This window comes from Krasilnikovia cinnamomea, assembly GCF_004217545.1.
GTDB classification, from domain to species: Bacteria; Actinomycetota; Actinomycetes; order Mycobacteriales; family Micromonosporaceae; genus Actinoplanes; species Actinoplanes cinnamomeus.
This window is the reverse complement of the sequence record NZ_SHKY01000001.1, coordinates 921,670-978,803: the sequence shown is the minus strand read 5'-3', so window position 1 is coordinate 978,803 and position 57,134 is coordinate 921,670. Positions and strand designations below refer to the sequence as shown.

The window sequence follows — 57,134 nt, the reverse complement described above, 5'->3', positions numbered from 1 at the left end:
GCGTTCCGCTGGGGCACGGGCTACGACCGTACCGTCGAGTGCTTCACCAACACGATCCGCAACATGCACGGCGGCACCCACCGCAAGGGTTTCGAGCGGGCCCTGGTCCGGGCGCTGACCGAGGCGATCCGCAACGCGCGCGGGCTGCTCAAGCCCAAGGAGGACCCGCCCGTCCTGGACGACCTGCTGGAGGGCATGACCGCGGTCATCCACGTGCGCATCCCGGAGCCGCAGTTCACCTCGCAGACCAAGGACGAGCTGTCCACGGCGGGCATCACCCGGGTGCTGCAGGGGCTGGTCGAGGCGCACATCAAGGAGTGGCTGGAGGGGCGGCGCACCAAGGCCGAGGCCCGCACGGTGCTGCAGAAGATCGTCGACGCGGCCCGGGTGCGGCTGACCCAGAAGCAGCAGAAGGACGCGGCCCGGCGCAAGACCGCGCTCGAGGGCGCCTCGATGCCTCCCAAGCTGGTCGACTGCCGCTCCACCGGCGTCGCCGAGTCGGAATTGTTCATCGTGGAGGGCGACTCGGCCCTCGGAAGCGCCAGAATGGCCCGATCGTCCGAGTTTCAGGCGCTATTGCCCATCCGCGGCAAGATCCTGAACGTGCAGAAGGCCAGCCTGCAGCAGGTGTTGGACAACGCCGAGTGTTCCGCGATCGTGCAGGTGCTCGGTGCGGGCTCCGGCCGCACCTTCGACCTGTCGAGCCTCCGCTACGGACGCGTGCTGATCATGGCGGACGCGGACGTCGACGGCTCGCACATTCGCACGCTGCTCATCACGCTCTTTGCCAAGTACATGCGACCCGTGATCGAGGCCGGACGGCTGTTCGCCGCCATGCCCCCGCTGCACAAGGTGGTCACCAAGGGTCGCAACTCCGAAACGATCTACACCTACACCCAGCAGGAGATGGAATCGACCGTCGCCCGCCTGGAGAAGGCCGGAAAGCAGGTGCAGAAGCCGGTGCCCCGGTTCAAGGGTCTCGGCGAGATGGACGCCGAGGAGTTGTGGAGCACCACGATGAACCCGGCGGTGCGGACGGTCCGGCGGATCACGCTCGATGACGTCGAGTACGCCGAACAGGTGCTCGACCTGCTGATGGGCGAGCGGGTGGAGCCGCGCAAGAACTGGCTGATCGAGTCGTCTGGCCGGCTCGACGAGGAGAGCATCGACGCCTGACGGCGTATCGGAACGGAGAACACGGTATGGCACGCCGCAAGGCGGATCGCTCCCAGGTCGACATGTCCGCCTTCGCGCAGGCGGGGGCACGGATCGTCGACAATCCGCTGACCACCGAGGTCGAGGACTCCTACCTGGAGTACGCGTACTCGGTGATCCACTCGCGGGCGCTGCCGGACGCGCGCGACGGCCTCAAGCCGGTGCACCGCCGCATCCTGTACTCGATGTACGACCAGGGCCACCGCCCCGACCGGCCGTACGTGAAGTCGGCCCGGATCACCGGTGACGTGATGGGCCGCTTCCACCCGCACGGCAACCTGGCGATCTACGACGCCCTGGTGCGCCTGGCGCAGGACTTCTCGCTCAACAACCCGCTGATCGACGGGCACGGCAACTTCGGTTCACCGGACGACGGCCCGGCCGCCGAGCGGTACACGGAGTCCCGGTTGTCGCCCGAGGCGATGCTGCTGGTCGGCGAGCTGGGCGAGGGCACGGTCGACTTCAAGCCGAACTACGACGGCTCGGAGCAAGAGCCCAAGGTGCTGCCCGCCGCGTTCCCGAATTTGTTGGTCAACGGCACCTCGGGCATCGCGGTCGGGATGGCGACCAACATGATCCCGCACAACCTCGGCGAGGTGGTGGCCGCCGCCCAGCACCTGATCACCCACCCGGACGCCGACCTGGACACGCTGATGCGGTTCGTGCCCGGCCCCGACCTGCCCACGGGCGGGCAGCTGCTGGGGCTGGACGAGGTGCGCCGGGCGTACGAGACAGGCCGTGGGGTGGTGCGGATGCGGGCCCGCGCCCAGACGGGGCCGCTGGAGGGCGGCCGGGGGCGGCAGGCCATCACGGTCACCGAGCTGCCGTACGGCATCGGCGGCGAGAAGATCATCGAGGCGATCACGGACGAGGTGAAGGGCAAGCTGATCGTCTCGGGCCCGCGCAAGGGTCAGCGGCAGGCGCCGCGCCTGCAGGGCATCGCGGACGTCAAGGACCTCACCGACCGCGAACACGGCACCCGGCTGGTCGTCGAGTGCAAGGTCGGGGTGAACCCGCAGGCGCTGCTGGCGGATCTGTACCGGCTGACCCCGCTGGAGAGCTCGTTCGGCATCAACAACCTGGTGCTGGTCGACGGGCAGCCGCGCACGCTGGGCCTCAAGGAACTGCTCGAGGTGTTCCTGGCGCACCGCTACGAGGTGGTGACCCGGCGCACGACGCACCGCCGTACCAAGCGGCAGGACCGTCTGCACCTGGTGGACGGCCTGCTGATCGCGCTGATCGACATCGACCGGGTGGTGGCCCTGATCCGGGGCAGCGACGACGCGGCGGCGGCCAAGGCGGGACTGATCAGCGAGTTCGGGCTCAGCGACATCCAGGCGACGTACATCCTGGACACCCCGCTGCGCCGGCTGACCCGCTTCGACCGGATCGAGTTGGAGACCGAGCAGGAGCGGCTGCGCGCCGAGATCGCGGAGCTGTCGCGCATCCTGGACGACGACGCCGTGCTGCGGCAGGTGGTCTCGGACGAGCTGGCCGCGGTCGCGGCCGAGCACGCGGGCGCGCGCCGCACGACGCTGATCGGTGGGGATCTCAAGGAGGTGCTGGCGGCGTCCGTGCCGGCGGGGCCGCTGGAGGTCGCCGACGATCCGTGCCAGGTGATCCTGTCCGCCACGGGGCTGATCGCGCGTACCGCGGCGGAGAGCGAGGAGTCCGTGGAGGCGCGCCGCCGCAGCGGCCGGGTCAAGCACGACGCGGTGCGCTCGGTGGTGCACTCGACGGCGCGTGGCCGGGTGCTGCTGGTGACGAGCCGGGGCCGGGCGTTCAAGACGGACGTGTTGCCGTTGCCGGTGCTGCCGGAGCAGTCCGGCACGGTGTCGCTGCGCGGCGGGATGTCCGCCTCGGAGCTGGTGCCGCTGGAGGCGGGGGAGCGGGTGGTCGGGCTGGCGCCGCTGGGCGCGGAGGGCTCGCCGGGCATCGCCCTGGGCACCCGGCACGGGGTGGTGAAGGTGTGCGCGCCGGAGTGGCCGGTGCGGTCGGACGAGTTCGAGGTGATCACGCTCAAGGAGGGCGACGAGGTGCTCAGCGCCACGTGGCTCACCGATGGCGGCGAGTCGCTGGTGTTCGTCACCTCGGACGCGGCGCTGCTGCGGTTCGGGGCGAAGCTGGTGCGCCCGCAGGGCCTCAAGGGCGGCGGCATGGCGGGGATCAGCCTGTCGGCGGGCGCGGAGGTGATCGCGTTCCACGTGGTGCCCACGGATGACCCGGAGCACGGCGAGCCGATGGTGGTGACCTCCACGGGTCATCAGGTGAAGGTGACGCCGTTCGCGCTGTACCCGGCGAAGGGCCGGGCGACCGGAGGGGTGCGGGTGCAGCGCTTCCTCAAGGGAGAGTCGCGGCTGGCGGTGGCCTGGGTGGGGCCACGGCCGGTCGGTTCAAGCGCCACGGGTGACCCGGTGGAGCTGCCGGAGCCGGATCGTCGCCGCGACGGTTCCGGCGAGGCGGTCATGATGGGCCCGCAGATCGTCGGGCACCTGATCGAACGGGACTGAGCGGGCGCGGCCCGGCGCTGGGCGCCGGGCCGCGAACGGGTCGCCCCGGGGGGCGTTCACCGGATGAGGAGCGACGTCGCGCGCCGTGACGGCCGGTGCCGCCACGGCGCGCCCCCGATCAGGCGTACGTGTACCAGGGGGTGTGGTCGAGCATGTCCGCCGGGCGCACGTTGTTCCACGGCGCCATCGTGCCGTTGAGGGCGACGACGTTCGTGGTGGCCCGGGTCGGCAGGTAGCCGGAGGACGGGTGGGCCTTCTGCCAGTCGGACCACAGCTTGTCGATGTGGCAGTGGTGCAGCCAGAAGACCGGGTCGTTGGGCGAGGTGCCGGAGGTCATGTCGCCACCGACCCAGACGTGCACGCGGTTGTGCAGGTTCGGCCCGCGCCAGCCCTCGACCAGGTTGCGGAAGCCGCTGGTGGAGGTGCTGTTCCACGGCGACACGTCGTAGGTGGTCTGGCTCAGCACGGAGCGCACGTCGTCGGCGGTGGGCAGCGGCCGCTGGCCCGTGCCGAGCGCCCGGCGCAGGTAGTTGCGGCTGTCGGTGCGCACGTTGATGACCCAGTTGCCGGCGCTGAACGCGAACGGCCCGGTGGTGACCTGGCCGTCGGAGTCGCGTCCGTTTCCGCCCAGGAAGTCGGCGGACCACAGCGACGACGTGGTGTCGCGGTCGACGGTCCAGTCCCAGTAGGGCAGGTTCACGGATGCGTCGATGGCCTGCAGGGCCCGCTCGAAGTCGAGCAGGAACTGGCGGTGCCACGGCAGGAACGACGGGGAGCGGTGCCCGACCCGGTTGCCGTTGTCGGTGTCGCTGAGGATGAAGTTGTTGTGGGTGCGAACGAACTCGTCGTAGCGGCCGCGCTTCTTGAGCTCGAGCACGGCGTTGACGAAGGCGCGCTTCTCGGTGGTGGTGAGGTCGCGCTGGTTCTTGCGTACGCCCATGGTGGTGGGTCGGCCTTTCAGTGGGTGGGGTGGTCGGCGGCGATCAGCGGTGGTGGTGGCCGTTGACGAGCGCGGCGCCGTCGAGCTGGTCCACTGCGGCCCGGGCGACCTCGCGCAGCGAGCGGAAGGTCTCGTAGTGGTTCACGACGCTGGTGTAGGTGCCGTCCCCGTTGACCATGACGTGCAGCGGGACGCCGTCGATGAGCAGGTCGGGCGTGGCCGCGGTGGCCGGTGGGGCGGCGGCCAGGCTGCGGGCGGCGCGGGGGGCCGCGGCGGCGACCGCCGTGCCCTCGATGCGGCGGCCCTTGTAGACCTCGGCGAAGCGTTCGCCGGCGGGGGCGTTGGCCTGGGTGTCCCGGGCGGGCGCGGCCTGGGAGCCGCCCGCGGTGAGGACCTGGACGGCCAGGGCGCCGGTGCCGACCGCCACCGTGCCGGCGGTCGCGAGCTTGAGCAGCTCACGACGGTTGATCGTGGTCACGTGTCTTCCCCCAAAGATGACGGGTATCGAAGATCTTCGGAAGAACGGCGAGACAGGCATCGAATCATCAGCTATTTCGATGATCTTCCGTTGAATCTTCGGCGGAGCGAGCGGGTTGGAAGCTAGCAACGGCGATCTTGGATGAGCAAACCGGCCGGCGCGCGGTGCCGCCGATCGGTGTGTGCGGCAGGTTGCCTGCCGAGTCACGCATTCGCCCGCCGCGCGGCGGGTGCGCCGGTCGCGGCGGCAAACCCAATGACATATAGCCATGTACGAATGTGACGGACCGTGGTTGCTTCGACTGGTGCCGAAGTGGCTGGTGAGCAAGCTCTCACGCCCTGCGTGCGATCACCCCGTCTCCGCCTGTGGGAAACGGGCGGTCACACCTAAACGGCGGTGGGCGTTGGGCGATAGCTGCGTTAACGGACTGTTCTTTATCCACGGGGGTCGACAATGGGCACACTCACGAGATGGGTCGCGGACCGGTCGGTGCGGACCAAGCTGGCCGCGCTGGTCGCGGTCGGCCTCATCGCGCTGATGGGTGTCGCCGTCGCGGGCCTGACCGCCCTGGAGAAGGCGGGCGACAAGACCCGGGAACTGAACCGGGTGGCCCGCCTGTCCCGGGTGTCGCTGGAATCCGACATGGCCCACGACGCCGTGCGCGGCGACGTCCAGCGGGCGCTGCTCAGCTCCGGTGGCGCGGAGGCCGACGAGATCCACGCCGACCTGGCGGAGCACTCGGGCATCCTGCGCGACGGCGTACGCGGCTTCACCGTGCCGTCGATGTTCCCCGAGGTCCGCACCGCCGCCACGAAGGTCGTCCCCGAGGTCGACACCTACGTTGACCTCGGCCGCAAGACGGTCGACGCGGCCCTGGCCGGCGACCGTACGCCGCAGACGCTGGCCGCCTTCCAGGAGGCGTTCTCGGCGATCGAGCAGGACCTGCCCGCCGTGGCCGACGCCCTGGACGCCCGCTCGTCCGCGGCCTCCGCCGCGGTCGGCCAGCAGCGGCACAGCGCGGTCTGGATGCTGGGCATCGTCGCCATCGTGGGCGTGGCCCTGCTGGCGCTGATCGGCGTGCTGGTGGCCCAGAGCATCCTGCGTCCGCTGCGTGCGGTCAGCGGGGTGCTGGGCGCGATGGCCGACGGCGACCTGTCGCGGGAGGCCGACGTGTCCACCCGCGACGAGCTGGGTCGCATGGCCGGCCTGCTGAACACCGCGATCGGCAGCGTCCGGGAAACCGTGCGCGCCCTGGCCGGCTCGGCCGACACCGTCGCGTCGTCGGCGGCGACCATGTCCACGGTCGCGTGCCGCATCGCCACCTCGGTCGACGAGGTGCACGGCCAGGCGACCGTCGTCTCCGGCTCCGCCGCGCAGGTCTCCGACAGCGTCAGCCAGGTCTCCACCGGCACCGACGAGATGGGTTCCTCCATCGGCGAGATCGCGCAGAACACCAGCGAGGCCGCGCGGGTCGCCGCCGACGCCGTGACCAGCGCCCAGTCGACCGGTCAGATCATGTCGCGGCTCGGCGAGTCCTCCGCCGAGATCGGCAACGTGGTCAAGGTGATCACCTCGATCGCCGAGCAGACCAACCTGCTGGCGCTGAACGCCACCATCGAGGCGGCCCGTGCCGGCGAGGCGGGCAAGGGCTTCGCCGTGGTGGCCGGGGAGGTCAAGGACCTGGCCCAGGACACCTCCCGCGCCACCGAGGACATCGTGCGGCGGGTCGAGGCGATCCAGGCCGACGCGGCATCGGCGGTCGACGCCATCGACTCGATCAGCGACGTCATCGGCCGCGTCAACGAGTTCCAGTCCATGATCGCGGCCGCCGTCGAGCAGCAGCGGGCCACCGCCGCCGAGATCAGCCGCAGCGTGGCCCAGGCGGCCGGTGCCAGCGGGGAGATCGCCGGCAACATCGCCGGGGTCGCCGACGTCACCACGACCGCCAGCCGGGACGCCGCGGAATCCCAGCAGACGGCCCGGGAACTCGCCGCGATGGCCGACGAACTGCGCGGCCTGGTCGCCCGGTTCCGTTACTAGCGGCGCTACCCGCCGGCCCGCACCGCCTGCAGCGTGTACGTGTGCGGCAGGCGTTCCGGCCGGTCGGTGAGCTGCCATTCGCCCGCGTCGTCGAGGCGCATCCGCCCCGGCAGCGCCTCCCACGGCACGCTGCGATGCTCGACCAGCCCGGTCAGGGTCAGCCCCGCCGCCAGCACCGCGGTCACGATCTCGCCGAGCCCGTGGTTCCACTCGTGGGTCACGGTGTGGGTGAACTCGACGTCGGTGTCGACGTACGTGCCCGGTTCGTCGTAGACCTGCGGCCGCTCCGTCTCGAAGTACGGCTCCGAGAGCACCAGCAGATCGTCGTCGCGTTCGTAGTCCAGCGCCCACAGCACCGGGTGCCCCTCGCGCAGGAAGAGCCGCCCGCCCGGGCGCAGCAGCGCCGCCACGGTCCGCGCCCAGCGGTCCACGTCCGGTAGCCAGCACAGCGCCCCGATGCCGGTGTACACGAGGTCGAAGCCGCCGTGGCCGAGCACGTCCGGGGCGGCGTACACGTCCGCCTCCACGAACTCCACCGGCGGTCCCGCGCGCTGCGCCAGGCGGCGCGCCTGGGCCAGGGAACGCGCGGAGAAGTCCACCCCGGTCATGGTGGCGCCGAGGCGGGCCAGCGACAGGGTGTCCGTGCCGATGTGGCACTGCAGGTGCACCCCGCGCAGCCCGGCGACGTCGCCGAGCAGCGGCTGGTCGAAGCGGACGACCTTGCTCAGATGCCCGGGATCCGCCTCGAACGCGGCCAGGCCGTAGTCCGCCGAGGCGGCGTGCGCGTCGGCCCGCTCGTCCCAGTTGGCCCGGTTCACCTCGCGGTAGTCGGTCATGGGGCCTGACCGTACTGCAGGTCAGGGGTACCCGCGGGCATCCCGGCGGGCGCTACCGTGGGGTGTCGGTTCGCCGAGCGTGAATGCGGGGGGTGGTGCGCGGGTGGAGTCCAGGCGTACGACGGTGCGGGATGTCCGCCGCGCCAACCGGGCCAGTCTGCTCACGGACCTGTTCCACGGCGGCCGGCAGAGCCGCCAGCAACTCGGGGACACCACCGCGCTGAGCCAGGCCAGCGTCAGCAACCTGATCGGCGAGATGATCGAGGAGGGCCTGGTAGAGGAGGCCGGTCTGGTCGGCTCGGACGGCGGGCGCCCGCGCGCCCTGCTGCGGGTGGCCCCCGGCTTCGGGTACGTGGTGGGCGCCGACGTCGGCGACACCCGGGTCCTGGTGGAGTTGTACGACCTGGCGATGTCGCGCCTCGGCGTGGCGTCGTACGAGCTGGGCGAGCGGGCCCGCGACCCGCGGCTCGTGGTCGCGAAGCTGGTCGAGGGCCTGCACGCGGTGGTGGAGCAGGCCGGGATCGGCCCCGACGAGGTGCTCGGGTACGGCGTCGGCGTCGCCGGCGTGGTCGACTCCAGCGGCGAGGCGGTGGTGTACGCGCAGACCACCGGCTGGGACGGGGTGCCGCTGGGCGCGATGCTGAGGGACGCCACCGACGTCCCGGTGTTCGTGGAGAACGGCGCCAAGACGGTCGGGCAGGCCGAGATGTGGTTCGGGGCGGGCCGGGGCGCCCGGCACGCCGTGATCGTCCTGGTGGGCACGGGGGTGGGCGCGGCGGTCGTCATGGACGGCCGCAACTACCGCGGCGCGCACAGCAGCGCGGGGGAGTGGGGCCACACCACGCTGGTGTACGACGGCGAGCGCTGCCGGTGCGGGGCGCGCGGCTGCCTGGAGGCGTACATCGGGGCGGACCGGGTGATCCGCCGCCTCGCGCAGGCGACCGGCGAGCCCGCCGACCCGATGCTGCTGACCCGGCTGCTGGCCGGCGACCACCCGCTGCCGGCGCCGGTGGCGCAGGTCGTCGCGGAGACGGTCGGTTACCTCGGCGCCGGGATCGCGGGTCTGATCAACCTGTTCAGCCCGGAGCGCATCGTGCTGGGTGGGCGGACGGGCTTGGCACTGGGAGAGCGTTTCCTGTCGGACATCCGGGCCGCGGCGGCACGAAACGCCCTGCGGCAGCCGTACTCGAAGACCCGGATCGAGGCCTGCCAGCTCGGCCCGGACGCGGTCGCGATGGGCGCGGCGACCCTGCCGATCGCCCGCCTGCTGGCCGACGGCGGCCTGCCCGCCGTGGTCGGGGCCGCCGCGTCGCGGGCGCGCCCGGCCCAGCGCCGCCCGATCGGCCGCGCCCGCCCCTGACCACGGCACCGGCCCGCCTGGCCCGCCCGGCCTGGCCGGGCGGGCCGGTCCTTCAGACCCGGGATCTGTGGCGTGCCAGCACCGCTGCCATGCCGGCGGCCAGCAGTGGCCCGACGATCAGCATCAGGTCCGGGTACAGCGGTACCGACTCGGGGTCGAACCCGTAGAGCACCCGGGGGCTGACGGCCAGGAAGACCACCAGGCCCAGGTGATGCAAGCCGTAGGCCATGGTGACCCGTTCGTCCACGAGGGACCAGACGGCGGCGACGACCGGTACCGACAGGGTCAGGACCCAGGAGAGTGGGAACGTCACGTCGCTGCCCATCAACGTCCAGTAGGCCACGTACCCCGGTAGTCGCGGCAGCAGGGTCAGCGGCAACAGCACCGCGAGCAGTGTGGGCCGCGCGGCGACCGGACCTCGCCCCACCAGCAGGCCGAGGAACGCGACCGCCGGCAGGAGGTAGACCGCGAAACGCCAGTTCTGTCCGCCGCCGGTGACAACTCCGTCCAGCCCCGCCGCCATCGCCGTCGTGATCGCCGCCAGCAGGAATCGCTGGCGCCAGGCCAGCACCACCGCCGCGGCCAGCAGCGCGAGCATCGCTGCCACCTCCGGCCGGCCGCCGACGGTGGGATCGAACAGGTCGCGACCCAGATAGGGCACGCACCCGAGCACCAGGGTCAGCGCCGCCGCCCGCAGGGCGACCTGCCAGGAACCCCACGTCGTGCGGCGGCCGGCCGCTTTGGCGCGGATGCGTAGGGCTCCGAGTACGAGCGCCCCTTGCTCGCGGAGGGCGGGGCGGCGTCGCCCGGGCTCGGCCGCCGAGAGCAGCACGTCGAGCATCTCGGCGCCCCGGGCGCGCCGGTAGTCGGCGGGATAGAGGCGCAGCAGGCGGCCGTACGCCCGTTCCAGGTCCGTCATGCCGGACCTCCCGCCGGCCGCAGCCGGACGCGGGCGGCGGCCCGGTCGGTGACGACGCGGGCGGCGTGACTGAGCGCCTCGGCCTCGGCCTGAAGTGCCGTCCGGCCGTCCGGTGTCAGGGCGTAGTACCGGCGGGCGCGTCCACTGACGATCTCCTCGCGGACGATCTCGATCAGGCCCTCCCCGGTCAGGCGGTCGAGGGCGGCGTACAGCGTGCCGGTGGCCAGCCGGACCCGGTTCTGCGACAGGGTGGCCGCTTGCGTGATGATCGCGTAGCCGTGCAGGGCCTCGTCCTGTAGTGACGCCAGGATGAAGTAGCTCGGCTCGCGCAGGCGCGTCGTCATGGTCCACACCATACGACGATCAACTACATATGTAAATGCATGGCATATGTAGGCGACCGTGGTGTTCCACCGGCGTGCATGCCGGCGGAACACCACGGTCGCGGCCGTCAATGCTGGCGCAGGCGGGCGATGGTGTCCCGGTACCACAGCGCGCTCTGCTTGGGGGTGCGCTTCTGGGTGGCGTAGTCGACGTGGACGATGCCGAAGCGTTGCGCGTAGCCGTACGCCCACTCGAAGTTGTCCATCAGCGACCAGGCGAAGTAGCCGCGCACGTCCGCGCCCTGCGCCCGGGCCTGCGCCACGGCCGCGATGTGCTCGGCCAGGTACGCGGTCCGGCCGTCATCGCGCACGAAGCCGTCGGAGTCGGCCGTGTCGTCGAACGCGGCCCCGTTCTCGGTGACGACCATCGCCAGGCCGGGGTAGTCCTGGTGCAACCGGACCAGCAACTGGGTGAAGCGGTCCGGGGTGATCGGCCAGTCCATGCCGGTACGCGAGCCGTCCGGCAGCACGGGCCGCACGATCGGCGCCCCGTCCGCGTCGCGGGTGTTGCCGTGCTCGTCCGTGCCGCTGAAGTCCTGCCCGAAGTAGAAGTTCACCCCGAGCACGTCGAACGGCGCCGAGATGATCTCCAGGTCGCCGTCCTGGACGGGCAGCGCCATGCCGTTGTCCGCCAGGTCCGCCACGACGTCGGCGGGGTACTCGCCCTTGCGCAGCGGGTCCAGGTAGATCCGCGTGCCCATCCCGTCGGCGCGGCGGGCCGCCTCCCGGTCGGCGGGGCTGTCGGTGGCCGGGTCGGCCGTACCCATGTTGAGGGTGATGCCCAGCGTCAGCGGGCGGGTCGCGGCCGCCCGCATCCGCTGGGTGGCCAGGCCGTGGCCGAGCAGCAGGTGGTGCACCGCGGCGATGGAGGCGGCGGGCTCGCGCCGCCCGGGCGCGTGCACCCCGGTGTGGTAGCCGAGCCAGGCCGAGCACCACGGCTCGTTGAGCGTGGTGAACGTGTCGACCCGGTCGCTGAGCCGGTCGAAGACCAGCATCGCGTAGTCGGCGAACCGGTACGCGGTGTCCCGGACCGGCCAGCCGCCCGCGTCCTCCAGCTCCTGCGGCAGGTCCCAGTGGTACAGCGTGACCCACGGGTCGACGCCGGCGGCCAGCAGCTCGTCCACGAGCCGGTCGTAGAAGGCGAGCCCGGCGGGGTTGACCGGGCCGCGGCCGCTCGGCTGGACCCGGGGCCAGGCCACCGAGAACCGGTACGTGTCGACGCCGAGGCTCTTGATCAGCGCCACGTCCTCGGGCATCCGGTGGTAGTGGTCGCAGGCGACGTCGCCGTTGTCGCCGCCGGTCACCGCGCCGGGTACGCGGCAGAACGTGTCCCAGATGGACGGTGCGCGGCCGTCCTCCGCGACGGCGCCCTCGATCTGGTACGAGGAGGTGGCCACGCCCCACTTGAACGACGGGGGGAACGCGTCGGTGGGCAGCAGCAGGCCGGGGGCAGGGGTGGTGGCGGTGGGGTTCATGCTTCTCCTGAGCGTGTGGGTGGCCGGCGATTGGCGGTGCTGGCCGGTACGGCGGCGGGCGGCCGGGAATCGCGGACCACACCGGCGGGCCGGTGCGGTCCCCTCGTCCGTCCTCAGCCGACGGGATGCAGCCAGCACGCCACCGAGCGGGACGCGCCGTCCGGGGTGTCCGGGCGGCCCAGCACCGGGATCCGCGCGGCGCAGGGGTCGAACGCCTTCGGGCAACGCGGGTGGAACGAGCAGCCGCTCGGCATGCCTTTGAGATCCGGCGGTGAACCGGGGATGCCGGACAGTTCCCGGCGGGGGCCGCGCAGCGCCGGGAACGAGCCGAGCAGCCCGGCGCTGTAGGGGTGCAGCGAGTCGCGGTACAACGTGGACGCTGGTGCCTGCTCCACGATCCGGCCGCCGTACATGATCGCGATCCGGTTGGAGAACTCCACGAGCAGCGACAGGTCGTGGGTGATGAAGATGACCGAGAAGCCGAGCCGCTCGCGCAGCTCGATGATCTGGCCGAGGATCTGGCGCTGCATCACGACGTCCAGCGCGGTGGTGGGCTCGTCCATGATGACGACCTGCGGCTGCAGGATCAGCGCCATGCCGATCATGACGCGCTGCCGCATGCCGCCGGAGAGCTGGTGCGGGTAGGCGTCCATCCGGTCGGCGGCGATGCCGACCAGCTTGAGCATCTCGCGGGAGCGGGCGGCCCGGCTGTGCGCGCTCATCGTCGGCTCGTGCGCGCGCAGCACGTCGTCCATCTGGGTGGAGATCTTGTGTACGGGGTTCAGCGAGTTCATCGCGCCCTGGAACACGATCGCGGTCTCGGCCCACCGGAACGCCCGCAACTCGGAGTCCGAGAGCCGCAGCACGTCGTACGGCTCGCCCTGCTCGGGGTGGTAGATCACCTGGCCGCCGCTGATCACGCCCGGGGGCGGCAGCAGCCGGGTCACGCCGTACGCGAGGGTGGACTTGCCGCTGCCGCTCTCCCCGGCCAGGCCGAGGACCTCGCCGCGGTGCAGGGTGAGGCTGACGTCGCGGACGGCCTGTACCGACGCGTCGCCGAGTCCGTAGTCCACGTTGAGGTTGCGGATCTCGAGAACGGGCTCGCTCATTGCTGGCCTCCGCTTCGCGGCTCGGCGATCGTCCGCCGCTGTGGTCCGGGTCGTAGCCTCACCGCTGCGCTCATCGCGCGGCCTCCTCTCGCTGCTCGGGAATCCGGTGCGCGGGGACGTGTGCGGACCCCAGCACCGGGGTGAAGCCGACCCGCATCCGTACGGTGTGCCCGGAGGCGGTTTTGACCTTGGTCTTGCCCGCGCTGCGCAGCCGGGGGCTGACGAACTCGTCGATCCCGAAGTTGATCAGCGACAGCGCGGTGCCCAGGAACGCGATGGCCAGACCGGCCGGCACGAACCACCACCAGGCGCCCTGCGCGAGGGCCTGCTGGCTCTGCGCCCAGAACAGGATCTCGCCCCAGTTCCAGTTGGAGATGCTGCCGATGCCGATGAAGGCCAGGGTGATCTCCGAGGTGACCGCGAAGATGACCGTCCCGACGAAGCTGGAGGCGATGATCGCGGTGAGGTTCGGCAGAATCTCGAACAGGATGATCCGCCAGGTCTTCTCGCCGGTGGCCCGGGCCGCCTCGACGTAGTCGCGGCGGCGCAACGACAGCGTCTGGGCCCGCAGCACCCGTGCCCCCCACGCCCACGACGTGAAGCCGATGACCAGCGCGACGATCGTCGAGCCGGCGTTGTTCAGCGTCGAGGCCACGATGATGATCAGCGGCAGCGCCGGGATCACCAGGAACACGTTGGACAGCGCGGACAGTGACTCGTCCCAGGCGCCGCCGAGGTAACCGGCGGTGACGCCGACCACCACGGACAGGATCGTCGCCACGATCCCGGCGGTCAGCCCGACGACCATGACGCCGCGGGTGCCCACGAGGACCTGGCTCAGCACGTCCTGGCCCAGGTGGGTGGTGCCGAACCAGTGCTCCGCGGAAGGCGGCTGCACGATGGCGCTGCTGCGCGCGTCCGGGTCGTACGGCGCGACCCATGAGCCGATGATCGCGAACAGCACGTAGATCCCGAGCACGATCAGGCCCGTCATCGCCTTGGCGTTGGCCACGAAGCGGAACCGCTGCCGTTTCGCCTTGGTCGGTTTCGGCTCCGCGGGCTGGGCCACCACGCCCTGGCCGGGGATCTCCTGCTCGATGCTGGAGGCGGGAAGCGTCATGGTCAGCCCTCCTTACGGGTACGCGGGTCGAGCAGCAGGTAGGCGATGTCGGCCAGCAGGTTCGCCAGCAGCACCGAGATCGTGATGACCAGGAAGATGCCCTGCATCAGCGGATAGTCCTTGGCGCCCACCGCCCGGAACAGCAGGAAGCCGAGCCCGGGATAGGAGAAGACGATCTCCACCAGCAGGGTGCCGCCGACGATGAAGCCCAGCGCCAGGGCGAAACCGGAGACGTTTGGCAGCAGCGCGTTGCGCGCCGCGTAGCTCAGCGCGACCCGCCGCTCCTTGAGCCCCTTGGCGTGCGCGACCGTGATGTAGTCCTCGGCGGAGACGGTCACCATCATGTTGCGCATGCTCAGGATCCAGCCGCTGACCGACGAGATCAGGATGGTCAGCGCGGGCAGCAGGCTGTGCTGGATCGCGCTGGGGATGAAGTACTGGTCCCACGCGGGCACCAGGCCGGGCTCGTAGCCGCCGGAGGCCGGGAAGAAGCTGTCCGGCCCGGCCAGCAGGTAGATCGCCAGCAGGCCCAGCCAGAAGTACGGGATGGACGACAGGAACGTCGTCGCCGGCAGCAACCCGTCCACCCAGGAGCCGCGCCGCCACCCGGCGACCACGCCGAGCCCGGTGCCGAGGAGGAAGCTGACGACCGTGGTGATGCCGACCAGGGCGACCGTCCAGGGCAGCGCCTGGGAGATCACCTCGGAGACCGGCGAGGGGAAGGCGCTGAACGACAACCCCAGGTCGCCGCGGAACAGCTGCCGCCAGTAGTCGACGTACTGGCTCCACAGGCTGGCGTCCTTGTCGAGGCCGAACAGCACGTACAGCGAGGCGATCGCGTCGGAGTTCATCTCGCCCTGGAAGCGGGCCAGCAGCGACTTGACCGGGTCGCCCGGGATCATCCGGGGGATGAAGAAGTTGATCGTGATGGCGGCCCACGCGGTGAACGCGTAGAACGCGAGGCGTTGCAGGAAATACCTCACGACAGCTCCTCCCGACCGTTAGGGCTCGAAGCCGTGGTGGCGAGACTTGCCTCGTCGTACAGCCAGCAGGCGGCCCAGTGGCCGGGGCGGTCGCCGATCGGCAGCGGCACCGGCATCTCGATCGAGCAGCGCGGCATGGCGTGCGGGCAGCGGGGGTGGAAGCGGCAGCCGGACGGCGGCCGGATCAGGCTCGGCGGCTCCCCGTTGCCCCGGTCCTCGGCGTCGACGTCGGCCAGGCCGGTCAGCCGGTCCGGGTCGGGCGCGGAGTCGATCAGCAGCCGGGTGTACGGGTGCGCGGGCGACTGCGTGACGGTCTCGCTGTCGCCGCCCTCGACCATCCGGCCTGCGTACATGACCATGGTCTCGTCGGCGAAGTAGCGGGCCGAGGCGATGTCGTGGGTGATGTACAGGATCGCCAGGTTGAGCCGTTCCTTGAGGTCGCGCAGCAGGTTCAGCACGCCGAGCCGGATGGAGACGTCCAGCATGGACACCGGCTCGTCGGCCAGCAGGGCCTCCGGGTTGGCGCCCAGCGCCCGGGCGATCGCGACCCGCTGGCGCTGCCCGCCGGACAGCTCGTGCGGGAACTTGTCCAGGTACCGCTCGGGCGGGGTCAGCGACACCCGGTTGAGCAGCCCGGCCAGCGCGTCCTCCAGCTCCTGCGGCGTGCTGCCCGCGTTGCCGTGGATGCGCAGCGACCGGGTCAGGTGGTACCGGGTCGTGTGCACCGGGTTCAGCGACGCGAACGGGTCCTGGAAGATCATCTGGACGCGGCGGGCGTACTCGCGGAAGCGCCGGCCGCCCTTGACCGTGGTGGTCACCCCGTGCAGCCTGATGTCGCCGCCGGTGCGCGGGTAGAGCTGGGCCAACAGGCGCGCCACCGTGGACTTGCCCGAGCCGGACTCGCCGACCAGGGCGGTGACCCGGCCCCGGCGCAGGGTCAGGTGTACGTCGTCGACGGCGTGCACCGCGTCGCGCTTTCTGCTGAAGAGAGTGCGCAATGGCGGGCGGACCGGGAAGTGCTTGGTCAGGCCGACGGCCTCCAGCACCACCTCGCCGGCCGGAGCCTGCGCGTCGTGGCTCAACGTCACGGGAGTTCCTGTCTTGTCGCTGCTCAGCTGGCTGGGCATGCCCTCGTGGCCCTCGCTTCGCTCGGTGCGCTCGGTCATGCCGCGGGTCCCGCCTCCCCGGACGGGTGGAACCGTCCGGGGAGGCAGGGTGCGGATCAGGAGTTGGCGGGCTTGAGGTGCAGGACGACGTCCAGCGCGTTGGCCTGGGTGGGCTGGCCGGCGCCGTACGGGTTCGAGTCGTCGGGCCAGCCGATCCAGTTCTTCGTGCTGTACGCGGCACCGACGTTGTCCGCCCCGACCGGGATCATCGGCGTCTGCTCGACGAACACCTTCTGCAGCGTGTTGAGCGCGGTGGTGCGGGTCGCCTCATCGCTGGCGGTGGCGTACGCCTTGAGTGCGGCGGTCGCCTCCGGGCTGTTGAAGCGGCCGAAGTTGCCCGCGGGCGACGCCGTGCCGATCGGCTTGATCAGCGACCCGTCCATCACGGTCTGGTACAGGTCGTACGGCGTGGACCCGCCGTTGGTCCAGCGGAACGTGGCGTCGAAGTTGCCCTCTTCCACGTTCTTGAACCAGGCGTCCTGGTTGGCCTTCTCGACGGTGGCCGCGATGCCGATCTGCTCCAGGTTGGACTTCACGATCTCCAGCGAGGTCTGGTAGTCGGACCAGCCCGCGGGGTCGGTCAGGGTGATCTTGACGGGCTTGCCGCTCGGGTCGGTCAGCGTGCTGCCGTTGAGCTTGAAGCCGGCCTCGGTCAGCACCTTCTTGGCGCCCTCGACGTCGACGCTCTGGGTCTTGCCCTTGTATTCCGGCGCGACGAACGAGTCACCGGCGGGCGACGGCAGACCGGTCACGCTGGTGACCACGGGGTGGAAGTAGCCCGCCGAAGCCTGGTTGAAGATGTCCTCGCGGTTGACGACCATGTTCATCGCCCGGCGCAGCGCCGGGTTGTCGAACGGCTTCTTCGCGGTGTTGATGTAGAGGCCGTGGATGCCCAGGACGGCCGGGGCCCACACCTTGTAGTGCGCCGGGTCCTTGTCGATGAAGACCGTCTTGTAGTTGGGGATGAAGACGAAGCTCCACTCGCAGGCGGCCGAGCTCAGCGCGGTGGTCTGTGCGTTGTTGTCCGTGTACGAGGTGTACCGCAGCTCCTTGACCTTCGGCAGGTCCTGCCAGTAACCGCTCTCTCGAACCGACAGCGTCGTGGTCTGCGGCGTGAACGACTTCACCGTGTACGGGCCGGTGCCGACCGGGTTCTTGTTCACGTCGGTGTCCGGCTTGGCGACGCTCGACCAGATGTGCTTGGGCACGATCGGCGTCTGCCCCAGCCACTTGTCCTTGTAGACGAACATCGAGCTGCTGAACGTCACCGTCACCACGTTGCCGTTGGCCGTGATGGTGTCGTACGGCGTGTTGTTGGTGTTCAGCCCCTTGTTGCTCTTGATGAGGTTGAACGTGAAGGCGACGTCGTCACCGGTGAGCTTCTGCCCGTCCGACCAGGTGGCGTTGTCCCGGACCGTGATGTCCACCTTCTTGAACGCGGGGTCCCACTTCGCCTCCGTGGCCAGCCACGGCTTCGACGGGTCGGCGGGCTTCACCGGGTTCCACATCATCAGCGGCTCGTAGATCATCCACTTGAAACCGAGCGACGCGGCGGCCGATGTGGACAGGAACGGGTTGAAGTTCTCGGTCTGCGGGCCGTTCGGCATGCCGACGCTGAGGAACGTGGCGGCTGCGCCGTTGGTCTTGTTGGCGTTCGGCGAATCGCTGCTGCAGGCGGTCATCCCGCCGCTGGCGAGCACACCCGCCAGGGCGACCGCGAACAGTGTCCTGCGCTGCATCAAATTCTCCTCAGGGGGTTACGGAAAAGTGCGGTTGGAGGGGTCGCCCGAGGAAGGGCTGCGCCGACGCGAAAGCGACCGGGGTCGGGATGCGCGGTGACGCCGGGTGGTGGTTGGTGGTGGGGCGCCGGACGGCAGCGTCCGGCCGAGGTGCCGTTATGGAGCGGCGGTCCGTGCGACCACGGTGGAGGCGCGGACCTTGAAGGTGGCGGGAATGACGGTGGGTCGGTTGGGCAGGGGTGAGCCCTCGAAGTGGGCGAGCAGCGTACGGGCCGCTGCCTCGCCCATCTCGCGCAACGGTTGGTGCACGGTGGTGAGTGGCGGCTGGGTGTGCGCCGCCATGGGGATGTCGTCGAAACCGACCACCGCGACGTCCTGCGGGATGCGCCGGCCCGAGTCCAGGACCGCCTGCATCGCGCCGGTCGCGGTGAGGTCGTTGTGGGCGAAGATCGCGTCGAACTCGATGCCGTCCTCGATGGCCCGCCGGACGCCGTCGAGCCCGCAGGCGATGGTGAAGTCGCCGGGCAGGATGCGTTCGGCCGGGATCGGGTGACCGGCCTCGGCGTACACCGTGGTGAAGCCCTCCAGGCGTTGCTGGGTGCAGCCGAAGCGTTCCGGGCCGGCGACGACGAGTGGCTTGTGCCGGCCGATCTCCAGCAGGTGCCGGGCGGCCGCCCCGGCGCCGGTGTGGTGGGTGGTGCCCACGCTGGGGATCTGCCCGGGCTGGTGGTCCCGGTCGTCGATGAGCACGACGGGCAGGCCGCGGGCGTGCAGGGTGGCGATGTAGTCGAGGGTGCCCTCGGGCTCGATCACCAGCAGACCGTCGAAGCTCTTGGCGGAGACCTGGGCGCCGAACTGGCGCATGGACTCCTCGCCCCGGTTGCAGGTGAACAGCAGCAGGCCGTAGCGCTCGGTCTCCAGCACGTCGACCGCGCCCTGCAGCACCTCGCCGATCCAGGGCCAGGTCAGCGACGGGACCAGCATGCCGACCACCCGGGTCCGGCCGCGGGCCAGCCCGACGGCGCGGGAGCTGGGTACGTACCCGAGCTCCTCGATGACCTTGCGGACCCGGGCGGCGGTCGACTCGTCCAGCTCACCCTTGCCGTTGAGCACCCGGGAGACCGTGGTCTTGCTGACCTTGGCCCGGGCCGCCACGTCGGCGATGGTGATCGGCACTGGTCTCTCCTGACGAGGGTAATCGTGTCCGAGCGGTTGCCGAGAAATTCGGAACCGGTTTCGGGAGCGGTTCCGGGCAGTTAATCGTAGTGAGCCGGGTCACGTCAACGCATGGATGACTTTCTTCAGATTTCGAGACGGTAACGCCGCAGGTAAACCCAGGTGAGAGCGCTCTCGGGGCGGATTAAAGTTTCGCTGCGAAAAGGGACTAAACGGGCTTCGCGTCAGGCCGCTGCGGGCCCCTCGACCCGGCGCACGATCTCGGGCAGCACCTCGCCCAGCGGCGCGTCCACGACCACCCCCGCGTACGGCGCCCCGCGGGTCGCTCCCTGGTTGACGATCGCGACGCGGATGCCCTCCTTCGCCGCGCGCAACACGAACCGCCGCCCCGACATCACGGTCAGCGAAGAGCCCAGTACCAGGAGCGTGCGGGCTGCCATGACCAGGTCGAACGCCCGCGAGACCCGGTCGGGCGGCACGGTCTCGCCGAAGTACACGACATCCGGCTTGAGCAGCCCGCCGCACGCCGCGCAGTCGACCACCACGAACCCGTCCAGCGCGCCGTCGTCCAGCGTCACGTCGCCGTCGGGGTTGACCGCCGACACCGCTGGGGCGAAGCCCGGATTCGCCGCGGTCAGCCGCTGCTCCAGCTCCCACCGGGAGCTGCGCGCCCCACACCCCAGGCAGGCCACGCGCGCCAGGTTGCCGTGCAGCTCCACCACGTCGCGGGCGCCGCCGGCCTGATGCAACCCGTCCACGTTCTGCGTGACGATGCCGCCGAGCGCGGCCAGCTCCTGCAGCCGTGCGACCGCCCGGTGACCCGCGTTGGGTGCGGCGTCGCCGACCGTGCGCCAGCCCAGGTGGCTGCGCGCCCAGTACCGGCGGCGCGCCACCGGATCGCGGGTGAACTCCTGGTACGTCATCGGCGTGGCCCGCCGCGCCACCCCCGAGGGCCCCCGGTAGTCCGGGATCCCCGAGTCCGTGGAGAGCCCGGCCCCGCTGAGCACCGCCACGCCGCCGTCGCTGACCCATTCGGCCAGCCGCGCCACACCCGCATCCGTCACCCGTCCATGCTGCCTCGCGCCGCCGGGGTGTCGCCCGGCCCGGGGATCGGGCGAAGGCCCCAGTCGATACGAGGGATGCACGAACGGAGCCGCACCGGTACCTTGATCCCATGGCCGTCGTCGCGCGCCTGCTACCCCGTCACTGGGAGATCCGTCACTGGGACGGGCGCCGACTCCTGCGGTTCCTCACCGGCCTCGCGCTGCTGGCACTCGCCTTCACCGGACGCATCGACGCCCATGCCGCCCCGGCGCCCACCGACGCGGCCCGCGCGCCCGCCACGGTCCAAGCCCCGCACGGCCCCTCGGCCAAACCCGCCGCACCCGCCGGGGTCGCGTCGGATCCGGCCGCCGCGCCTGAGCGGCACGCGATGGATCCGGTCGCCGCGCCCGCCCGGGTCGCGTCGGATCCGATCGCCGCGTCCGAGTGGCACGCGGTGGATCCGGTCGCCGCAGCCGGGCGGGACGCGATGGATCCGGCGGCGGGACACGCGCGGCAGGGGACCGGCGGCGCCGGTGAGCCGGACGGAGCCCACGCCCACCCGGTGCCCGCGGACGTGGCGGAGGCCTTCGCGGCCCGCCCCGGCCCCGCCGCCATCCAGAGCTTCCAGGCCGCTGGCGCGGCCCACCCCTCCGGGTCGGCCCCGGGCGCATCCGGCCCGCGCGCCCCGCCCATCGCCTGAACCCGACCCCACGCCGGTGACCGTCCGGGGCGTCCGCGCGCACGCGGCCGTCCCGCGGAGCTCACCCCGTGGCGGCAGGTGCGGCGCTGGTGGCCGTACCTGAGCCGCCGAAGCACCACGGCGCGTCGCGCGCGGCGCGCCCAGAGATCGCTCGATGCTTCGCAAATCCCCCCGAGGTGTTCATCATGGAAACTGCCCTGCACAGCATCCTGATCTCCGTCCCGGAGGCCGCCGTCATCTGGCTGACCATGCTGCTCGCCGCCACCGCCGCCGTGGTGGCCTTCGCCCTGCCCGGCCGCCTGTCGGTCCGGCTGTCCCTGGCCGGTCACCCCCCGGTCGAGTCCGACGACCCCGGCGAGGACGCCGAGGCCGGCCAGCGCTACGCCGACGAGATCGCCGTGGCGGCCGAGCGGGCCGCCGCCACCGCCCGCCGTTGCCGCGCCGAGTGGGAACAGGCGTGCCGGGAACTCGACGCCGCGTGGACGGCGTACGACGACGCGGACGCGGCCGCCCGCCGGATGGCCGCCGCCGCGGCGTACCCCCTGCTGGTGCGCCGCCGCAAGCCCGCCGACCGGGTCGACCGGGAGCGGTGGCTGCACCACACCGCCACGGCCGCCTGCCGCAACCGCGAACTGTCCATCGCCCAGCTCAACGACGTGCTCGCGCACCGTGGCTGGAACCCCCGCCTGCACCCCGTGCACCAGGAGGTGGTGCTGCGCCAGGCGGTCCGCGAGCACCGGCTGGCCGCCTACTCCGACGCCGCGGAACGGGAGCGGCGGACCTGGCAGGAGGCGGAGCGTGCGGCGGCCGCGCTGTCCGCCTTGCGGGCCGAGGCGTGCGCGGCGAGCGTACGGGCGGGGCAGGGCCCCCGGTCCGCCGGCGCCGAGTGGTGGGCCGAGCAGTGGGCGACGACCGAACCGATCCCGATGGTGGCCGCCTGAGCGGCTGGGGCGACGCGTTGTCCACAGTGGAACGGCGCATCGCTCGATCGCGTCGTCACCCACCCGTTCGCGCCCGGCCGTCGACCCGGCCGGGTACCGTCAGCCGGAGACATCGACAGCAGCGGGGCCGCGACCCGCGCGGTTGAAGGGGGGCGGGGGTGGCGGTGACGCCGGCGGGCGGTGCGTCCGAGCAGCGGCTGCACCGGGCCGCGCGTGTCGAGGATGCGCTGAACAAGATGGTCGAACGTCGGCTGCGCCAGCGCGGCTGGCAGCCGGTCATCACGGCGTACACCGGCTACGGCGCCCCTGGCTGGGCGCGGGTCATGGCGCGGATCGTGCTGACCCGCGGCGCCGAGGTGCGCAAGCAGCGCGCCAAGGTGCGCGGCTGGCGCAGCTTCACCACCTCGCCGGTGCACGACGCGCCCGTGCTGATCCGCGTCGGCGACCAGGTGCACGAGACCCGGACGGACCGCAGCGGCTACGTCGACTGCCGGCTCACCGGCGACCTCGAGCCCGGCTGGGCGTCGGTGCGGATCAGCACCGAGGGCGCCGCCACGGTGGAGGCCCCGGTCCGCGTGGTCGACCCGCAGGTCCGCTTCGGCGTCGTCTCGGACATCGACGACACCGTCATGGTCACCGCCCTGCCCCGCCCGCTGCTGGCGGCGTGGAACACCTTCGTCCTCGACGAGCACGCCCGGGCGGCCGTGCCCGGCATGGCGGTGCTGTACGAACGCCTCTCCCAGGCCCACCCCGGTGCCCCGTTCGTGTACCTGTCCACCGGCGCGTGGAACGTCGCGCCCGCGCTGACCCGCTTCCTGTCCCGCCACCTGTACCCGGCGGGCCCGCTGCTGCTCACCGACTGGGGGCCGACCCCGGACCGCTGGTTCCGCAGCGGCCAGGAGCACAAGCGCGCCACGCTGCGCCGGCTCGCCACGGAGTTCCCGCACATCAAGTGGCTGCTCATCGGCGACGACGGCCAGCACGACCAGGAGTTGTACTCCGAGTTCGCGCACGCCTTCCCCGACAACGTGGTCGCCGTGGCCATCCGGCGGCTGTCGCCGACCCAGGCCGTCCTGGCCGGCGCCATCCCGGGCCCCGCCGGTGACCCCGAGGTGGTCGGGTCGGGTGGCAAGTCCTGGTTCACCGCGCCGGACGGCGCGGGCCTGTGGTCGTTGCTGCGGGACACCGACGTTGTCTGAGGATCAGCTGTCGTCGGCCGCGTACCCGGCGTCGTCCCCCGGGTCGGCACCGGGCTCGTCCGCCTCGGCGAGGCGGGCATGCAACCGCTCCCGGATCTCGTCCGGGGTGTACGCCCGCCGCCGCCGTTCCGCCCGGGCCAGCACGATCCCGGTGGCCGCCACGCCTGCCAGCCCGGCCAAACCCGCTACCTTCCACCAACGCATCTGCTGAGGATAGACACGTGGTTGCCACCATCAGCCTCGACGAGGCCATCGACCTGACGCGTACGGGTGACATCTGGATCTTCCGGGGCAGCAGCGCGCCCGACCGCGCCATCCAGGCATTGACCAACAGCCCCGTCAACCACGTCGGCATGTCACTGGTCATCGAGGACATGCCCGCGCTGATGTGGCACGCCGAGCTGGGCAAGTCCCTGCCGGACCTGTGGTCGGGCACGTTCCAGCGGGGGGTGCAGTTGCACGACCTGCGCGACGCCGTCGTCGTCTGGGCCAACCGGTACGGCCAGCGCGCCTGGCTGCGTCAGCTGGAGCAGCCGGTGACCACGGCGATGGAGGACAGGGCGCTGCAGGCCGTCGCCCGGCTCGACGGCACCCCGTTCCCCTCCACCGCGCAACTGGCCTGGCGCTGGGCCCGGGGCCGGGTGCCCAAGGTGCGCCGGCCGTGGCGGCGTTCGCAGGCGGAGGTGGATTCGGCGCTGGAATCCGCGTACTGCGCGGAAGTCGTCGCGGTGACCTACGAGCAGATGGGGTTGCTGCCGCGCGGCCGCCAGCCGAACTGGTACGACCCCGGCCGCTTCTGGAGCGGTGACGACCTGGAGCTGTGCGCCGGGTACCGGCTGGGCGAGGAGATCGCGGTGGAGATCCCCGCGAGCTGACGCCCCGGCGCACCCATGTCAGGTGTGCGTGGCCGGCGCCGCGCCGCCGAGCACATCAACAGATCATCAAGTTTGCGTAAAGCTCCTCGCATCCGGCGGTGCCTGCCGATGGCATCCCTGACGCGGCCGGCGGATCTCCGCCGCTGCAACCTCGCCGCACCCGCCGGTGAACCGTCCTGCACCCGCTGACCAGCAACGTTCTCCTCGATGCCGGGCCATTCCCCCGCACCCGGCCGTTACATGAGGAGATCCCCCATGAGCGGTGCACCTGTCGTCGACCGCCGCCGCGAGGACGTCGTCCGCGCGCACATGCCGCTCGTCGGCCACCTGGTCCGCGAGATGCTCGCCCGGGTGCCGGCGCACGTCAATCGCGACGACCTGCTCTCCGCCGGGTACGCGGCGCTCGTCGCGGCGGCCCGTGGTTTCGACGAGGAGCGCGGCGTGCCGTTCGCCCGGTTCGCCGCCGCCCGCGTCCGGGGCGCCCTGCTGGACGAGCTGCGTGGCCTGGACTGGGCCAGCCGCTCGGTGCGGCAGCGGGCCCGCCGGACCGACGCCGCGCGTCAGGAGCTGACCGCCGAGCTGGGCCGTACCCCGACCTCGTCCGAGGTCGCCGAACGGCTGGGTTGCTCGGTGGAGGACATCGAGGCCGCGGACGACGACGTTCAGCGCGCGGTCGTGTTCAGCCTGCAGGGTTTTGCCACGGCGGGCGCCGAGGACATGGTCACCGAGCCGAGCGCCGGGCCGGAGGAGATGCTGCTGCGCCGTGAGCGCCTGGGCTACCTGAAGCACGCGATCGACGCCCTGCCGGACCGGCTGCGCGCCGTCATCAACGGGTACTTCTTCGACGAGCGCCCGATGGCGAACATCGCCGCGGAGCTGGGCGTCACCGAGTCCCGGGTGTCACAGCTGCGGGCGGAGGCGCTGGTGCTGCTGCGCGACGGCCTGAACACCCACCTGGACCCCGCCCTGGCGGCCCAGGCGTCCAAGAAGGACGGTTGCGTCGCGCGGCGCCGGGCGGCGTACTACGACCAGATCGCGACGCTGGGGACGCTGCACAGCCGGCTGGCGGTCACGGGCGTGGACGGACTGTCGACCGCGGCCTGATCCGCGTTCTGCGTGGTGTGATCCGGGGTGACGCGCCGGTGCGTCACCCCGATAGCACGCCCGGTGGTGCTGGTGCCCATGTGATCACTGTGCGCGGATGAGATATCCGTTACCCGCCCGTGGGTGGTGCCGGGCCTTGCCGGATCCGCTAGTCTGAACATTTCCATGCCCATAGAAAAAGCGACCAATAACTCCCGAAAGATCGGAAGAATGGTCGCTGGCTTCGGAATGTTACCACGACGAGGAGTGGATTTGTCAAGCTCCGCCGAGAGCCTCCACAGTGCGCGGAACGACGACATCGCGCGGGAACAGGCGTATCTCGATGGGCTCTACCACCGCCTGGATCAGCTGCGTGAGCAGGCCGATCGCCGGTTGCGGGGGATCCTGCTGGAAAGCGGGGGCACCCCGCAGGGCCGCTCCCAGCGCGACGCCACCCGCATTCATTACACCGAACAACTCGCGCAGATGAATTCGGTGGAGAACGGACTCTGCTTCGGTCGCCTCGACTTCACCGCCGACAATCCCCGCTACATCGGCCGGATCGGGCTGTTCGACGAAGATCGGGAACGGGACCCGCTGCTCGTGGACTGGCGGGCACCCGCCGCCCGCCCCTTCTACCTCGCCACCGCGGTGTCGCCGGACGGGGTGACCCGGCGCCGCCACCTGCGTACCCGGGGGCGGGACCTGGTCGGGATCGACGACGAGGTGCTGGATCCGGCGCTGGGCGGGGTCGGGGGCCGCGAGGACGTGACCGGGGAGGCGGCGCTGCTGTCCGCGCTCACCGCGAACCGGACCGGCCGCATGCGCGACATCGTCGAGACGATCCAGGCCGAGCAGGACGAGGTGATCCGCTCCCCGCTGCCGGGTGTGCTGGTGGTGCAGGGCGGCCCGGGTACGGGCAAGACCGCGGTCGCGCTGCACCGCGCCGCGTACCTGCTCTACACGTACCGGGCGCAGCTGACCCGGTCGGCCGTGCTGATCCTCGGGCCCAACGCGACGTTCCTGCGCTACATCTCCCAGGTGCTGCCGTCGCTGGCGGAGACCGGGGTGCTGCTGGCCACGCTGGGGGACATGTATCCGGGGGTGCGGGCGCGTGCCGTCGAGGATCCGGCGGCCGCGGCGCTCAAGGGCCAGCTCGGGATGCTCGACGTGCTGGCCGCGGCCGTGGCGGACCGCCAGACCGTGCCGCACGACTACGTCGAGGTCGACCACGAGGGCTTCCCCCTGCGGATCGAACGGTCGGTGTGTGAGGACGCCCGGGCCGTCGCCCGCGCGTCGGAACGCCCGCACAACCTGGCCCGGGCGGTCTTCGTGACCGAGGTGATCCACGCACTGTCGTTGCAGGTCGCCGAGCGCATCGGCGCGGACCCGCTGGGCGGGGAGAACCTGCTCGAGGAGGCCGATCTCGCCGAGACCCGCCGGGAACTGCGCGAGGACCCGGAGCTGCAGGCAGCACTGGCCGAGTTCTGGCCCGTGCTGACCCCGCAACGGGTGCTGGGCGATCTACTCGGCTCGGCGGACCGGCTGGCCAGCGCGGCGCCCCGGCTGACCGGCGAGGAGCGGGCGCTGTTGTGCCGCGAGCGCGGCGCCGACTGGACCCCGGCCGACGTACCGCTGCTCGACGAGCTGGCCGAGCTGCTCGGCGAGGACGACAGCGCGAAGGTCCGGGCCGCGGCCCGCGAGCGCCGCGAGGCGATCGAGTACGCCGAGGGCGTGCTGGAGATCGTCGAGGGCTCGCGCTCGCTGGACTTCGAGGACGAGGGGGAGGGCGAGATCCTGCACGCGGTCGACGTGGTCGACGCGAGCGCCTTCGCGGACCGCTACGCCGAGGTGGACACCCGCACCGCGGCGGAACGGGCGGCCACCGACCGTACGTGGATGTTCGGGCATGTGATCGTCGACGAGGCCCAGGAGCTGTCGCCGATGGCGTGGCGGCTGCTCATGCGCCGCTGCCCCAGCCGTTCGATGACCGTGGTGGGCGACGTCGCGCAGACCGGCGACCTCGCCGGTACGACGACGTGGGATCAGGTCTTCGAACCGTACGTGGCGCAGCGCTGGCGGCTCACCGAGCTGACGGTCAACTACCGGACCCCGGCCGAGGTGATGGCCGTGGCCGCCGACGTACTGTCCGCGATCGATCCGTCGTTGCAGCCGCCGCGCTCGGTGCGCGAGGCCGGGGTCGTGCCGTGGGCGTCGCGGGTGTCGGGCCCGCTGGCCGGCGAGCTCGTCGCCGCGGTGCGCCGGGAGGCGGCCGAGGCCGGCGAGGGCCGGCTCGGTGTCCTGGTGCCCGCCGCGCTGGAGGCCGAGCTGGGCCCCGCGCTGCTCGCGGCCGTGCCCGAGGCCGCGGTGGGGGAGCAGCCTGACCTGCGCAACCACATCGTGCTGATGACCGTACGGGAGGCGAAGGGCCTGGAATTCGACAGTGTCCTCGTGGTGGAGCCGGACGACATCGTGGCGGAGTCCCCGCGCGGCCTCAGCGACCTGTACGTGGCGGTCACCCGCGCGACCCGCCGCCTCGCGGTGCTGCACACCCGGGATCTGCCGAAGGTGCTGGCGTCACTGGAACCCTGACGACGATGGGGTCGGCGCCGCGCGCCGACCCCATCGTCAACTGCTGGTGGTGTCCCGGCTCAGGCGGCCGGGGCGCCCACGCCGTAGATGGTGTGGCCGTTGGCGTTGGTCATCGCCAGCCGGCTGTGCATGGTCGTGTTGCCCGCGATCGCCGCGTAGTAGCCGGCGCGCCGCCGGGCCGTGATGCTGGCCGGGTTCTCCGGCACGGGCGCCAGGTGCGGGTCGAGGTGCGTGTTGAGGCCGTCCTTGAGCAGCGACAGCGCCTCCGCCCGCAGCTGGCTGATCCGGCTCTCGGTGACGCCCAGATCGGCGGCGATGTCAGCCATCGGCCGCTCGTTCAGGAAGTACTCCGTGATCACGGTCTGCAGCCGGTCGGGCAGCGAGGCGATCGCGTGGTGCAGGTAGCCGATCTGCTCCCGGCGCAACAGCATGTCCTCGGGGCCCGGCGCGGGCTCGGTGACCAGGTCGTCCGCGCTGGAGCTGGTGAAGTTCTGCAGCGACAGCACGGTCGCGCGCTGCACGTCCGAGTCGGTCTGGTGCAGCTCACCCGTGGTGGTGCCGAGCGCCTGCGCCAGCTCCTCGTTGGTGGGCGTGCGGCCCAGCGCGGTGGTCAGGCGCTGCCGGGTGGTGTCCGTCGCGCGCGCCTTGGTCCGTACGGAGCGGGTGGCCCAGTCGAGCGAGCGCAGCTCGTCGAGGATCGCGCCGCGGATGCGCGTGGTCGCGAAGCGGTGGAAGGGGATGCCGCGGTCCGGGTCCCAGCTGCGGGTGGCCTTCACCAGCGCGTGCAGGCCGGCGCTCGTGAGGTCGTCGCGGTGCACGTGGTTCGGGATCCGGCTGAGCATGTCCCGGACCAGGTGGCCGACGAGCGGCATGTGCTGGCGGACCAGTTCCTCCTGCTCGCGGGCGGACAGGACCGTCGCCACGGTGATGTCGGCGTCGGAGTCGGCAGCAGTCGTATCGGTGCTGGTCATACGTTTCCCCCGGTTCTGGTCGGCGGCCCGGGCGGTGGGCGTGCCGGCTGACAGGGAAACTGTCTGTGACCTGGGGTACGGCTTCCGGTTGCGCAGAGTTGCCGCAGGGTTGTATCCGACCGGATCTTGGTGACTCTGCGAGGTCGCGGGAATAGGGCGCGCGCCGTAGGCCCCGGTTGAAGCGGGGCGGTCAGAGAGCACGAGGGTCCCGGCCGGTAAGGGCCGGGGGGCGGGGGGTCGAGCGCTACGGGATGAGGGGGCGCCGCCGCGGGGGGTCGAGCGCTACGGGATGAGGGGGGCGCCGCCGTGGGGGTTCGGCGGCGCCACAGTGAGAATCGGCGCCGCGGAAACCGGGTTGAGAGTTGCCGACCGCTGTGGCGCGGGTCGCCCGCCGGTCAGTGGAGCGGGAACGCGGGGCTGCGCCGGGTCCGGCGGCGGCGCACGCGGCGGCGCCGCTGCGTGAGCAGGAGCAGCAACGGGGTAGCGGCCAGCACCACCGCCACCGCGGCGGCGGCGCCCACCGAAACGCCGCCCGGGATGCCGGCCCGCGCGACGGTCGCCTGCTGCCGCGAGCGCGCCTGCGGGGCGGGGGCGTCCTTGACGGTGTCCGTGTCGTCCTGCGGGCCGACCAGCTGGCCGACGGAGGTCCCGCGCGGCACCTTGAAGCCCCAGTCGAGCAGTGCGGCGCCCTGCTGCCAGCCGCGCAGCGGACTCGCCTCCGCACCCAGCAGCGTCGCGACGAGCCGGCGGCCGCCCCGCTCGGCCGCACCGACGTAACTGTGCCGGGCGAGCTGGGTGAAGCCGGTCTTGCCGCCGAGCGCACCCGGGTAGTTGTAGATCAGCCGGTTCTCGTTCTGGAACTGGAACCCGCCCTTCTTCAGGGCCTTCTGGGCGGGCATCTGCGCGCTGCGGGTGAGCGCGTACCGGCGGAAGTCGGGCCGCGCGAAGCAGACCCGGGCGATCAGCGCCAGGTCGTACGCGCTGGTGAACTGGCCGGGGCCGTCGAGGCCGGACGGGGTGACCGCGTGAGTCTGGTTGGCGCCCAGCCGCTTGGCCTGCGCGTTCATCTCGGCCACCGTCGCGGCGACCCCGCCGTCGCCGCCGCCGAGCCGGGCCAGCGTGTTCGCCGCGTCGTTACCGGAGTTCAGCAGCAGGCCCAGCCACAGCGTGGAGACCGGGTACCGGCCGCCCCGCACGAGACCCACCGCGGAACTGCCCGGCTCGATCGCCAGGTCCTCGTCGGTGACCGTCACGGTCCGCTTCGGGTCCAGCTTGGGCAGCACGGTCGCGGCCAGCAGCAACTTCTGCACGCTGGCGGGGGTGCCGTACACGTGGGGGCCGCAGCCGCCCAGCACCTCACCCGTGTCGAGATCGGCGACCAGCCAGCTCGTGGCGGTCAGCGCGGGCGGCCGGGGCGCGCCCGGCGGCACGACCAGCCCGTCGGTGGCCAGCGCCGGCCCGCCCACCGCGCGCTGGTCCGGATCGTCCTTGGGTGGCACGGGGCGCGGGGGACGCCCGGGCGGCGGCTTGACGGCGGGCCTGGGACACGGCACCGGCGCCGCCCGCTCGGCGGCCCGGACCGGATTCGCCATGGCGGCCTCTGTCTGGCGGGCTTCCATGGTGGCGGCCTGTGCCTGGCGGGCTTGAGCGGTGGCGGCCTGTGCCTGGCGGGGCGGAGCGGCTGTGGCGGGAGCGGCGGCGGCCAGTGGCGTCGCGACGGCTGCTGCCACGACCGCCACCACGCCGCGCCAGGGCGTCCGGGCGTCGCGCGTCACGGCCATGTGACCCCCGCGTCGAGGCGGCGGGTCAGCAGTTGCGCCAGCGGCATCGTCTCGCCGTCGCCGCCGCCCGCGCCGACCACCAGCCGGGGCAGGCTCGGCGCGACCTCGGCGCCGTGGAACCGGGCGCCCAGCGACGCGGGCACGCTGAGTACGTAGTACCGGCCGTCCTCACCGACCGCGACCGACCGGTTCGCCTTGAGATACCAGCCGCGCAGCCGGGTCCGGTACGTGGTGCGGCCATCGAACGACCGCGCCGTCAACGGGGACGGGGTCAGACCGCGCTCGGTGGCGCGTTGAACGAAGTCGGTCAGCAGAGCCGTCGCCTGGGTGGCCTCGGCGGCGCGGTCCGCCTCCAGCGCGGCGGCGCGCCCTGCGACGGCCCGTCCGCGCTGTTCCCGCCAGGCGGCCCGCTCGTCGTTCATGGCGACGACCCTAACGTCAGTCCGGTGCCCTCAGCCACCCGGGTTTGCGAAGTCGGTCGATCGGCCGGGATCGGCGAATCGCGTGAATAGCGGTGCGCCATTTCACAAAACCCGGTCCGAAAAATGGGCTCGGGGAATCGTTATGTGTCGAATTTTCACGGAACCGTTGCGCCGGAACGCGGACCCGGGTGACACTGATCCCGGTTCTTACGGAGAACAACGGGAGTCGTCATGTCACGGCGGGTAATCACCACTCTGATCGACGATCTGGACGGCAAGAAGGCGGATCGCACCGTCGAGTTCAGTCTCGACGGCACGCACTACACGATCGACCTTTCCGAGGCCAATGCGGGAAAGCTCCGAAAGGCACTGGATCCGTACATCGCCGCAGGCACGCGGGTCGCCCGGGGCGCCGCCGGCCGTGCTTCGGGGCGTCCGGCGCGGGGCGCGCCCGCCGCCCGCACGGCCAGCAGCCGCGACGAGAACCGATTGATTCGTGAGTGGGCTTTGCGCCACGGACACCAGATCTCCGAACGCGGCCGTATTCCATCGGGCGTCACCGCGGCGTACCGGCAGGCCAACGCGGGCTGACCGGAAAGGACAACGAAACACGTACGAAACCGTTGGTGCATTCCGCGATCACGGCGCCGTGGCGCGCACGGACCCGCGCGACCGGCCGGCGAGCGGCCGGGACATCCCCGAAAGACGAGTTCGTACGGCGCCCGCACGCCGCTCAAATGGCCCCCCTTCCGCCCGGAGAATGGAAGAGTTCGGCAACTCGGTGTGACTTCCGGAGAACCAACCGTCACGCGACCCGGCCGGCCGCGCCGGACGGGCGTGAGTGTGGCGCGGCTCGCGGGGGTGCCGCCCGGCCGTGCCCGGCGGAAATCCGTTATCCGATGTGTGGCGGGCGGTCTCCGTATGCGGTGGCCGACGGACACCCGCGGCGGCCGGCGAGACGGCCCGGCTCGGGGGCGTGGTGCACGACGGTCACCGTGAGCGATGATCGTTGCCGCACGAGAGGCAGGTGCCATGCCGGAGCAACCCGACACCGCGACCGTCCTGGCAGCCCGCGCCGGTGACCAGGCCGCGGTGGACCGGCTCATCGCGGGCTACCTGCCGCTGGTCTACACGATCGTCGGCCGCGCCCTCGAAGGCCACACCGACGTCGACGACGTCGTCCAGGACACCATGCTGCGGGTGCTGCGCAACCTGGCGGACCTGCGGGACCCGGAGGCGTTCCGGTCCTGGCTGGTGGCGATCACGGTACGGCAGGTGCGCGAGCGGGTACGGCTGCGGCGCGGCGCCCCGGACGCTCTCGTGGACGCCGACATCCGCGACCCGGGCGCCGACTTCACCGATCTGGCCATCACCCGCCTGGAACTGTCCGGGCAGCGCCGGGAGACCGCCGAGGCGACCCGCTGGCTCGACGAGGACAACCGGGAACTGCTCTCGTTGTGGTGGCTGGAGGCGTCCGGGGAACTGACCCGCGACGAGATCGTCACGGCTCTCGGGGTGACCCGTCAGCACGCGGCGGTCCGGGTCCAGCGCATGAAGGGCCAGCTGGAGACGGCCCGGGTGGTGGTCCGGGCGCTGGCCGCCCCGCGCCCCTGCCCGGACCTGCGGCTGGTCGTCGGCGACTGGGACGGCCACCCCACCGCGCTGTGGCGCAAGCGGATCGCCCGGCACACCCGGGACTGCCCACACTGCGCGCCGGCCTGGTCCGGCCTGGTCGCGGCCGAGCGTCTCCTGGTCGGCATGGCGCTGGTCCCGCTGCCTCCGGCCGCCACCCTCGGACCGTCGATCGCGGCGGCCCATGGCGGCGGCCCTGCGGTGGCGTGGGGCAAGGGCGTGGCGGGGCAGGGCGGCGGCCATCCGGTGGCGGTGGGCAAGGGCGCTGCCGGGCACGGCGGCGGGCAGAGCGCGGCGCTGGGTCAGGGTGCGGCGGTGAAGGGCGGTGGGCATGCGGCGGCGCTGGGCAAGGTGATCGCCGGTGGCGTCGCCCGGCGTGTGCTCACCGCGGTGCTCGCGGCCGGGGCCGTCGCGGGCGGCGGGGCCGCGGTGGCGTTGCGGCACTCCGACGACCGGCCCGGCACCCCGCCCGCCGCGGTCGCGTTCGCCACCGGGGCGCCGCAGCCGCGGCCGTCGTCGCCCGCCCCGAGCGTCACGTCGGCCTCCGCCCCGGCCACCACCGGCGCCCCCGCGCGGCGGACGACGCGGAAGGCCCCGGCCGCCGTCGCGGCCAAGAAGGGCGTCGGCGTCTGGAAGTTTCCCGGCCTGTCGGGGGCGCTCGGCGACGTCGGCGCGGGCTGGTACTACAACTGGGCGCCCGACAACGCCGACATGCGCGGACCCGCCGGGGTCGAGTACGTGCCGATGATCTGGGGCCGGGCCGCCGTCACCGACGCGACTCTCGCCCGGGCCCGGCGCGCCGGCCGGGTGCTGCTCGGCTTCAACGAGCCGGATCTGCCAGCCCAGGCCAACCTGACCGTGGAGCAGGCCCTCGAGCTGTGGCCCCGGCTGGAACGGACCGGCTTGCGCCTGGGCAGCCCGGCGGTGGCGTACGGCGGCGACGCCCCGGGTGGCTGGCTCGACCGGTTCATGTCCGGCGCCAAGGCCCAGGGACGGCGCGTCGACTTCATCACCCTGCACTGGTACGGCTCCGACTTCGGCCCCGCCGCGGTCGGGCACTTCCTGAGCTACGTCGACGCGGTGCACCGCCGGTACGGGCTGCCGATCTGGGTCACCGAGTTCGGGCTGGCGAACTTCGGCGGCTCCCCGAAGTACCCGACCGGGGCCCAGCAGGCCGCGTTCATCAGGGGCAGCACGGCCGGACTCCAGGCACGCCGGTACGTGGAGCGCTACGCCTGGTTCGGGCTGCCCGCCGTGGGCGACAGCGCCGACTTCGGGCTCTACCGCAACGGCTCGACCCCGACCGAGGCCGGGAAGGCGTACCGGGCCGCGGGATAGGGTCGAGACCATGATTCGCTTCGGCTACAAGGCGTCGGCGGAACAGTTCCCGCCGACCGAGCTGCTTTCGTACGGCGTCGAGGCGGAGCGGCTGGGCTTCGACTCGGTGTTCGTCAGCGACCACTTCCAGCCGTGGCGCCACGACGGGGGGCACGCCCCGGCGGCGCTGCCCTGGCTGGGTGCGCTGGCCGCCCGCACCGAACGGGTCCTGATCGGCACGAGCGTGCTGACGCCCACGTTCCGCTACCACCCGGCGGTCGTCGCCCAGGCGTTCGCCACCCTGGGCTGCCTCGCCCCCGGCCGGATCATCCTCGGGGTGGGTTCCGGGGAATCGCTCAACGAGGTGCCGCTGGGCACACAGTGGCCCGACGGCAAGGAGCGCTTCGCCCGGCTCAAGGAGGCCGTGGCGCTGATCCGGCGGTTGTGGACAGAGGACAGGGTGACGTTCGAGGGCACCTACTACCGGACCGAGCTGGCGACGATCTACGACAAGCCCGAACAGCCGGTGCCGATCTACATCGGTGCCTCCGGTCCGGCGGCGACCCGGCTGGCCGGGCGGGTCGCGGACGGGTTCATCACCACCAGCGGCAAGGGCCACGCCCTCTACACCGACACCCTGCTGCCGGCCGTACGGGAGGGCGCGGAGAAGGCGGACCGGTCGGTGGACGACCTGGACCTCATGATCGAGGTGAAGGTGTCCTTCGACCCGGACCTGGAGCAGGCCCGCAACGACACCCACTACTGGGGTGCGCTGGCCCTGTCACCCGAGGAGAAGACCGGCGTCGAGGACCCCATCGAGATGCAGCGCCGCGCCGACGCGCTGCCGGTGGAACGCACCGCGACGCGATGGATCGTCTCCGCCGACCCCGACGAGCACGCGGCGAAGGTCGCCGAGTACCTCGACATGGGCTTCAAGCACCTGGTCTTCCACGCACCCGGCCCGGACCAGAACCGCTTCCTGCAGCTGTACGGCCAGCAGATCCTGCCCCGGCTGCGCGCGCGGGCCGGCGGCTGACCGATACCCGGGCGGCCGCGTGCCGGGCCCCGGACACGCCCGCGTCGGGCACACCGCGCTCCGGGACCGCCCGGGGCGCGGTGGTGTCCGGCGGGCGGGCGGAGCGCCGCCGCGGGTACTCGTTCCACGCCGCCCGCAACGCCCAGCCCAGGCCGCGCAGGGCCCGCCGCTGCGACGGCCCGTGAATGCGCGGGTAGCCGATGCTGGCCACCTCCACGATCCGCAGCCGTGCCGTGCCCGTCCGCAGGGTGAGCAGCGGCCCGATCTCCGGCCCGTCACCCCAGGTCCGGGCGCCGCGGCGCGTCCCGGGCCGGCTCGGCGCGGGCAGGTCGAGCATCGGCAGCACCTCGCGCCGGTACGCGTTGTAGCCGTACCCGAGATCGGTGAAGCGGGTGCCGAAGACCGCGTTGACCAGCCCGCACAGCAGCCGGTCGGCGAGCCGTTCGAGGCGCGGGCCGCCCCTCTGCGCACCGCCGTGGCGGTACCGGGAGCCGTGCGCCACCTGCGCGCCGGACAGCAGCGCGTCCACGAACCGGGGCAGCTCGCCCGGGTCGGCCGAGCCGTCGCCGTTGAGGGTGACCACGATGTCGCCGCTGGCGACGGCGAGCCCGCAGACCAGGGCGTTGCCCTTGCCGGTGCGGGTCTGCCGGACGAGCACGGCGTCGGGGCGGATCTCCCGGGCCACGGCGACGGTGTCGTCGGTGGAGCCGCCGTCGACCACGATCACCTCGTCGACCGGGGGCAGGCCCTCCAGGACGAGGGGCAGATTCTCCTCCTCGTTCCGGACGGGGATCACGACGCTCACGGTCGGTGACGACGCTGGGTCGCGCGGCAGGGCGTACGGGGGCCGCGAGGAAGGCATGGCGGTGACTCCTCGGACAGTCTCGACGCGGGGGAGGCGCGTCGCGGTTCAACCTAGCAAGCTCGTCCGGCGCGTCAACCGTCCACGGGACGGCAACCCATCGGGCCCATGCGCGTCGGTGGTGGGAGCTAGGGTGCAGGAGGATCGTTCCGGGGACATCCCCGGCGATCCGTCCGCCCGGCGAAAGGACCTGCCGTGAAACTCGGCCTGCACATCTCCAGCTTCACCTGGCCCGAGGGCGCGCCTCGGCTCGGCGCGGTCCTCGGCGAGGTGGCCGCGGCGGCCGACGAGGCCGGATTCGAGCGGATCAGCGTGATGGACCACCTGTGGCAGATCGGGGTCATCGGCCCGCCCGAGCAGGAGATGCTCGAGGCGTACACGACCCTGGGCTTCCTGGCCGCGCACACCCGCCGGGCCAAGCTGCTGACGCTGGTGACCGGCGTGGTGTATCGCGAGCCCGGCCTGCTGGCCAAGGCGGTCACCACCCTCGACGTGCTCTCCGGCGGCCGGGCGATGCTCGGCATCGGCGCCGCCTGGAACGAGGAGGAGTCGCTCGGGCTCGGGCTGCCGTTCCCGCCCACCGCCGAGCGGTTCGAGCGCCTGGAGGAGGCGCTGCAGATCTGCCGCCGGATGTTCGACGGCGACGAGACCGCGTACGAGGGCCGGCACTACCGCCTCGGGCGGCTGCTCAACTCGCCGCCGCCGCTGGCCCGGCCGCGCATCCCGATCCTGATCGGCGGCGGCGGGGAGAAGAAGACCCTGCTGTTCGTGGCGAAGTACGGCGACGCCTGCAACCTGTTCGGCGGCCCCGACGTGCAGCACAAGCTCGAGGTGCTGCAGCGGCACTGCGCGGCGGTGGGCCGCGACTACGCCGAGATCGAGAAGACCGTGCTGTACAACTTCGACCTCGGCGAGAAGGGCGAACGGGTCGGCGAGATCATCGACGACCTGCGCCGGCTGGCCGGGCTCGGCTTCACGGTGGCCCACGGCAGCCTGCGCAATGCCTGGGATCTCGACCAGTACGAGATCTTCTCCAACGAGCTGATCCCCGCGGCCGAGGCCCTGTGAGCGGCATCGCGGCGGTGGTGTTCGACCTCGACGGGGTCATCATCGACACCGAGGGTGTGTGGGAGGAGGTCCGCCGGGCGTACGTCGCCGAGCACGGGCGCGCGTTCCTGCCGGACACCCAGCAGCGGATGATGGGCATGAGCACCGGCGAGTGGTCGCGCCACCTCAGCGAGGACGTGGGCGTGGGGCGTACCCCGCGGGAGGTGGCCGACGACGTGCTGGGCCGCATGGCGCAGCGCTACGCCGACGCCCTGCCGCTGATCCCCGGCGCCGTGGCGGCGGTCCGCCGCCTGGGCGAGCGGTTTCCCCTGGCCCTGGCCAGCTCGTCCGCCCGGATCCTCATCGACCAGGTGCTGGCCACCGCGGGGCTGGCCGACGCGTTCCAGGTCACCTTGTCGACCGAGGAGGTGGAGCGGGGCAAGCCCGCCCCCGACGTCTACCTGGCCGCCGCGCGGCGGCTGGGGCTGGCGCCGGGCGACTGTGCCGCGGTCGAGGACTCCAGCAACGGGTTGCGCGCGGCCGCTGCCGCCGGGCTGGCCGTGGTCGCCGTGCCGCACGGCGAGTACCCGCCCGCGCCGGACGCCCTCGCGTTGGCTGGCCTGGTCGTCGACGACCTGGATGACCTGACCGCGGACGTGATCGCTAAGCTGCGGTGACAGGTGCCGTAGGCCCCGGTGCGCCTACCGGTGGGTATCCGGGCGTAACGCCCGGATAGCCCGAGATCGCCGAAGCGGTGGCCGGGTTGGCCGTTTGATGGAGAGCTCGGTGTGATCGGGGTGCAGTCCGGTTGCACGCGCCCCGGCGGCCTTCCGGTGTGGTGTGCACCCTCCCGATACTCGAGCGCATGGAACCCGTCGCCCCCGTAAACCTTGCCAGCACGGGTGGTAGCCGTCCCGCAGGCTGGCAGGTACAGCTTCGTGTTGACTATGTCGTCAACAAGGTCATGCAGACGCACCGCGGCCAGTCCGAGGATGCCGTCGCGCAGGCGATCCAAGAACAGCTCCGCACCTTCGGAGTCGTGATCAACGGTCGTCAGATCGCGCAGTACGCTGCCGTGATCTCGCATCTGCCGCTCCTACCCCCGGCGAACGCGACCGTCTGACCCAGCGCCGGCCGGCTGAGCGGGCCGGAAGGCCGGCTGCCCGCTCACCGGGCCGGAAAGCGCAGGATCCGATCGTCGCCCGGGCGCGGGTCGCCGCGACCGTCCCGGTTTGATGTCGTGAGCCACAGTGCCCCGTCCGGCGCGACCGCCACGGTGCGCAGCCGTCCGTACCGGCCGACCAGCTCGGCGCGGGGCGGGCCGCCGCGCAGGGGTACGGTCCACAGGCGTTGCCCGCGCAGTGCCGCCACGTACAGGGTGTCGCCCGCGATGGCGGCGCCGGACGGTGACGCCTCCTCCGTGGACCACGTCACCAGCGGATTGACGTAGCGGCTGTCGCCGGAGGTGCCCTCGACCTCGGGCCAGCCGTAGTTGGCGCCCGGCCGGATGAGGTTGACCTCGTCGAAGCGGTTCTGGCCGAACTCGGTGGCGTACATCGTCCCGTCGGCCGACCAGGCCAGGCCCTGCACGTTGCGGTGGCCCAGGCTCCACACCGGCTTTCCGCCGGGGTTGCCCGGCGCGGGGTCGCCGTCCGGGGTCAGCCGCAGGATCTTGCCGTTGGAGTCGTCGGGGTCCTGCGCGGACGGGCGGTCCCCGGCGTCGCCGGTCCCCGCGTACAGCATGCCGTCGGGTCCGAACGCGATCCGGCCGCCGTCGTGGAAGTCGGCCTTGTCGATGCCCTTGAAGATGACCTCGGGGGCGGCGGCGTCGCCCAGCTTGAACCGGACGATCCGGTTGTCGCGGGCGGCCGTGAAGTACGCGTACACCCAGCCCGTGCGGTCGTGGTCCGCCGCTATCGCCAGGCCCATCAGCCCGCCCTCGCCCGCCGGCGCCACGCCGGGCACCCGGTAGACCTCGTGGGGCGCGCCGCCGCCGGGGCGCAGCTGCAGGATCCGGCCGGAATCGCGCTCGGCGACCAGGGCGCTGCCGTCGGAGCGCAGCGCGAGCCCCCACGGCACGTCCAGCCCGGTCGCGACGGTCTCCGGCGCGGACAGGTCCGGCGTACCGGTCGCGGTGGACGGCGCGGGTGACCGCGCCGGGGCGGACGGCCCGGGGGCCGGTGTCGCGGACGTCGGGGGCGGCGGGTCAGTGGGCGGGCCGCCGCCGTCGGAGCAGGCCGCGACGAGGGCCGCGCTCGCGGTGACGATCGCCAGCGCCCAGCGTGGGCGGGTCCGGGTCGCGGTCACGTCGGTTCCCTTCGCCGATGATGTTGCCCTCCACGGTGCCATCCCGCCGCCCGACTCCGCCGCCCGGGCCCGGTATGACAACTCCGCGTCCCGGTTGTGCCGGTGCGTGATCCCCGGTAGGCAGAGATGGACCGGCCACTTTGTCTTTCCGGAGGAACGATGCGGTTCCGAGCACTCGCGGCGCTGGCCGCCACGGCCACCCTGGTCCTCACCGGCCAGCCGGGCCCGGCGCACGCCGCGCCGCCGAAGCAACCCACCGCGTACGGCTACGGCGGCGCCGTGGTCACGGTGGACCCGACGGCTACCGCCGTCGGCCTGGACGTGCTGCGTCGCGGCGGAAACGCGGTCGACGCCGCGGTGGCGGCCGCGGCCACCCTCGGCGTGACGGAGCCGTTCTCCGCCGGCATCGGCGGTGGCGGCTTCTTCGTGTACTACGACGCCCGGCGGCACACCGTGCACACGATCGACGGGCGCGAGGCGGGCCCGGCCACGATGACCGAGAACACCTTCGTCGATCCGGCCACCGGGCTGCCGTACGCCTTCCCGGAGGCCCGGGTCAGCGGCCTGTCGGTGGGGGTGCCCGGCACCCTGGCGACCTGGGCCGCCGCGGCGCGGCGGTGGGGCACCCGGCCGCTGAGCAGCCTGCTGCGCCCGGCCGCCCGCGTCGCCGAACAGGGCTTCGCCGTGGACGCCACGTTCCGGCAGCAGGTCGCGGACAACGCCGCCGCGTTCGGCCAGTTCGACGCGACCCGCGAGCTGTACCTGCCCGGTGGCGCGCCGCCCGCCGTCGGCACGGTGCAGCGCAACCCGGATCTCGCCGCCACCTACCGGCTCATCGCCCGGGAGGGGACCGACGTCTTCTACGGTGGCCCGGTCGGTGCGGACCTCGTCCGTACGGTGCAGCAGCCGCCGGTCTCGGAGGATCCCATCGGGACGTGGGCCTTCCCGATCCGCCCGGGCGGCCTGCAACTGTCCGACCTGGCCGGCTACCGGGTGCGCTATCCAGCCCCCACCAGGTCGGACTACCGCGGCCTCACGGTGTACGGCATGGCCACCCCGTCCAGCGGTGGCACCGCTGTGGGGGAGGCCCTGAACATCCTGGAGACCGCCGACCTGCGGCACCTGCCGCTGATCCAGGCGCAGCACCGGTATCTGGAGGCCAGCGCCCTGGCCTTCGCCGACCGCAACCGCTACGTCGGTGACGGCACCCCCCGCACGACGCTGCGCACCCTGCTCAGCGACGGTTTTGCGCAGGCCCGCGCGTGCCTGATCGACCCGGAGCGCGCCCTGACCAAGCCGGTGGCCCCGGCGCCGCTGACCGCCTCCGGCTGCCCCGCCGGGGTGCCCGGCGGCCGCGTCGAGGACGGCCAGAGCACCACCAACCTGACCGTCGCCGACCGGTGGGGCAACGTCGTCGAGTACACCCTGACGATCGAGCAGACCGGCGGCAACGCGATGGTCGTGCCCGGGCGCGGATTCCTGCTCAACAACGAGCTGACGGACTTCAACTTCACGCCCACCCAGGGCACCGCGCCGGACCCGAACCTGCCCGGCCCGGGCAAGCGGCCGCGCAGCTCGATGTCCCCGACGATCGTGTTCGAGTACGGCCGGCCGGTGCTGGCGCTCGGCTCGCCCGGCGGCGCGTCGATCATCACGACCGTGTTGCAGGTGCTGGTGAACCGCCTGGAACTGGGCATGTCCCTGCCCGAGGCGGTCGCGGCGCCGCGCGCCTCGCAGCGCAACAGCCCGACGATCCAGGCGGAGGTCGGGTACCGCACCCAGTTCCAGCCGGGGCTGGCCCCGCTGGGGCACGCGTTCGGGCCGGACACCCCGGAGCTGGGCGCCCTGACCGCGATCGAGTTCGGGCCGCACGGCCAGCTGATCGCGGCCGCCGAGCCGGTACGCCGGGGCGGCGGCGCGGCAGCGGTCGTGGTGCCCGGCAGCGCACCGGCGGGGCACAGCGGAGCTGCCGCCAGGCGCTGAAGCGCGACGTCCCGGGGCGGTGGCGCGCGACACCACCGCCCCGGGCCGCGATGGAGAAGGTCACGCCGCCACTGCGATGGTCACCGCCCCGGCCGCCACCAGGACCGCGGCCCACAGCCGGTCCACGTTGAACCAGGCGCGCCGCAGTACCGCCAACCCCACGTACTCGTAGACCACCGACGCGCAGGCCGCCATCACCGCCAGCATCGCGACGGTGTGCACTCCCGCGGCGGCCAGCCCCTGCAGCGCCGCCCCGGGGGTGCCGGCGGCCCCGGCCGACGCCACCGCGACCGGGTGCCCGCCGTGCCCGCCGGCGCCGGCGGGCAGCGGCCCGCGCAGGAGCACCGGCAGCAGCATCAGCCCGGCCCCGTGCGCGGACGACATCAGAAACGACCACCCGGCGAGCTGGTACGCCGACAGCCGCATCCCCGCCCACCGGAAGTGCCGCCGGGACAGCAGCCGCCACAGCCCGTAGCCCACCAGCAGCACCCCGCCCCCGACGCCGACCGCCCGCGCCGCGCCCAGCGACGCGGTGGCCGAGACGAGCGCCGCGACGATCGCCACCGACGCGAGATGCCCGGCGGCGATCGGCGGCAGCGACCCGAGCAGCACCCGGCGGCTGCGCTCCTGCATGCCCCGGGCCACCGCGAACAGCCAGCCCATCGCCGGGTTCAGACCGTGGAACGCCCCCAGTACGGCCAGCGCCGCCAGTTGGGCACCGGTCACGGGAAGCAGTACGAGTCCGACGACGCATCCCCGCCCTGCAGCCGGGTCTGGTGCACCCGCAGCCCGCGGAACTCGTCGCCGTGCGGGAAGAAGCGCGGATCCAGGGCCATCCCGCCCGCCTCCGGGTCCACGTCGACCTTCGCCAGCCAGGCGCCCACGCCGTCCGGGTAGAACTGGTCGTCCCAGGAGCCGTACAGCGAGTTGGTGACGTAGACGCGGCGCCCGTCGCGGGACACCTCGACCATCTGCGGGCCGCCCGCCAGGGGCTCGTCCGGGAAGGACGGGTGGGCCACCCGGCCGACCACCCCGCCGAGCCGGATCGAGCCGGTCTCGACCGGGTGGAACGGGTCGCGCACGTCGTACTGTTTCAGCTCGCCCGTGCCCCAGCACGAGACGTACAGGAAGCGGTCGTCGACCGACAGGTCGATGTCGGTGACCAGCGGCGGTACGGCACCGAACGGCTGCAGGGCGGGCGGCAGCGCGGCGGGGTCGGCCGGTTCGGCCGGGATGTAGATGATCTTGGTGACGGCGAACTCGCCGCCGTCGCGGTGCCACAGCCAGATGGAGGCGGACAGGTCGGCGACGCTGATGACCACGCCGACGAAGCCGTACTCCTTGGTGGGGTCGTGGGCCGGGCGCAGTTCCAGGGTCATCTGGTGTTCGTCGCCGAGGTCGACGGTCTGCACCAGCGTGCGTTTGGCGAGGTCCCAGAAGTGGATCCGGTGGCCGTACTCGCGCCCGAGGAGGAGGTCCGGATTCACCCCGTCCTCGATCATGGCGGGGGTGCCCCACTCGGAGCTGACCAGCACGTCGCGGGTGAGGTGCCACCAGAAGTCGTACGCCAGGTACTGCTCGCCCCGGTCGTGTTCCCACCGCCCGCGTACGTCGAAGGTGGTGTGGTCCAGCACCGCGATGCCGCCGGGGCCGTCGCCGCCGGTGCCCGCGCCCAGCGCGGAGACGTAGATGCCGTCCGGTCCGCAGTGGACGGTGTGCGGGCGCGAGTAGTCCGCCTTCGCCGCGAGTTCCTGCGCGCTGATCTCCTTGACCAGCTTCGGGTTGCGGGGATCGTCCTTCGTGTCCAGGACGTAGATGCGCGAGGAGCGCAGGCCGGGCACGATCAGGTAGCGGCGTTCCACGTGCGGATGGGGCGCGGTCGGGCACAGCGCGCTGGAGCAGGCGTTCCAGCCGAAGTGGTGCAGCTCGTCGCCGACGTGCGGCAGGTCGGTCCAGCCCACCACGCGGCCGTAGCCGGTGGAGCCGGGGTCGGTGTCGATCACCGCGATGGCGTCGGGGCGGCTTGCCGAGCGGTCGAACGCGGCCACGTAGGCCAGCTTCTCGGCGGGGGCGCCGGCCGCGTCGCGGGGCGAGGGATAGAACGTCGGATCCGGGGTCCAGCGGGTCATGACCGTCAGTCTCGCGGGGCGCGCGGCGCGTGGCCAGCCCCGTACGAGGGACTCAGCGGGCCTCCATGGGCAGCCGGACCATCACAGTCGTGCCCGGACCCTCGTGGTCGGCCAGCTCGATGGTGCCGTGGTGCCGTTGCACGATCGCCCGGGTGACCGACAGCCCCAGACCGGTGCCGGGGATGGCGCGGTTGCGGGCCCGGTTGCTGCGGTACATCCGGTCGAACAGGCGATCGCGTTCGTCCTCGGTCACCCCGATGCCGGTGTCCGACACGGTCAGTTCGGCCACCCCGCCGTTCACGATCAGCCGTACCGACACCTGCCCGCCGTCGGGGCTGTATTTCACGGCGTTGCCGAGCAGGTTGTCGACGACCTGGCGGAGCCGGGCCGGGTCGCCGGGCAGCACCAGTGCCTCCGGCAGGTCGGCGCTGACGGTGACGGCCGTGCCCTCGGTCTGCGCGCGTACCTCCTGCACCGCCTCGGCCACGACGGCGGCGATGTCGACCGGGCCGGTGCTCATCGCGATGTGGCCGGTGTCCAGCGCGGACAGTTCGAGCAGTTCGTCGATGATGCGCCGCAGCTGGGCGGTGTTGCGCTCGATCACCTCGAGCATCGCCGGGGCGTCCGCGGCCAGGCCTTGCGCGTCGGCCCCGCGCAGCAGTTCGGTGTACGTGCTGATGGCGGTCAGCGGGGTGCGCAGTTCGTGGCTGATCAGCGCCAGGTATTCGTCCTTGCTGCGGTTCAGCTGCCGTTGCAGGTCCTCGACGAGGCGGCGGGCGAGGAACTGGCCGATGTGCGCGGCGATCCCGGCCAGCAGCGCGACCAGTTCGTCCTCGGGGTCCTCCACGGTGTCGGCGAAGACGGTCAGCACCCCGAGGATGTCGCGGCCGTCCTGCACCGGCACCGCGAGCGCGGCGTGCAGGTTCGACCAGCCGCCGGTCCGCAGCGGGATCAGGCTCTGCGGCTGGCCGATGTCGCGCAGCCACAGCGGTTTCGCGACCTGCCAGGCCCGGCCGGACAGGCCCTCGCCGAAGGCCAGCTCCGGGGGGACCTCGATGTCGCCGCCCTGCCAGTACGGGGCGGTCCAGAGCGCCGCCGGGCGGGCCATGCCGGCGGGCACGTCCACCAGCCACAGCTCGGCGTGGACCCAGCCGAGGGTGGAGACGACCGCCTCCAGCACCCGCCGTCCGGCGGCCTCGACGGTGTTCTCCTCGGCCAGCGCGTTCGCCACGGCGAGTTCACAGGAGCGGAACCGTTCGGCGCGCCGCTGCCGGGTGACGTCCTGCAGGGCCGCCACCGCGCCCTGGGTGCCACCGTCGGGGCCGACGATCGGCTGGGCGTCGACGAGGTAGTGCCGCGTCCGCCGGTTGCGGCCCTGCACGACGAGCCGTTCGTTGCGGACGGTTTCGCCGTGCAGTGCCCGCCGCAGGATGACGTCGTTGCGGGTCATCGGCTGGCCGAGCTCGTCGAGCAGCCCCTCGACCGAGGCCGGGTCGTCCAGGTTGTCGGGCACGGGCGCATTGCCCCACAGCCGGAACATCTGCTGGTTGATCAGTACGAACCGGCCGTCCGCGTCGCAGGCGACCACCCCGTCGTGCAGGCTGTCCAGCACCGCGTCGAGGAAGCGGTGTTGCCGGTCGATGAGGTGCCGGGCGATCTGCTCGGTGACCAGCTGGGTGGCGACCAGGGCCGCCGCGGCGCAGCCCCTGATCGCCTCGGCGGCCCACGCGCGCGGGCCGGGATCGTAGGCGCTGCAGACCCCGACCACGGCGCCGTCCTGGTCGTGCACGGGCTGGCCCAGATAGGCGGCGGGCGCGGAAGGGCCGTGCGGGACGATCACCGCCTCGCCGGTGCTGAGGACCCGGGCGGCGAGGTCGGCCGGCACGAGCTCCGCGTCCGGGCCGTGGCTGCCGCAGGTCTGCAGAACCCCGTCGAGCGCCAGCGCGACCGTGGCGGTGGGGGCGCCGGTCGCCTGCGCCAGCAGGGCGGCGAGCTGGTCGGCGGAGCCGCCCGCGAACAGCTCGCGGGGCAGGTCGGCCAGGCCGGGAGCGCGGGGCGGCGGCATATCGCGCGCCCGCCCGGCGCCGTCGCCGGCGTCCGTCCGACCCATGGCCCGACCTCCCATAGAAGCCTAACAAGACCAAAGCGGCAAAACCGGCTATTCAGGTACGGGGCGGCCGCCGGGTCATCCAGCGCGGCGCGACTCGTGGCCGGGCCCGCGGTCCGCAGGCGTGCTCACGGCTCGGCGGAAGACCAGGTCGGCGATCGGCCGTCCGGCCAGCTCCCCGCGCCGCTCGAACTTCGTCACCGGGCGGTGCCGCGGTCGCGGCGCCACCCCGTCGTACGTGTTGCGCAGCCCCGGGTCGGCGGCCAGCGTGTCGGCCATCGCCTCGGCGTACTCCGGCCAGTCCGTGGCGCAGTGCAGGATCCCGCCCGGGCGCAGCCGCTGCCGTAGCAGAGCCACGTTGTCCGGCCGGATCAGGCGGCGCTTGTGGTGGCGCGCCTTGGGCCACGGGTCCGGGAAGAACGCGTGCACCGCGTCGAGACTGCCGGGGGCGAGCCGGTGCACCAGCTCCATCGCGTCGCCGCAGGCCACCCGTACGTTGCGCAGGCCCAGCTCGCCGACCAGGGCGAGCAGGTTGCCGATGCCCGGGGTGTGCACCTCGACCGCGAGATAGTCGCGGTCCGGGTCGGCGGCCGCCATAGCCGCGGTCGATTCGCCCATCCCGAACCCGATCTCCAGCACCCGCGGCGCCGCCCGGCCGAACAGTTCGCCCAGGTCCAGCGGGGTGCGGTCGCCGTCGACGACCGTCAGCCCGTGGGTGGGCCACAGCGCGGCCAGGGCGTCGGCATGCCGGGTACTCACCCGGCCCCGGCGCGGGTGGAAGGTGCGGATCGGGCGCACGGCCACGAGCCCGGCGGAATGCCGGGCCGCGGTGGCTGTCGGTGAGTCAGACATCAGGCGACCACGATAGCGGTCGCGACGCGGTGGCCGGCCCGCCACCGCGACGGTCATCGCGCGACCGGCTGCACGCTGGGCTGGGACCCGGCGTGGAACGCGGCGCGCGCGCCCGTGCGCAGGTCGAGCGTTAGCACCCATGAACCGCCCCGGTACTGGCCGGTCACCACGGCGCGGTTCGCGTCGACGTAGGCCAGCTCCCGGTCCTCCGGCGCGCCCAGGGTCCGCTTGACGCCGGTCGCCGGGTCGAACTCGACCACGTGGACGGGCTGGTTGTCGGCCGTGGTCTCGCCCTGCTGGTAGGCGGTCCAGGCCAGCTTCGTGCCGTCCGGGCGCCAGCCCGGCAGCACCGCGAAGCCGGAGTTCTGCAGGCTGCCGCCGCCGTATGCCGCGACGGTCCGCTCGGCCCCGGTGGACACCGTGCCGATGGTGAGGCAGTCATCGTAGATCGACTCGCAGAGGCCGCCACGGAACACGATCCGGCCGCCGTCCGGGGACCAGGCCACCGCGTTGTCGTAGCGCAGCCGCTCGGCCAGCGTGCCGGTCGCGGGTGCGGCGGGCGCCGTCGCGTCGGGCAGGGCCTCGCCGCGGCATTCGCTCGGGAACAGCACCTGCGGGGTGGCGGCCCGCGCGGTCGTCGAGATCCGGTACACCCCGGGACCGCCCGTGCAGGACGCCGACGCGAACGCGATCCACCGGCCGTCCGGCGACCAGGACGCGCCCGCCGCCGGGCGGGTGCTCAACCGGCGCTTGGCGGTGCCGTCGGCCTTCATGACCCACACCTGGCCACCCTTGAGTACGGCCAGCTGGCGGCCGTCGCGCGACCAGCTCGGCCGGGAGTAGCCACCGCCGGTCGTCAGGCGCTTCTCGGTGGCGCCCTTGCTCACGTACACATTGCCGCTGCGCACGTAGGCGACCTGGCTGCTCAGCGTCGGTGTCGCCGCCACGGCCGGTGCCGCCTGGTACACCGCCCCCGCCGCGGCTCCCAGCACCGCCAGCACCATGCCACCCGTACGTCCCACTGCTCCCATGACCGAACGCCCCCCGACGTCTCGTTCCCCCCTGGCACATTTCCCTGCCACCGGAAGCATCGTCGCAACCGAGCTGCACCTGAGCGATTCCCGTTCCGAAACCGAGAAAATCACACCCGGCGGCTCGCGGGCCGGCCCGGTCGCCACCCCCGGGGTGGACGACCGGGCCGGTCACGGAGCAGGCCGCCGGCGGCTCGCCGGTCGGCCGGCCGGGTCAGCGGTCGATGAAGGCCACGCTCTGGCGCCACACCTGACCATCGACGAAGACCAGCGTGCCGACGGCCCACACCTCTCGCCCGTCGAGCTGCTCGCGGGCCTGGTACAGCACCGTGTCGTCGGTGATCTGCACCGCCTCGACCTGCTCGATGTTCGGCTTCTGCTCCAGGTACGCGTCGAACAGCTCCTTGATCCCCGTACGTCCGCGGACCACCTTGTCCAGGCGGACGAACTCGGCGTCCTCGGCGTAGCGCTGGGACAGGCCGGCGGTGTCGCCCGCCTCCAGCAGCTGCACCTGTGTCGCGAGGAATTCCTGACCAACGTTGCCATCGCCCATGCGTGGCTCTCCCGTCTTGTCCAGGTCGCGGCCCACCCCTGCGGCGGGTGGCCACCGATCGGGCCGACCGGCGGCCCGAGTGGTCCCCCACCGTAGGGCGCCGGGCGCGGCGCGGCGGCCTCTTCGATCGATGCGGTGCCCACCTCGTCAGGTTCGGGCCGGTATCACCGTGGGTCGGTGGCCCGGCTGCCGCCGGTACGTCCCCGTGCGCCCACCCGCCGCACCGCCGCGCCGCCGGGGTCCATCCGCGACAGTGCGCACGGGAACCTGACGAGGTACGTCGCGCGGACCACGAGCGGCGGCTCACGTTCGTACGCTGTCCACTCACGCCAGGTTCCCGCGGGATGACCGGCCGTGTCGGCTGACGCGGCCTGCCCAGGTCGGGACCTCACGAACAGGGAGTGGTCATGAACTACGCCAGTTGGTTGCGCCGAGCCGGTGGCTACCTTGTCGACGTCGTCCTCGCGTTCCTGCCGTCGTTCGCCGGGGGCCTGGTCTACGAGTCGACGGTCGGTCCGGACGGCCAGCCCAGCGCGTTGGGGCGTACCGCCGACCTGATCGGCATCGCGCTGGCCGTCGTCGTGTTCGCCTACAACCGGTGGATCCGGGCCGGGCGCACCGGGCGCACGTGGGGCCGGCAGCTCATGCGGATCAACCTGATCGGCGAACAGGACGGCGGGCCGGTCGGTGGCGGGCGGGCGTTGCTGCGCGACCTGGGTCACATCGTCGACACGCTGGCGCTCTGCCTCGGCTGGCTGGCGCCGCTGTGGGACGGCAAGCGGCAGACCTTCAGCGACAAGATGGTCGGTACCGTCGTGGTGGAGGCCGTCTGATGTCCGCCGGACGCGAATCCGACGGCGTGATCCAGGCCACGGTACGGAAGTTTCCGAACGGTGCCGATGCTCGTACCGGCATGACCAACACTCCACTCAGCTCCGACAGCCCGCTGCTGCAGCCGGTGACGGTCGGCGCGCTCCAGGTGCCCAACCGCATCTGGATGGCACCGCTGACCCGCAACCGGGCCGGGGTAGACGGAACCCCCAGCGCCCTGCAGGCCGAGTACTACGGCCAGCGTGCCGGTGCGGGCGTCATCATCGCCGAGGGCAGCCAGCCGTCCGCCGTCGGCCAGGGCTATCCGAACACGCCCGGCCTGCACACCGACGCCCACCAGGAGGGCTGGCAGCGCATCGCCGACGCGGTGCATGCCGGTGGCGGCCGCATCGTCGTGCAGCTCATGCACGCCGGCCGGATCTCGCACACCAGCACGATCGGTGGCCAGACCCCGGTGGCGCCCTCGGCCGTGCGCGCCGCGGGTGAGGTGTTCACCGCCACCGGCCTGCAGCCCTTCTCCGAGCCGCGCGAGCTGACGGCCGACGAACTGCCCGGGATCGCCGCCGAGTTCGCCGACGCGGCCCGCCGGGCGGTGGCCGCCGGACTCGACGGCGTGGAGCTGCACGCCGCGAACGGCTACCTGCTGCACCAGTTCCTGGCCGACGGCGTGAACCAGCGCACGGACAGCTACGGCGGCTCGCCGCAGAACCGGGCGCGCTTCGTCGTCGAGGTCGCGACCGCGGTCAGCGCCGCGATCGGCGCCGACCGGGTCGGGATCCGGATCTCGCCGCAGCACGGGTTCAACGACATCACCGAGGACGACCTGTCGGTGTACGAGGTGCTCGTCGCCCAGCTCGCCGAGCTCAAGCTCGCCTACCTGCACGTGCTCGCCGCGGCGGGCGACCCGATCGTCGGCAAGCTGCGGGCGGCGTGGCCCGCGACGTTCGTCCTCAACACCGGCTTCGGTGCGGACTCGGACCGCGACGAGGTCGAACGCATCGTCGCCGATGGTGTCGCTGATGCCGTGACCGTGGGGCGGCCGTTCATCGCCAACCCCGACTTGGTGCAGCGGTGGACGCGCGGCGCCGAGCTCAACGAGCCGGACGCGACCACCTTCTACATCGGAGGCGCGAAGGGCTACACCGACTACCCCGTGCTGGCCTGAACCCCGGGCTGGCCTGAACCCTGGGCTGGCCTGAACCCAGTGCTGGCCTGAACCCTGGGCTGCCGGCCTTGCCCGCTGACTGGCGGCGGGCAGGGCCGGCAGCGTCGGACGGTTCAGGCCGCGACGGCCGTCCAGATGGCGGAGAACGCGGCGGCCTCCCCGGCCAGCCAGCGCTCGACGTCGGCGGTGCGGGCGGCCGGGTCGAGGCGGTGGACCGCCCCCCGGCGCAGGTCGACCAGCACGGGCTCCGCCTCCGGCAGGATCTGATCCATGTGCCGCGCCATCAGGTGCAGCGTCGCGGTGACCGCCTCGGCGGAGGGCGGATCCTCGTCGAAATGCAGGCGTACCGCCTCGCGGCGGCCGTCGGCGAAACGTAGTCCGAAGTGCGGATTGATCTTGACAGCAAGCGGGCCGACCGAGGCGAGGGCATCACGGGTCTGGGCCAGGCTGACATCGCCGGGGTCGCCCAGCGAGTGCAGGTAGGTCGCGGCGCCCGCGCTGACCACCTCGTAGAGCGGGCGCCACCGAGGCTTCACCAGGTCGGTCACCCCGGCCAGGTAACTGCCTCCGGTGTGGAACGCGACGTCGGCCTTGAGGGCCTTGACGAGCTGGCCGTGCGGGTTGAACCCCGACCGGCGCTCGCGCTGGCGGCGCAGCCCGCCGACGAACTGGGCCTTGGCGGGGCCGTTGCGAGCCACGTAGCGGGTGAAGCCGAGCATGGTCGTGTAGGGCGGAAGCGTGAGGACGGACGAGTGCGGACGGGACGCCGCCGAGGGCGGCACAACGGGCGTGGTCACGTGATCTCCCCGCAGGTCAGGAGCCGTTTTCGTACATACATTCTAATCGACGGGTACGACATTCCCAACCGCCCGGCGGGGGTGCCGTCACGGTGGTGAGCTCCCTGGCCGACGTGGTCGCGCCCCTGCCCTCGGGCGAGCTGCTGCTGTTCCTGTTGCAGGTCGCGCTGCTGCTGGCGCTGGCGCTGCTGCTGGGCGCGCTCGCGGCCCGGCTCCGCCTGCCCCGGGTGGTCGGCGAACTGCTGGCCGGCGTCCTCGCCGGACCCTCGGTCCTGGGCCACCTGGCTCCCGCGGTCTCCGCCTGGCTGCTGCCGCGCCATCCGGAGCAGGTGCACCTGCTGGACGCCGTGGCGCAGCTGGGGGTGCTGCTGCTCGTCGGGCTGACCGGCATGGAGCTGGACCGGCAGCTGATCCGCCGGCGCGGCGGCGCCGCCGCGCGGGTGAGCGTGGCCGGGCTCCTGATCCCGCTCGCGTTGGGCGTGGGCACCGGCTACCTGCTGCCGACGGCGTATCTCGGCGGCACGGACCGGACCGTCTTCGCGCTCTTCCTCGGCGTTGCGATGTGCGTCAGCGCGATCCCGGTCATCGCCAAGACGCTGACCGACCTGAACCTGCAGCATCGCGACGTCGGGCAGCTCGCGCTCATCGCCGCCGCGGTGGACGACACCGTCGGCTGGTTCCTGCTGTCGGTGGTGGCGGCCATGGCCACCACGGGGATCAGCCCGGGCCTGGTGGCGCTGTCCGTGCTCTCGGTGGCGGGATTCGCCGCCGCGGCGGCCGTGGTCGGGCAGCCGGCCGTACGTTGCGTGATGCGGTTGGCGGCCCGCTCGCCCGGGCCCGGCCCGTCGGTGGCGACCGCCGTGGTGGTCGTGCTGCTGGCCGGCGCGGCATCGCACGCGCTCGGCATGGAGCCGGTGCTGGGCGCCTTCGTGGCGGGCCTGCTCGTGCTGCGGGCGGGCATGGCCGACCCGGCGCGGCTGGCTCCGCTGCGCGTGGTCGTCCACTCGGTGCTCGCGCCGCTGTTCCTGGTCATGGCCGGCTTCCGCATGGACCTGACCGCGTTGGCCCGGCCCGGTGTGCTGCTGATGGCGGCCGTCGTCATCGCGGTGGCGATCGTCGGCAAGTTCGCCGGCGCCTACCTCGGGGCACGGACGAGCCGGCTGGGGCACTGGGAGGGTGTCGCGCTCGGGGCGGCGATGAATTCGCGCGGGGTGGTGGAGGTGGTCGTGGCCATGACCGGCCTGCGGCTCGGCGTGCTGAACACCACCACCTACACGGTCGTGGTCCTGGTCGCGCTCGTCACCTCGGTGATGGCGGGGCCGATGCTGCGGTGGTCGATGGCGCGGGTGCGGGAGGGCGCCGAGGAGCGGCTCCGCCGCGCCGTACATGACGCCTGGCGCGGACCGGTCGTGCGCGCGGCGGAGCCGGGACGACCTCCGGCGCCTGAGGTCGCGGGCTGATGGTCCAGGTCAAGATCGGCTAGGCTGCGCCGATGTCGTTCGAGCCTGGCCAGGTCATCACTCGCCGTTACCGGCGCGCCGCCCGATACACCTGGGTCCAGCCGATGCGGGTGATCAGCGACGACGAGACCGGGCTGCTGCTCTGGCACCCGGCCGGCAGCGACTTCGCCCGGCTCATCGACGCCGACGGCAACACCCAGCACGAGCTGCCGGTCGACCAGATGCGCGATCCGAAGCTGGTCGTGCGCGCGTGGCAGGACTACGACATCCTGGTGCTGATGCCGCCGGGCGCGTCCCACTCGGTCTGGTGGTTCTTCCGGAACGGCGAGTTCGACTCCTGGTACGTCAACCTCGAGGACCCGTACGTCCGGATGCCCGACGGGGTGGACACCGCCGACCTGGTCCTCGACATCGTCGTGGATCCGCAGCGGCGGTGGGAGTGGAAGGACGTCGAGGAGTTCGACCTGCGGATCGGCAATCCGCTGTACTTCGACGCCGACCAGGCGGCTGACATCCGTGCCGAGGGTGAGCGGGTCGTCAAGCTGATCGAGGCGGGAGACTTCCCGTTCGACGGCACACACACCGGCTTCCGCCCGGAGCCGGGTTGGCCGGAGCTCCGCCTCCCCAAAGCTTGATGAGTTCGGGTTAGCTCCTGGCCAGACGTCATCACGATCTCGCGGGAACGCGGGCCCCGACCTGCGTGCGCGGCCGGGCATGGCAGAGACTGGCCAGATGGCCGTGATCCGTTGTGACTTCTTCTCCGACGTACTGGAACTCGGCACCTCGATGACGGTGCTGCTGCCGCAGTCACCGAGCAGCCAGATCGGCCTGGCGGGTCACGGCGGCGACGCGGCGCCACCCGTGCTGTACCTGCTGCACGGCCTCAGCGACGACGACACCGCCTGGACCCGGTACACCTCCATCGAACGGTACGCGGCCGCCCGCGGGCTCGCGGTCGTCATGCCACAGGTGCACCGCAGCTTCTACACCGACGAAGCGCACGGCGGGCGCTTCTGGACGTTCCTGTCCGAGGAACTGCCCGCCGTCGTGTCGGGGTTCTTCCGGGTCTCCACCCAGCGGGCGGACACGTTCGTCGCCGGTCTGTCGATGGGCGGGTACGGCGCGTTCAAGTGGGCGTTGCGCCAGCCCGAGCGGTTCGCGGCCGCGGCCAGCCTCTCCGGCGCGCTCGATGTCGCGTCCATCTACCGGCAGCCGTACACGCACGAGGTGGCGGCCCGGGTCTTCGGGGACCACCCGGTCGCGGGCACGGACGACGATCTGCTGCACCTGCTGTCCTGCGCCGATCCCGCGCGGCTGCCGCGGCTGATGCTGCGGTGCGGCACCGAGGACCATCTGGTCGAGCAGAACCACCGGTTCGTGGCCGCGTGCCGCGAGCGTGCCGTGCCGCTGGAGGCGGAGTTCGGGCCGGGCGCGCACGAGTGGTCGTACTGGGACGCGCAGATTCAGGCCGTGCTGGACTGGCTGCCGGTCGGGCGGTAGCCCGCTAGTGCAACCGGTTCGCCATCATGGCCTGTTCCTCCAGCACCTCGTTGATCCGGGCCTGCACGGCGTCCATCTGACCGATCGTCTCGCTGGTGGTCAGGATGCCGGAGGACACGGTCTTCGCGCTCTGCTGAATGCCGGTGACCTGGTCGGCGACCCGCTGGGTCGCCTCGGCGGTCTCCCGGGCCAGGTCCTTGACCTCGCCCGCGACCACCGCGAAACCGCGCCCCACCTCTCCGGCGCGGGCCGCCTCGATGGTGGCGTTGAGGGCCAGCAGGTTCGTCTGGTCCGCGATCGATGAAATGATCTTGATGACGTCGCCGATCGCCGTGGACGCCCGGCCCAGCGCCTCGACCTCCTGGGTCATCGCGGACGCGCGGCTCACGGCCTCCTGCGCCACCCGGGTGGCGTCGTCGCTGGCGGCGCGGAGCCGGGAGACCGTGTCGAGCAGGGCACTGGCGTTGTCCGCCGCCTGCTCGGTGCCGCGGACGATGTCGAGTCGCTGGGAGACCAGTTGCTCCACGTTGCGCAGCGCGGACGCCCGCGACTCCGACAGGTCGACCGGCTCGGTGGTGAAGAAGTCCATCGTGCCGATGATCCGGCCGTGCCGGTGGATCGGCAGGCAGACCCCGGAGCGGACCCCGGCCCGCTGGGCCGCCGGTGCCCGCACGCAGTCCGTCAGGTCGGCCAGGTCGCGCACGAACACCAGGTCATCGGTACGCCACGCCCGGCCGGACAGGCCCACCCCTTCGGCGAACGTGGCGGCGAGCGTGACCTTGCGGAACTCCTCCCCGGCCGTGCCGGACTCGAACCGGAACCGCAGCACCTGGTCGGTCTCGTCGATCTCCCAGTAGGAGCCGTAGGCCCAGCCGAAGGCGCTGCGGACGCTGTCGAGGGCGGTGCGCAGCGCCGTCGCCGAGTCGTTGACCTCGCCCAGGGCGCTGACCACGTTGGTCACCGCGTAGCGGTCGCTGGCGGCCTGGCGCAGTTCGGCGTTCGCCAGCGCGGCCTGGCGGGCCTGCTCGGCGATGCGGGCGATGGCGGACCACTTTTCGGTACGGGGGCCGTCGACGTTGAGCAGTTCGGGCGAGTAGTACTCGAACACCGCAATGGCCTCGTTGTCGTGCAGCACCGGGGTGACCACCGCGGAGCGCATGCCGACCTGGGCAGCGGCCTGGCAGCGCAGGCAGTCGACGTACCCCTCGAGGTTGTCGACGTAGTGCGGCTGCCGCGTCCGGTGCGCCCGCCCGACCAGGCCCGCGTCCGCCGGCATGGCGTGCGCGGCGATGGCGGCCTGCAGTTCGGCCGCGATGGCGCCCTGCTCGTACTCCAGGGTGACCGTGCCGCGGCCGTCCGAGAGCCAGACGGCACCGTAGGCGAAGTCCTGGGCCTCGACCGTACTGTCGACAGTGATCCGCCAGGTCGACGCCTCGTCGGTCGCCTGGTCGAGATCGAGGATGAGCTTTTCGAGGTTTTCGACGTCGCGGGGGATGCGCATGGGTCGCGCCTGGTCGGCCGTGGTGGACCGGAATACGCTCACGGCCGCTCCTGTGGGTGGGTCCGGCGATGATCCCCATCATCCGGCAGCGCCCGCCCCGTTGGTGCGGCTTTGGTCCAGTTCGGCGCTATTCGCCGTCGCGGGACTGCTCGGCGAGGAAGCGCTCCAGCTCCGCCCCCAGCTCGTCGGCCGTGGGCAGTGACTCACCCGAGCCGGCCAGCAGGTTGCCGGCGCGGCCCCGCACGAACGCGTCGTACTGCTGTTCCAACGCGGCGACCAGGCGACTGGCCTGCTCGTCCTCGCCGACCTGCTTGTCGATCTCCTCGCGGACCAGGGCGGCCGCGTCGCGCAGCTGCCCGGTCGGCAGCGCGAGCCCCGTGCCGGCCGCCACCGAGTCCAGCAGCAGCTCCGCCGCCGCCGGATAGGTGGTCTGCGCGAGGTAGTGCGGGACGTGCGCGGCGTAGCCCATGGCGTCGTGCCCGGCCGCGCCGAGGCGGAACTCCAGCAGGTTGCCGACGCTGGCCGGCACCTGCACCCGCTGCAGCCACGACTCGTGGTCGCCGAGCAGCCGCTGATCCGTGGCGTGCGCGGTCACCCCGACCGGCCGCGTGTGCGGCACGGCCATCGGGATGGCGTTGAGGCCGACCGTGAGCCGGACCCCGAGGCGCTCCACGAGGTCGGTCACGGCGGTGATGAAGCGTTCCCACTGCAGGTCCGGCTCCGGGCCGGCCAACAGCAGGAACGGGGTGCCGAGCCGGTCGCGCAGCAGGTGCAGGGCCAGGCTGGGCTGCTCGTAGCTCTCCCAGTGATCCTCGACGAAGACCATGGTGGGGCGGCGCGAGCGGTAGTCGAGCAACTGGTCCACGTCGAAGGTGGCGACCACCTTGCCGTCGAGCTGCTCCAGCAGGTGTTCGCGGGTCAGTTGGATCGCGCTGCCGGCATCGACGAACCCGGTGAGCGCCTGGACCAGCACCGGACTGTCGAGGCCGGGCAGGTCGTCTGCCAACTCGTAGAGACCCTGTGGGTCGAGCACGCTGCTGACCTCCTCATGACGCGCCGGGCGACGAATATGGGGAGCAACGCCGCCGCCCGCGCGTTCATTCCTGCCACCGGTCGCGGCAGGCTCGCGATCCCGATCCTGCCGCACGGGCGCCTACCCGAGGTGGGCGGGCGCCCGCGGCGTCGGTCACACCCGGAACTGCTCCACCAGCCGGTTCAGGTCACCGGCGAGGCGGGACAGCTCCTCGGCGGTCCGGTTGGCCTCGCCCGCCCCGGACGTGGTGCTCTGGGCGTCCCCGGCGACCCCGGTGATCGTCTCGGTGATGGCCGCGGCCCCGGCCGCCGCCCCCGCCACGTTGCGACCGATCTCGCTGGTCGTGGCGGTCTGCTCCTCCACGGCGGACGCGATCGTGTCCGAGTACGTGTTGATCCGCTCGATCACGTCGGCGATCTCGCCGATCGCGCTGACCGCCGCACCGGTGTCGGTCTGGATCGCCTGGATTCGGCTCGAGATCTCCTCGGTGGCCTTGGCCGTCTCCTGCGCGAGGTCCTTGACCTCGGAGGCGACCACGGCGAAGCCCTTGCCCGCCTCGCCGGCCCGGGCCGCCTCGATGGTGGCGTTCAGCGCCAGCAGGTTCGTCTGCTCCGCGATCGAGGTGATCACCTTGACGATGTCGCCGACCTCCGACGAGGAGACGCCGAGCTTGGCCATCGTGGTGTTCGCGGCCTTCGCCACCTGCACCGCGTCGCGGGCGATGCCGGCCGCGTCGGTGGCGCTGCCGGCGATCTCGCGGATCGACGCGGTCATCTCCTCGGCGGCCACCGCGACCGTGTCCACGTTGGTCGAGACCTCCACGGCCGCCGCCGACACCTGCTCGGCGCGGGAACTGGTGTGCCCCGCGTTGGACGCCATCTGTGCGCTGATCGCGGCCATCTGCTCCGCCGTACCGGCCAGGCTCTGGCTGCTG

The 57,134-nt window shown here is 72.5% G+C and carries 51 protein-coding genes (2 of these 51 only partly in view); 22 read left to right on the top strand and 29 right to left on the bottom strand.

Annotated elements, in window-relative coordinates:
* On the top strand, positions 1-1,176 hold the 3' portion of the coding sequence (locus EV385_RS04285; RefSeq protein WP_130508269.1) for a DNA gyrase/topoisomerase IV subunit B. The gene continues 882 nt to the left of window position 1, outside the view; the window shows 1,176 of its 2,058 coding nt (coding positions 883-2,058); its start codon lies off the left edge, out of view; the stop codon is at positions 1,174-1,176.
* A gap of 26 nt (positions 1,177-1,202) precedes the next feature.
* Entirely contained in the window at positions 1,203-3,725 is a 2,523-nt protein-coding gene (locus tag EV385_RS04280) for a DNA gyrase/topoisomerase IV subunit A (protein WP_130508268.1), read from the top strand.
* A 118-nt stretch (positions 3,726-3,843) separates the two neighbouring features.
* Here EV385_RS04280 and melC2 read toward each other — a convergent pair whose 3' ends face one another.
* On the bottom strand, positions 3,844-4,665 hold the full coding sequence (gene melC2, locus EV385_RS04275; protein WP_130508267.1) for a tyrosinase MelC2: 822 nt from the start codon (positions 4,663-4,665) through the stop codon (positions 3,844-3,846).
* Positions 4,666-4,708: 43 nt separating this feature from the next.
* Complete coding sequence (locus EV385_RS33750; protein WP_165449385.1) at positions 4,709-5,143, bottom strand: tyrosinase family oxidase copper chaperone; 435 nt, start codon at positions 5,141-5,143, stop codon at positions 4,709-4,711.
* 489 nt (positions 5,144-5,632) lie between these two features.
* Between EV385_RS33750 and EV385_RS35590 the strand changes: the two genes are divergently transcribed.
* Positions 5,633-7,183, top strand: coding sequence for a methyl-accepting chemotaxis protein (locus EV385_RS35590; RefSeq protein WP_165449384.1), 1,551 nt, complete (start codon positions 5,633-5,635; stop codon positions 7,181-7,183).
* Positions 7,184-7,188: 5 nt separating this feature from the next.
* Here EV385_RS35590 and EV385_RS04260 read toward each other — a convergent pair whose 3' ends face one another.
* Positions 7,189-8,019 carry a class I SAM-dependent methyltransferase gene (locus tag EV385_RS04260; RefSeq protein WP_130508264.1) on the bottom strand — a complete coding sequence of 277 codons (831 nt, stop codon included), beginning with the start codon at positions 8,017-8,019 and terminating at the stop codon, positions 7,189-7,191.
* A gap of 103 nt (positions 8,020-8,122) precedes the next feature.
* Between EV385_RS04260 and EV385_RS04255 the strand changes: the two genes are divergently transcribed.
* Entirely contained in the window at positions 8,123-9,379 is a 1,257-nt protein-coding gene (locus EV385_RS04255; RefSeq protein WP_130508263.1) for an ROK family transcriptional regulator, read from the top strand.
* 52 nt (positions 9,380-9,431) lie between these two features.
* Here EV385_RS04255 and EV385_RS04250 read toward each other — a convergent pair whose 3' ends face one another.
* From EV385_RS04250 to EV385_RS04205, 10 genes are all read right to left on the bottom strand, one after another.
* Complete coding sequence (locus EV385_RS04250; protein WP_130508262.1) at positions 9,432-10,298, bottom strand: hypothetical protein; 867 nt, start codon at positions 10,296-10,298, stop codon at positions 9,432-9,434.
* Positions 10,295-10,642, bottom strand: a complete 348-nt coding sequence (locus EV385_RS04245) for a PadR family transcriptional regulator (RefSeq protein WP_130508261.1) — start codon at positions 10,640-10,642, stop codon at positions 10,295-10,297. The genes EV385_RS04250 and EV385_RS04245 overlap by 4 nt, the downstream gene beginning before the upstream one ends.
* A gap of 107 nt (positions 10,643-10,749) precedes the next feature.
* Entirely contained in the window at positions 10,750-12,156 is a 1,407-nt protein-coding gene (locus EV385_RS04240) for a GH1 family beta-glucosidase (protein WP_130508260.1), read from the bottom strand.
* Between the two features lie 113 nt (positions 12,157-12,269).
* The gene (locus EV385_RS04235) at positions 12,270-13,265 is read right to left on the bottom strand and encodes an ABC transporter ATP-binding protein (RefSeq protein WP_130508259.1); all 996 of its coding nucleotides are present in this window, start codon (positions 13,263-13,265) and stop codon (positions 12,270-12,272) included.
* 70 nt (positions 13,266-13,335) lie between these two features.
* Entirely contained in the window at positions 13,336-14,385 is a 1,050-nt protein-coding gene (locus tag EV385_RS04230; protein ID WP_130508258.1) for an ABC transporter permease, read from the bottom strand.
* Between the two features lie 2 nt (positions 14,386-14,387).
* Positions 14,388-15,368 carry an ABC transporter permease gene (locus EV385_RS04225; protein WP_130508257.1) on the bottom strand — a complete coding sequence of 327 codons (981 nt, stop codon included), beginning with the start codon at positions 15,366-15,368 and terminating at the stop codon, positions 14,388-14,390.
* Entirely contained in the window at positions 15,365-16,456 is a 1,092-nt protein-coding gene (locus tag EV385_RS04220) for an ABC transporter ATP-binding protein (RefSeq protein WP_242625236.1), read from the bottom strand. Before EV385_RS04220 ends, EV385_RS04225 begins: the two co-directional genes overlap by 4 nt.
* A 134-nt stretch (positions 16,457-16,590) precedes the next feature.
* On the bottom strand, positions 16,591-18,273 hold the full coding sequence (locus EV385_RS04215; RefSeq protein WP_130508256.1) for an ABC transporter substrate-binding protein: 1,683 nt from the start codon (positions 18,271-18,273) through the stop codon (positions 16,591-16,593).
* A gap of 156 nt (positions 18,274-18,429) precedes the next feature.
* On the bottom strand, positions 18,430-19,449 hold the full coding sequence (locus EV385_RS04210; RefSeq protein ID WP_130508255.1) for a LacI family DNA-binding transcriptional regulator: 1,020 nt from the start codon (positions 19,447-19,449) through the stop codon (positions 18,430-18,432).
* Positions 19,450-19,673: 224 nt separating this feature from the next.
* Complete coding sequence (locus EV385_RS04205) at positions 19,674-20,513, bottom strand: NAD-dependent protein deacetylase (RefSeq protein ID WP_130508254.1); 840 nt, start codon at positions 20,511-20,513, stop codon at positions 19,674-19,676.
* Positions 20,514-20,623: 110 nt separating this feature from the next.
* On the opposite strand from EV385_RS04205, the gene EV385_RS04200 reads away from it, so the two are divergent.
* From EV385_RS04200 to EV385_RS04190, 3 genes are all read left to right on the top strand, one after another.
* Positions 20,624-21,193, top strand: coding sequence for a hypothetical protein (locus tag EV385_RS04200; protein WP_130508253.1), 570 nt, complete (start codon positions 20,624-20,626; stop codon positions 21,191-21,193).
* A 185-nt stretch (positions 21,194-21,378) separates the two neighbouring features.
* On the top strand, positions 21,379-22,134 hold the full coding sequence (locus EV385_RS04195; RefSeq protein WP_130508252.1) for a hypothetical protein: 756 nt from the start codon (positions 21,379-21,381) through the stop codon (positions 22,132-22,134).
* A 158-nt stretch (positions 22,135-22,292) separates the two neighbouring features.
* A complete protein-coding gene (locus EV385_RS04190; protein WP_130508251.1) occupies positions 22,293-23,333 on the top strand; it encodes an App1 family protein in 1,041 nt (346 codons plus the stop codon).
* Positions 23,334-23,336: 3 nt separating this feature from the next.
* Here EV385_RS04190 and EV385_RS04185 read toward each other — a convergent pair whose 3' ends face one another.
* Positions 23,337-23,537, bottom strand: a complete 201-nt coding sequence (locus EV385_RS04185; RefSeq protein WP_130508250.1) for a hypothetical protein — start codon at positions 23,535-23,537, stop codon at positions 23,337-23,339.
* A gap of 17 nt (positions 23,538-23,554) precedes the next feature.
* On the opposite strand from EV385_RS04185, the gene EV385_RS04180 reads away from it, so the two are divergent.
* The 3 genes from EV385_RS04180 (at position 23,555) to EV385_RS04170 (ending at position 27,883) form a co-directional block, all read left to right on the top strand.
* On the top strand, positions 23,555-24,208 hold the full coding sequence (locus EV385_RS04180) for a hypothetical protein (protein WP_130508249.1): 654 nt from the start codon (positions 23,555-23,557) through the stop codon (positions 24,206-24,208).
* Between the two features lie 255 nt (positions 24,209-24,463).
* A complete protein-coding gene (locus tag EV385_RS04175) occupies positions 24,464-25,312 on the top strand; it encodes a sigma-70 family RNA polymerase sigma factor (RefSeq protein WP_130508248.1) in 849 nt (282 codons plus the stop codon).
* Positions 25,313-25,540: 228 nt separating this feature from the next.
* The gene (locus EV385_RS04170) at positions 25,541-27,883 is read left to right on the top strand and encodes a HelD family protein (protein WP_165449383.1); all 2,343 of its coding nucleotides are present in this window, start codon (positions 25,541-25,543) and stop codon (positions 27,881-27,883) included.
* 59 nt (positions 27,884-27,942) lie between these two features.
* Here EV385_RS04170 and EV385_RS04165 read toward each other — a convergent pair whose 3' ends face one another.
* The 3 genes from EV385_RS04165 to EV385_RS04155 form a co-directional block, all read right to left on the bottom strand.
* Positions 27,943-28,854 (bottom strand): sigma-70 family RNA polymerase sigma factor, encoded by a 912-nt coding sequence (locus EV385_RS04165; protein WP_130508246.1) that lies wholly within the window; start codon positions 28,852-28,854, stop codon positions 27,943-27,945.
* 395 nt (positions 28,855-29,249) lie between these two features.
* Positions 29,250-30,473, bottom strand: coding sequence for a D-alanyl-D-alanine carboxypeptidase family protein (locus EV385_RS04160; protein ID WP_423203101.1), 1,224 nt, complete (start codon positions 30,471-30,473; stop codon positions 29,250-29,252).
* A 152-nt stretch (positions 30,474-30,625) separates the two neighbouring features.
* Positions 30,626-31,057: a hypothetical protein gene (locus EV385_RS04155; protein ID WP_130508244.1), complete on the bottom strand. Its 432-nt coding sequence runs from the start codon at positions 31,055-31,057 to the stop codon at positions 30,626-30,628.
* Positions 31,058-31,288: 231 nt separating this feature from the next.
* On the opposite strand from EV385_RS04155, the gene EV385_RS04150 reads away from it, so the two are divergent.
* The 3 genes from EV385_RS04150 (at position 31,289) to fgd (ending at position 35,042) form a co-directional block, all read left to right on the top strand.
* Positions 31,289-31,648, top strand: a complete 360-nt coding sequence (locus EV385_RS04150; RefSeq protein ID WP_130508243.1) for a histone-like nucleoid-structuring protein Lsr2 — start codon at positions 31,289-31,291, stop codon at positions 31,646-31,648.
* Positions 31,649-32,089: 441 nt separating this feature from the next.
* The gene (locus tag EV385_RS04145) at positions 32,090-34,027 is read left to right on the top strand and encodes a sigma-70 family RNA polymerase sigma factor (RefSeq protein ID WP_130508242.1); all 1,938 of its coding nucleotides are present in this window, start codon (positions 32,090-32,092) and stop codon (positions 34,025-34,027) included.
* Between the two features lie 10 nt (positions 34,028-34,037).
* Positions 34,038-35,042: a glucose-6-phosphate dehydrogenase (coenzyme-F420) gene (fgd, locus tag EV385_RS04140; protein ID WP_130508241.1), complete on the top strand. Its 1,005-nt coding sequence runs from the start codon at positions 34,038-34,040 to the stop codon at positions 35,040-35,042.
* Here the strand turns inward: fgd and EV385_RS04135 are convergent.
* Positions 34,939-35,904 carry a glycosyltransferase family 2 protein gene (locus tag EV385_RS04135; protein WP_242624691.1) on the bottom strand — a complete coding sequence of 322 codons (966 nt, stop codon included), beginning with the start codon at positions 35,902-35,904 and terminating at the stop codon, positions 34,939-34,941. The genes fgd and EV385_RS04135 overlap by 104 nt on opposite strands.
* Positions 35,905-36,099: 195 nt before the next feature.
* On the opposite strand from EV385_RS04135, the gene EV385_RS04130 reads away from it, so the two are divergent.
* The 3 genes from EV385_RS04130 (at position 36,100) to EV385_RS04120 (ending at position 38,074) form a co-directional block, all read left to right on the top strand.
* Complete coding sequence (locus EV385_RS04130; RefSeq protein WP_130508240.1) at positions 36,100-36,972, top strand: LLM class F420-dependent oxidoreductase; 873 nt, start codon at positions 36,100-36,102, stop codon at positions 36,970-36,972.
* Positions 36,969-37,628 (top strand): HAD family hydrolase, encoded by a 660-nt coding sequence (locus EV385_RS04125; protein WP_130508239.1) that lies wholly within the window; start codon positions 36,969-36,971, stop codon positions 37,626-37,628. The genes EV385_RS04130 and EV385_RS04125 overlap by 4 nt, the downstream gene beginning before the upstream one ends.
* A gap of 188 nt (positions 37,629-37,816) precedes the next feature.
* On the top strand, positions 37,817-38,074 hold the full coding sequence (locus tag EV385_RS04120) for a hypothetical protein (RefSeq protein WP_130508238.1): 258 nt from the start codon (positions 37,817-37,819) through the stop codon (positions 38,072-38,074).
* 44 nt (positions 38,075-38,118) lie between these two features.
* Here EV385_RS04120 and EV385_RS04115 read toward each other — a convergent pair whose 3' ends face one another.
* Positions 38,119-39,258 (bottom strand): PQQ-dependent sugar dehydrogenase, encoded by a 1,140-nt coding sequence (locus EV385_RS04115; protein WP_242624690.1) that lies wholly within the window; start codon positions 39,256-39,258, stop codon positions 38,119-38,121.
* A gap of 159 nt (positions 39,259-39,417) precedes the next feature.
* Here EV385_RS04115 and ggt point away from each other — a divergent pair, with 159 nt between their 5' ends.
* Positions 39,418-41,241, top strand: coding sequence for a gamma-glutamyltransferase (gene ggt / locus EV385_RS04110; RefSeq protein WP_130508236.1), 1,824 nt, complete (start codon positions 39,418-39,420; stop codon positions 41,239-41,241).
* A gap of 60 nt (positions 41,242-41,301) precedes the next feature.
* On the opposite strand, the gene EV385_RS04105 is transcribed toward ggt, so the two are convergent.
* From EV385_RS04105 to EV385_RS04080, 6 genes are all read right to left on the bottom strand, one after another.
* The gene (locus tag EV385_RS04105) at positions 41,302-41,967 is read right to left on the bottom strand and encodes a hypothetical protein (RefSeq protein WP_130508235.1); all 666 of its coding nucleotides are present in this window, start codon (positions 41,965-41,967) and stop codon (positions 41,302-41,304) included.
* Positions 41,964-43,370, bottom strand: a complete 1,407-nt coding sequence (locus tag EV385_RS04100) for a selenium-binding protein SBP56-related protein (RefSeq protein WP_130508234.1) — start codon at positions 43,368-43,370, stop codon at positions 41,964-41,966. Before EV385_RS04100 ends, EV385_RS04105 begins: the two co-directional genes overlap by 4 nt.
* A 52-nt stretch (positions 43,371-43,422) precedes the next feature.
* The gene (locus EV385_RS04095) at positions 43,423-45,480 is read right to left on the bottom strand and encodes a PAS domain-containing sensor histidine kinase (RefSeq protein ID WP_242624689.1); all 2,058 of its coding nucleotides are present in this window, start codon (positions 45,478-45,480) and stop codon (positions 43,423-43,425) included.
* A gap of 75 nt (positions 45,481-45,555) precedes the next feature.
* A complete protein-coding gene (gene trmB / locus EV385_RS04090) occupies positions 45,556-46,329 on the bottom strand; it encodes a tRNA (guanosine(46)-N7)-methyltransferase TrmB (RefSeq protein WP_130508232.1) in 774 nt (257 codons plus the stop codon).
* 53 nt (positions 46,330-46,382) lie between these two features.
* On the bottom strand, positions 46,383-47,360 hold the full coding sequence (locus tag EV385_RS04085) for a TolB family protein (RefSeq protein ID WP_242624688.1): 978 nt from the start codon (positions 47,358-47,360) through the stop codon (positions 46,383-46,385).
* A gap of 214 nt (positions 47,361-47,574) precedes the next feature.
* Positions 47,575-47,913: a nuclear transport factor 2 family protein gene (locus EV385_RS04080; protein WP_130508231.1), complete on the bottom strand. Its 339-nt coding sequence runs from the start codon at positions 47,911-47,913 to the stop codon at positions 47,575-47,577.
* 407 nt (positions 47,914-48,320) lie between these two features.
* On the opposite strand from EV385_RS04080, the gene EV385_RS04075 reads away from it, so the two are divergent.
* Complete coding sequence (locus EV385_RS04075; protein WP_130508230.1) at positions 48,321-48,746, top strand: RDD family protein; 426 nt, start codon at positions 48,321-48,323, stop codon at positions 48,744-48,746.
* Complete coding sequence (locus tag EV385_RS04070) at positions 48,746-49,909, top strand: alkene reductase (protein WP_278044966.1); 1,164 nt, start codon at positions 48,746-48,748, stop codon at positions 49,907-49,909. Before EV385_RS04075 ends, EV385_RS04070 begins: the two co-directional genes overlap by 1 nt.
* A gap of 113 nt (positions 49,910-50,022) precedes the next feature.
* Here EV385_RS04070 and EV385_RS04065 read toward each other — a convergent pair whose 3' ends face one another.
* Entirely contained in the window at positions 50,023-50,628 is a 606-nt protein-coding gene (locus EV385_RS04065) for a hypothetical protein (protein WP_130513063.1), read from the bottom strand.
* 173 nt (positions 50,629-50,801) lie between these two features.
* Between EV385_RS04065 and EV385_RS04060 the strand changes: the two genes are divergently transcribed.
* The 3 genes from EV385_RS04060 (at position 50,802) to EV385_RS04050 (ending at position 53,666) form a co-directional block, all read left to right on the top strand.
* Positions 50,802-52,166, top strand: coding sequence for a cation:proton antiporter (locus EV385_RS04060; protein WP_242624687.1), 1,365 nt, complete (start codon positions 50,802-50,804; stop codon positions 52,164-52,166).
* A gap of 32 nt (positions 52,167-52,198) precedes the next feature.
* Positions 52,199-52,801 (top strand): ribonuclease FAU-1 family protein, encoded by a 603-nt coding sequence (locus EV385_RS04055; RefSeq protein ID WP_130508228.1) that lies wholly within the window; start codon positions 52,199-52,201, stop codon positions 52,799-52,801.
* 97 nt (positions 52,802-52,898) lie between these two features.
* Positions 52,899-53,666, top strand: coding sequence for an alpha/beta hydrolase (locus tag EV385_RS04050; RefSeq protein WP_130508227.1), 768 nt, complete (start codon positions 52,899-52,901; stop codon positions 53,664-53,666).
* A 4-nt stretch (positions 53,667-53,670) separates the two neighbouring features.
* On the opposite strand, the gene EV385_RS04045 is transcribed toward EV385_RS04050, so the two are convergent.
* From EV385_RS04045 to EV385_RS04035, 3 genes are all read right to left on the bottom strand, one after another.
* Positions 53,671-55,209, bottom strand: coding sequence for a GAF domain-containing protein (locus EV385_RS04045; RefSeq protein ID WP_423203016.1), 1,539 nt, complete (start codon positions 55,207-55,209; stop codon positions 53,671-53,673).
* 85 nt (positions 55,210-55,294) lie between these two features.
* Positions 55,295-56,200 (bottom strand): proteasome assembly chaperone family protein, encoded by a 906-nt coding sequence (locus EV385_RS04040; RefSeq protein WP_130508226.1) that lies wholly within the window; start codon positions 56,198-56,200, stop codon positions 55,295-55,297.
* Positions 56,201-56,353: 153 nt separating this feature from the next.
* On the bottom strand, positions 56,354-57,134 hold the end of the coding sequence (locus EV385_RS04035; protein WP_130508225.1) for a methyl-accepting chemotaxis protein. Its footprint extends 833 nt past the window's final position; only the last 781 of its 1,614 coding nucleotides appear in the window; the start codon falls outside the window, past its right edge; its stop codon occupies positions 56,354-56,356.

Excerpts from the sequence above, each read along its gene's own strand:
- EV385_RS04280 (WP_130508268.1), top strand. The coding sequence starts at position 1,203 with ATGGCACGCCGCAAGGCGGATCGCTCCCAGGTCGACATGTCCGCCTTC.
- melC2 (WP_130508267.1), bottom strand. The coding sequence starts at position 4,665 with ATGGGCGTACGCAAGAACCAGCGCGACCTCACCACCACCGAGAAGCGC.
- EV385_RS04260 (WP_130508264.1), bottom strand. The coding sequence starts at position 8,019 with ATGACCGACTACCGCGAGGTGAACCGGGCCAACTGGGACGAGCGGGCC.
- EV385_RS04250 (WP_130508262.1), bottom strand. The coding sequence starts at position 10,298 with ATGACGGACCTGGAACGGGCGTACGGCCGCCTGCTGCGCCTCTATCCC.
- EV385_RS04245 (WP_130508261.1), bottom strand. The coding sequence starts at position 10,642 with ATGACGACGCGCCTGCGCGAGCCGAGCTACTTCATCCTGGCGTCACTA.
- EV385_RS04240 (WP_130508260.1), bottom strand. The coding sequence starts at position 12,156 with ATGAACCCCACCGCCACCACCCCTGCCCCCGGCCTGCTGCTGCCCACC.
- EV385_RS04235 (WP_130508259.1), bottom strand. The coding sequence starts at position 13,265 with ATGAGCGAGCCCGTTCTCGAGATCCGCAACCTCAACGTGGACTACGGA.
- EV385_RS04230 (WP_130508258.1), bottom strand. The coding sequence starts at position 14,385 with ATGACGCTTCCCGCCTCCAGCATCGAGCAGGAGATCCCCGGCCAGGGC.
- EV385_RS04215 (WP_130508256.1), bottom strand. The coding sequence starts at position 18,273 with ATGCAGCGCAGGACACTGTTCGCGGTCGCCCTGGCGGGTGTGCTCGCC.
- EV385_RS04200 (WP_130508253.1), top strand. The coding sequence starts at position 20,624 with ATGGCCGTCGTCGCGCGCCTGCTACCCCGTCACTGGGAGATCCGTCAC.
- EV385_RS04195 (WP_130508252.1), top strand. The coding sequence starts at position 21,379 with ATGGAAACTGCCCTGCACAGCATCCTGATCTCCGTCCCGGAGGCCGCC.
- EV385_RS04185 (WP_130508250.1), bottom strand. The coding sequence starts at position 23,537 with ATGCGTTGGTGGAAGGTAGCGGGTTTGGCCGGGCTGGCAGGCGTGGCG.
- EV385_RS04175 (WP_130508248.1), top strand. The coding sequence starts at position 24,464 with ATGAGCGGTGCACCTGTCGTCGACCGCCGCCGCGAGGACGTCGTCCGC.
- EV385_RS04170 (WP_165449383.1), top strand. The coding sequence starts at position 25,541 with ATGTTACCACGACGAGGAGTGGATTTGTCAAGCTCCGCCGAGAGCCTC.
- EV385_RS04165 (WP_130508246.1), bottom strand. The coding sequence starts at position 28,854 with ATGACCAGCACCGATACGACTGCTGCCGACTCCGACGCCGACATCACC.
- EV385_RS04160 (WP_423203101.1), bottom strand. The coding sequence starts at position 30,473 with ATGGAAGCCCGCCAGACAGAGGCCGCCATGGCGAATCCGGTCCGGGCC.
- EV385_RS04155 (WP_130508244.1), bottom strand. The coding sequence starts at position 31,057 with ATGAACGACGAGCGGGCCGCCTGGCGGGAACAGCGCGGACGGGCCGTC.
- EV385_RS04150 (WP_130508243.1), top strand. The coding sequence starts at position 31,289 with ATGTCACGGCGGGTAATCACCACTCTGATCGACGATCTGGACGGCAAG.
- EV385_RS04145 (WP_130508242.1), top strand. The coding sequence starts at position 32,090 with ATGCCGGAGCAACCCGACACCGCGACCGTCCTGGCAGCCCGCGCCGGT.
- fgd (WP_130508241.1), top strand. The coding sequence starts at position 34,038 with ATGATTCGCTTCGGCTACAAGGCGTCGGCGGAACAGTTCCCGCCGACC.
- EV385_RS04135 (WP_242624691.1), bottom strand. The coding sequence starts at position 35,904 with ATGCCTTCCTCGCGGCCCCCGTACGCCCTGCCGCGCGACCCAGCGTCG.
- EV385_RS04120 (WP_130508238.1), top strand. The coding sequence starts at position 37,817 with ATGGAACCCGTCGCCCCCGTAAACCTTGCCAGCACGGGTGGTAGCCGT.
- ggt (WP_130508236.1), top strand. The coding sequence starts at position 39,418 with ATGCGGTTCCGAGCACTCGCGGCGCTGGCCGCCACGGCCACCCTGGTC.
- EV385_RS04100 (WP_130508234.1), bottom strand. The coding sequence starts at position 43,370 with ATGACCCGCTGGACCCCGGATCCGACGTTCTATCCCTCGCCCCGCGAC.
- EV385_RS04095 (WP_242624689.1), bottom strand. The coding sequence starts at position 45,480 with ATGGGTCGGACGGACGCCGGCGACGGCGCCGGGCGGGCGCGCGATATG.
- trmB (WP_130508232.1), bottom strand. The coding sequence starts at position 46,329 with ATGTCTGACTCACCGACAGCCACCGCGGCCCGGCATTCCGCCGGGCTC.
- EV385_RS04085 (WP_242624688.1), bottom strand. The coding sequence starts at position 47,360 with ATGGGAGCAGTGGGACGTACGGGTGGCATGGTGCTGGCGGTGCTGGGA.
- EV385_RS04080 (WP_130508231.1), bottom strand. The coding sequence starts at position 47,913 with ATGGGCGATGGCAACGTTGGTCAGGAATTCCTCGCGACACAGGTGCAG.
- EV385_RS04075 (WP_130508230.1), top strand. The coding sequence starts at position 48,321 with ATGAACTACGCCAGTTGGTTGCGCCGAGCCGGTGGCTACCTTGTCGAC.
- EV385_RS04070 (WP_278044966.1), top strand. The coding sequence starts at position 48,746 with ATGTCCGCCGGACGCGAATCCGACGGCGTGATCCAGGCCACGGTACGG.
- EV385_RS04065 (WP_130513063.1), bottom strand. The coding sequence starts at position 50,628 with ATGCTCGGCTTCACCCGCTACGTGGCTCGCAACGGCCCCGCCAAGGCC.
- EV385_RS04055 (WP_130508228.1), top strand. The coding sequence starts at position 52,199 with ATGTCGTTCGAGCCTGGCCAGGTCATCACTCGCCGTTACCGGCGCGCC.
- EV385_RS04050 (WP_130508227.1), top strand. The coding sequence starts at position 52,899 with ATGGCCGTGATCCGTTGTGACTTCTTCTCCGACGTACTGGAACTCGGC.